The following is a 57,671-nucleotide window of genomic DNA, read 5'->3' on the forward strand; positions in this document are numbered from 1 at the left end:
AAGCACAACGGCGCCGCTCATCCGTCAGGTCGAAATGCCAGCCCGCCATTGGCGTACTTCGCGTTCATTTGCGGACCCGATTTTGTGACATCCCTGGCTTCGGGGCGCCGCATGACTGGCTCGCTTCGTTCCTTAAGGCATTTGTCCGCAGATCGACGCAGATGGCGGCTCGTCTTTTGGGGCACGGGTTCGATCGCGGCGCGAACGGCTGTCTGCTCTTTGTTCCCAAGGATAGCCTTCGAGTTCGGCGTGCTGGCCAACGCTGTCGCCGGTTCGCGCCTCGAATCCGCTACACCACGAAAGCACAACCGCATCTGCGTAAATCTGCGTTGATCTGCGGACCGTTTTCTTCGCCGAGCGAAGCCCGACAAGCACAACGGGGCCTAGCGAACGGTCGCCGCCTCCGGGATTGTCGTTTCCACGAGATCGAGGGCGAGCCCGGCCTTGGCCAGGCGCTCGCCCTCGCGATCCAGATCGGCCCGGGTGAGCGGGCGTTCAGCCAGCCAGTCGGCGTCGATCGAAACCGTCAGCGTGGCATCGCCGTGCGCGAGCGTCACCGGCGGTCGCGTGGCCGGATTGCGTCCGCGATGCAGGATCACGGCAATGCGTAGCGCCAGCACGATATCCCGGGTTCGAGTCTGCCAGGCGGACGGCAGCGCATCGATCAGCTCGGTACGCAGGCGTCCGCGGTGCAGTCGTACGATGGTCGCCAGCAGGTGCTGGTCCATCTGCGAGAAGCCGCGGATATCGGCGTTGTTGAGCAAATACTCGCCGTGCTTGTGATAGGCCCGGTGTGCCACGGCCAGGCCGATTTCGTGCAGCATCGCCGCCCAGCGCAGCACCCGGGCCGCCTCTGCCATCCCCGCCGGGAGCTGGTCGCCCTGGTGGCCCTGGTGGCCGGATCGCCAGAGCCGGGCCGCAGTTTCGGCCACGCGCCGGCCATGATCGCGGTCGATGACGAAACGATGCGCGGCATCGTCGACGCCGTCGTCGCGCGAGTCGTGCGCCGACAGACGGCCCAGCAGGTCGCTGATCACCCCTTCCCGCAGCGCCTTGTCCGAGACCTGCATGGCGGTGACGCCAAGGCTTTCGAATATGCCGACAAGCACTGCCAGACCACCGGCGAAGATCGCGCGGCGCTCGCTCGAGACCCCGTCCGGGGCCAGTTTGTCCACGGAGCCCGCCTTGCACAGACGCCGTGCGAGCTTGGCCAGCGCCTCGCTCGTGATCGTCGCCCCGGGCGTGTCCGCGCCGACCACGCGCGCGATCGACTTGATGCTGCCGGAGGCCCCCAGCGCCACCGACCAGCCCAGTTCGCGGTAATCGTACGCCAGCGGTTCCAGCGCCAGGCGCGCCTCCGTGACCGCTGCCTTCCACGTCGTCTTGTCGACACGCCCGTCGGCAAAGAAGCGCGTGGTGTGCGTGACCGCCCCGAGCGCCACGCTCTCCGCCCGACGCACCTGGGCACCACGACCGATCACCAATTCGGTCGAGCCGCCGCCGATATCCACCACGAGCCGCTGCGCATCGACGGCTTCCAGGTCTTCTGCCACCCCGGCGTAGATCAGGCGCGCCTCCTCGACCCCGTAGATGATCTCGATCGGATGCCCCAGCGCGGCCTCGGCGCGGGCGATGAATTCATCGGCGCCCCGGGCCTGGCGCAGGGTATTGGTCCCGACCACGCGCACCCGGGCCTCGTCAAGCTGGGCCAGTCGCTGGCCGAAGCGGGCCAGACAATCGAGCGCGCGCTGCTGGGTTGCCGCATCGATCCGGCCGTCTGCAGAAAGCCCACCCGCCAGTCGTACCGACTCCTTGATACGATCCAGTACGCGCCTCTGGCCCTGCTCGGCCCGGACGATAAGCATGTGAAAACTGTTGGAACCGAGGTCGACGGCGGCGACCGTGACGGGCAGATTCATACGGCGGGGCTTTTCAAGGCGCAGTTCATGCGACTATCTTAAGCAGCTTGGGCAGGGGTTGCGAGGGCACGGCTTGGGGAGCACGACAACAGAGGGCACAAGCCCGACAGCCATGGCGCTGGCCGGCCGGGCGGCGACACTGCCCCGCCTGCGCAGCTACCGCCTGCTCATGATCGCCGCCGTGGCTCTGGTGGCCAGCGGATGCGCCAGCCAGGGACTGCAACGGGGCCATTCCGACCTGAGCCGGACCGGTGGCGGCTCGAAGTATCGCGACAAAAACGAAAGCGCCGAATCCGACCCCGGTATGCGCGCCGGCGCGACGGCCAGGCTGGACGCGGCGCTGCACCGGGTCTATGAACGCTGGGCCGGCACGCCGTATCGTTACGGTGGCCAGAGCCGCAACGGCGTTGATTGTTCGAGCTTCGTGCGCCAGACGGTGGATCGGGTTGAGTCCTACGAACTGCCGCGTACCGCCGCGGCACAGGCCCAGGTCGGGATGTCGATCCCGCGCCGCAAACTCAAGGCCGGGGATCTGGTGTTCTTCAAGACCGGCGCCATATCGCATCATGTCGGCATCTACCTCGGCCGCGGGCGCTTCATGCATGCATCGAGCAGCCAGGGCGTAACCATCTCGCGCCTGGACAATGTGTACTGGCGCAATCACTACTGGCAAGCACGGCGCATTCCGGGCAATCGCCAGATGTGATCGCCGATCGCGGCGACACGCCGCGGCCCGTGTTCGGCACACCCTTCACGATAGCGCGCCCCGCTGCCCTGCGATGAACCAAAAAAAGCCCGCGACGGTAACCGTCGCGGGCCGATGATGACCAACGTCTCGATCCTTCGAGCCCTCATATCTGTTGCACGCGCCCCTGGTCGGACTGCGCCTGCTCGATCAGCCGATGGGCGACCGAACGACGCAGCATGTCCTGGGCCCGCTCGATGGCCCGGTCCAGGCCTTCATGGCGGATCTTGAACTGCTTGTGCGCGCGGGCCTTGAGCTCATCCACGCTCGGGAATTCCGGCAACTCGACCTCGGCCAGATAGGCCTCGGCCGCGCTCCATTTGTCGCGCGCATGGTTGCGCAGGTCGTCCATGACGTGGCTGCCTTCCCAGCGCTCACGGATATTCGCGCTGATGCGATCGGGCGAGAAGCCGGCCGCGATGTAGACCGCGCACTTGTCGATGATCTTCTGGGTGGGCGGCTTCTCGTTGGCGAGAATCGACTTCGGCGGCTGGCGCAGATCCCAGACCAGCCCCACCTTGGAGAGCGCGACCAGCATGTAGTAGGTCGGATCGAACTCCCACCAGAAGAAGCCGTTGCGGGCGGTGGCCGGATAATAGTGATGGTTGTTGTGCCAGCCCTCACCCAGGGAGATGATCGCCGCCAGCCAGTTGTTGCGCGAGTCGTCACCGGTCAGATAACGCTGGCGACCGAACATGTGGTCCAGCGAGTTGATCGTGAACGTGGCGTGATAGACCAGGATGGTCGACAGCAGGAAGCCCACCAGAAAGCCCGACCAGCCGCCGAGCAGCGTGCAGATCACGGCCGTGATGATGCCCGGCATGTACTGGTGGCGCTCGATCCAGCGCAACTCCGGATACTTGGAAAAATCCTTGATCAGGTCCATGTCGGGATTGGAACGCGCCTCGCGATAGACCCAGCCGATGTGGGCGTCGAAGAAGCCGTAGTGGCGCGGCGAATGCGCATCCTCGGGCTCGTCGGTATCGCGATGATGCTCGCGATGCTTGGCCGACCACCAGAGCGGGCCTTTTTGCATCGCGGTGGCGCCGAGAAACGCCAGAATGAACTGGAATACGCGGCTGGTCTTGTACCCGCGGTGCGAGAAATAGCGGTGATAGCCGGCGGTGATGCCGAACACGCGTGCCACGTAAAGGAAAACGCACAGCGACACCGATACCCAGGTGAAGCCGGTCCACCAGATACCGATCAGGCCCAGGTGCATGATCCCCATGGGCAGGAAGTTCCACCAATCGAAGTGGTCGTCCATGTGCTGGTTCTGGGGGAACCGCAACCGCTTGGTCTTTTCGCTCATTGCTTGGCGAGCCTCGTCAGAAATCGTCAGTCTTTTAGCCGCAGTGTACAAACGTGCACAGCGTGTCCGTGAGTATGCGCAGGTTGAGAATCGTTTTCAAGAACTCGCCCTCCTGTTCGTCCATGACACCGGTGCCGGGCCACGGATCGTCATGTGTCCGCGTCGGTTTCCAGGCCGGCGAAATCGAATAGCGCGCCATCGGCCATCTGCGACGGCGCGATTCGCGTCATCGACCGGAAGATGCGCTCGCTGCGCCCCGGGTCCTCGGCCTCCCAGCCTGCCAGCATGGCCTTGACGTTCTGCCGCGCCAGGTTCTCCTGCGAGCCGCACAGATTGCAGGGAATGATCGGGAACTGCTTGAGACGCGAATACTTCTCGATCTCGGCCTCGGCGCAGTACGCCAGCGGCCGGATCACGACGTTGTCGCCGTCGTCGGACTTCAGCTTCGGCGGCATGGCGGCCAGGCGCGCGCCATGAAACATGTTGAGAAACATGGTTTCCACGATGTCGTCGCGGTGATGGCCGAGCGCGATGCGGGTAAAGCCGTTCTCGCGCGCATAGCGATACAGGATGCCGCGGCGCAGACGCGAGCACAGCCCGCACATGGTGGCCCCGGGCGCGATCTTCTCCGTGACCACCGAGTAGGTGTCGCGCTCGATAATCTCGTAGTCGACGCCGAGCCCGGCCAGGTAATTCGGCAGGATATGCTCGGGAAAACCGGGCTGTTTCTGATCGAGGTTGACCGCCCGCAGGGTGAACGACACCGGAGCGACCTGCTGCAGATGAAGCAGCGTATCCAGCAGGGTATAGCTGTCCTTGCCGCCGGACAGGCAGACCATGATGCGCTCGCCGTCGCGGATCATGCCGTAATCGACGATCGCCTGGCCGGCCTGGCGACGCAGCCGCTTGGTCAGTTTTTCGGCCGCATTCGAACCGGGCGTCAGTCCGGTCGGGGCCCGGGTATCGAGAACGGGAATATCGCTCATGGCGCGCCGCGCGCTGGAAATGAATCGACGCTCATTGTACCGGCGTGTCGATCGGCGCCGCTACGCCCGGTCGGCGTGCGCCGGCAACGAACTCAGACACGCGCGACGAGCTGGGCCATCACGCGCCGCGCCTGGGCCGCATAACCGCCGCCGAACAGACGCGCGTGATTGAGCAGGTGATGCAGTTGATACAACGGCCGCCGGATCTCGCGATAGCCGGGCGATGCCGGCCAGGCCCCCCAGTAGGCTTCGTAGAAATCGGGGGAGAAGCCCCCGAACAATTCGGTGAGCGCCAGATCGGTCTCGCGATCGCCATAATAGACGGCCGGGTCGAAGATCACCGGCCGGCCGGCACGGTCGGCCCCGGCGTTGCCGCCCCAGAGGTCACCGTGCAGCAGCGAGGCCTCGGGTTTATGTCCGGCCAGCAGATCCGGCAGGACAGCCAGCAGCCGATCGCCCGCGCGCGCGAGTTCGGGATAATCCGGCGCGAGCGCGTCGAGCATCACGGCCAGGCGATTCTCGCGCCAGAACTCGGTCCAGTCGGCGTGGCGGGCATTGTGCTGGGTGTTCGGGCCGAGCGTGTTGTCGCGCTCCCAGCCGTGGCGCGTGGCCACGATGCCATGCATCTCGGCCAGCCCTTCGCCGAGCCGCGTCATCGAGGCTCGCGTCGGCCGCGCCAGTTCGAGATATTCGAGCACGATGAAGGCGGTATCACCGTTGGCCGCGACCGCGATCGGCTCGGGCACCCGCAGCAGGGTGGCCTGTCGCAGCTCCGACAGCCCGGCCGCCTCGGCCTGAAACATGGCGTGCCGGTCGGCCCGGTTGGTCTTGACGAAGAAACGGCGGTCGCCGTCGGAAACCACGTGTGCCTGGTTGATGTCGCCGCCGAGCGCCGTGCGGTGATCGACCACGGTGAACGGGCGTCCGGTGGCCGCGCCGATCGCGGATTCGATGACCGCCCAGTCGCTCATATCGTCTCACTCTCGGCCTCGAGGCCGAGCTGACCGCGCAGCCGCGGGCCCACGCCGTGTTCGTTGCACAGTTGTTGCAGCCGCGCCGTATCGGGCACCCGTCGGGCGATGTCGCGCTGCGCGGCATCGAGCGCGATATCGCGCACCACGGTGGCCAGGCGCCGCGACAGACGCGCCTGGTCGGCGTGTGCCTCGAGCCGCGTGGCCAGCGATTTTGCCCCGCGCAGGTCGGCCACGCGCACGGCGTCGATATCGGCCAGCAGGGTGTCGATATCGGCAAAGCGCGACAACAACGCCGCCGCTGTCTTGGCGCCGATGCCGGGCACGCCCGGGATGTTGTCGACCGTGTCGCCGACCAGGGCGAGATAATCGGGGATCGCAGCCGGCGCCACGCCGAAACGCGCGCGAACCGCCGACGCGTCGTAGCGGGTTTCGCGGGCGTAGTCCCAGAGGATATCGCCCGGACCGAGAATCTGGGCCAGATCCTTGTCCGAGGTCACCACCGTGACCGGTTCGTCGGCCGCGGCGGCCAGCGTGGCGATCAGATCATCGGCTTCGTACCGGGGGCTGGACAGGGTCGCCACGCCGAGCGCTTCGGTGATCGCCCGGCAGACGCCGATCTGACTCACCAGCTCCGCCGGCGGCTGTTCGCGGTTGGCCTTGTAATCGGCGAAGAACTCGTTGCGAAACGAATGGGTCAACGATTCGTCGAATGCGGCCGCGACGTATGCTTCGTCGGTGGCCGCGAGCAGCGCGGTCAGAAACCCGACATAGCCGTGCACGGCGTTCAGCGGGCGGCCATCGGCGCCGGTGATGGAGTCCGGTAGCGCATGGAACGCCCGGAAGATATAGACACTGGCGTCGATCAGCAGCATGTCGGTAGTGTACTGACCGACGCCCGGCCCGCGCCATGCGCTACCGGCATCCCATTCGGAGACGTTCTATGATTCGCACGATGTGGCGCGCGCTCGCCATGGCTGCCCTGATCGGCCTCACCAGCATGGCAAGCGCTGTTCAGGCCGATACCACCCTGACCTACGTGGGCGCCAGTGGCCAGTACAAGGTCTATATCACGCCCAAGGCCGTGCGCATCGACGGCGACGGCAGCGGCTGGCAGCTGTACAAACGCGGCGACCCGGCGATCATCTCGGTGTCGCCGAAGGATCAGACCTATACCCGGCTCGACAAGAACACGGCCAGCGAAATCCGCCATCAGATGAGTGCGTTGCGCGCCCGAATCGAAAATCGCCTGCAACAGCTGCCGCCGGATCAACGCCCGGCCGCCCGCGCGGCCATGGCCGAAAAAATACCCGGACTGAACGGCAAGCGGGAGTCCATCGGACTGGATCACACCGGGGCCACCGACAAGGTGGATGGCATTGCCTGCCAGGTCATCCAGATCGTGCGCGGCGGCCGACCGGCGCACAAGATGTGCGTGGCCAGCGCCGAGGCGCTGGGGCTGTCCGACGCTAGCTTCCGCACCGTGAAATCGATGTTCGCCTTGTTGCGCGAGATGCTCAGCGGCACCGGCCTGGAGGGCATCGGCCTGCCATATCGAAATCTTTCGGGCATGCCGATTCGCTTCCACGACAGTCTGTCCGGCGAACAACGCGCCCTCGCCGCGTTGAACCACAAGCCCATTGCCGCCAGCCGCCTCGCCATTCCCGGCAACTATGTCGAGAAAAAACCCGAGGCCGCGTCCGCCGGTCGTTAAAGCCACAGCGCAAACAATGAACGGCCCGGAATATCAATTCTCATTCAAAATGAATGAAAAGTATATTCTTATGCCCTCGCTATCTAACCGAAACTATGGTTAGACTTTAGCCACCGGTGCGTCACCGGCCACGGAGATACGGCCGCCCGCCGGCCGACATATAACAACACCATCGACGACTCGAACATGGGCCGAACAAGAATATGACCGTATCGATTGCTGTAGCGAAGGAGACGGCAGCGGGCGAAAAGCGCGTTGCCATGGTGCCCAAGATCGCCGCGAAGCTGACCAAGCTCGACGTGGCGCTCACCGTCGCCAAGGGCGCCGGCGAGGGAAGCCGCATTCCCGACGAATCCTACGACGAGCGCGTGACGCTGTCGGGGCGGGCCGACGAGATCTACACCGCCGATGTGGTGCTCGCGGTCAATGCGCCGGAAGTCAAACAAATCAACAAAATGAAGAAGGGGTCGGTGCTGATCAGCTTCGTCCAGGGGCACAACAACCCGGACGTGGTCGAAGCGTTGCAGAACAACGGCATCACCTGCTTCGCCATGGAACTGATCCCGCGCATCAGCCGGGCCCAGTCGATGGACGCGCTGTCCTCCCAGGCCAATGCCGCCGGCTACAAGGCGGCATTGATTGCCGCCAATGCGCTGGAACGCTTCCTGCCCATGCTGACCACGGCCGCCGGCACCATCCGGCCGGCCAAGGTGCTGGTCATCGGCGCGGGCGTGGCGGGCCTGCAGGCCATCGCCACCGCCGGGCGGCTCGGCGCCAAGGTGTATGGCTATGATGTGCGCACCGATACCAAGGAACAGGTCGAATCGCTCGGCGCCGAATTCCTGGTGGCCGAGGGCGTGAAAGCCGAGGCCGACGGCGGCTATGCGCGCGAGCTGACCGACGACGAGAAAGCCCAACAGCAACAGATGCTGGTCGACAACATGGCCGACGCCGACGCCGTGATCACCACGGCCGCCGTACCGGGCAAGCCGGCGCCCAGGATCGTGTCCAGGGCCATGGTCGAGGCCATGAAGCCCGGCGCCGTGCTGGTCGATCTGGCGGCGGCCGGCGGCGGCAACTGCGAGCTGACGAAACCCGACGAGATCGTCACCCACGGCGCGGTCACCATCCACGGTCCGTCCAACGTACCGTCCCTGCTGGCCGAGCACGCGAGCGAAATGTATGCCCAGAACGTGTTCAACTTCCTGCAGCTGATCGTGGTCGAGGAAGAAGGCCAGGAGGACGCCAAGCCGGGCGAGAAGAAACACAAGCTCGCCTTCGACTGGGAGGACGAGATCCTGGCCAAGTCGGTGCTGACCCGCGACGGTGAACTGGTCAACGAGGCGGTCAAGGCCGCGCTCGGCGCCGCCAGTGACGCGCGCAACGCCAAACAGAAAACTTAGATTCGAGACGGCATTCGGGGAGAGAGAATCATGATTACGGGTTTTGTGGCGCTGTATATCTTCATGCTGGCCGCTTTCACCGGCTACGAGATCATCGGCCGTGTACCCAGCATCCTGCACACGCCGCTGATGTCGGGCTCGAACTTCGTGCACGGCATCGTGCTGGTCGGCGCGATGGTCGCGCTCGGCAACGCCGACGGTTTCTGGGAGACGCTAATCGGCTTCGTGGGCACGATGCTGGCCGCGGGCAACGCGGTGGGCGGTTATGTCGTGACCGAGCGCATGCTCGAAATGTTCAAGTCCTCCAAGGACTGATCCGAGAACAACCACGATAAAAGGGGTCACCTATGGGTTTCTGGGGCTTTCTCGTCAACGCGAGTTATTTCGTCGCCGCGGTACTGTTCATCTATGGCCTGAAGCAGATGGGCTCGCCGCGCACCGCGCGCAACGGCATCAAGGTCGCCGGCGCCGGCATGCTGGTGGCGACCCTCTTCACCTTCTTCCATCCGGCCATCCACGCGGGCGCCTGGCACTACATCCTCATGATCGTGGCCATCGCCATCGGCGGCTCGGCGGCCTGGATCTCCGGCAAACGCGTGCAGATGACGGCCATGCCGCAGATGGTCGCGCTGTACAACGGCATGGGCGGCGGCGCGGCCGCGGCCATCGCGCTGGTGGAGATGTATTCGCACGAGGCGTTTTCGGCCGGTTTCGCGCTGATCATCATGGCCGTGGTGGGCGCGCTCATCGGCGGCGTGTCGTTCGCCGGCTCGCTGATCGCCTGGGCCAAGCTGGAAGGCAAGCTGACCCGTGCGTTCCGCATCCCGGGCCAGCAGATCGCGACGCTGGCGCTGGCCGTGCTGATCGTGATCTTCGGCTGGGCGATCGTGGCGTCGAATTTCTCGGCGCCGGTGCTGGTCACGCTGTTCTTCTTCATGAGTCTGGCCTTCGGCGTGTTGCTGACAATCCCGATCGGCGGCGCCGACATGCCGGTCGTGATCTCGATGTACAACGCCTTCACGGGTCTCGCCGTGGCCTTCGAAGGGTATGTCATCGACAACCCGGCGATGATCATCGCCGGCATGGTGGTGGGCGCGGCCGGTTCGCTGCTGACCTATCTCATGGCCAAGGGCATGAACCGCTCGCTGACCAACGTCCTGTTCGCCGGCTTCGGCGTGGACGAAGGCAGTCAGGCCGAAGACCCCGAGGGCGAAATGAAGTCGGTCGAGGCCTTCGACGCCGCGGCGTCGATGGCCTATGCCGATAGCCTGATCATCGTTCCCGGCTACGGTCTCGCGGTCGCGCAGGCCCAGCACAAGCTCTGGGAGTTCGTGCAGGCACTGCAGAAGGAACACGGCGTGGATGTGAAGTTCGCCATCCACCCGGTGGCGGGTCGCATGCCCGGGCACATGAACGTGCTGCTGGCCGAGGCCGGCGTGCCCTACGACCTGATCTACGACCTGGAAGAAATCAACCCGGAATTCGGCGCGGCCGACGCCGCGCTCGTGATCGGCGCCAACGACGTGGTCAACCCGGCCGCCAAGGAGGACAAGGGCAGCCCCATCTACGGCATGCCGATCCTCAACGTCGATGCCGCGCGCGAGGTGTACGTGATCAAGCGCGGCAAGGGAACGGGCTTTTCCGGCGTGACCAACCATCTGTTCTTCGGCGAAAACACCCGCATGGTGTTCGGCGACGCCAAGCAGGTTTGTGCCGATCTGACCAGCGGGCTCAAACAGATCTAGTCGCGCTCCGGCCGTCGAATCGTGCTCGCAAGCCGCCCATCCGGGCGGCTTTTTTCATGTCCCGATGCAGCCATCGACGATCGGCCGTATCCTCGACGGTCATGCATGAGCTCGCCCCACTCATCGCCCGCCTGCAGCGCCATCGCGCGCGGCGCAATCCGTTGCGTCGGCGACTCAAGCGCGCCGCGGTGGCCGCACTGCTGCGCGATTCGCGCCAGGGCGTCGAAGTCCTGGTGGTCGAACGCGCGCATCGCCCGGGCGATCCCTGGTCCGGCGACATGGCCCTGCCCGGCGGGCGCATCGAGGCCGTCGACGAAGCCAGCGCGTCGCGCGCGGCCTGTCGCGAAACCGCCGAGGAAATTGGCGTGGCGATCGATCGATCACTCGGCATCGGCAGGCTCCGCGACCAGCTCACACTCGATCATCGTCGGCGTCGACCAATGGTGATATCGCCGTTCGTTTATCGCTGGCCGCGCGATGCGACGATCACGCCGAACGCCGAAATCGCCGACTGGACCTGGGTACCGCTGGCCTGGCTCGACGAGCCCGCGAATCGGGGGCAGTTCACCTGGCGTGTTCGCGGCGTGCCCAAGTCGATGCCCTGCTACGACTGCGGCGATGGTCGCCGGATCTGGGGGCTGACCCTGCGCATGCTCGACGAGCTGCGCCGCGCCGGCCCCGGGGGGCGCGAATGACGGCATCAAAACTGTCCGCCCGCGTCACATACCGTATCGCCGCATCAGGCGCTGCGGCCACGGCCATGGCATCGAATACACAACAAATTGTGCACAAATCCACAGTGTTGCCTTCTTGTCGCAAACCCACGCGCCGCGCATGAGCCGCGCAAAATACGATCGCAAGCATCTGATTAAATTATATTTTAATAAAAAAAATCATGATGGAGGCAATATTGGCTTGTTCCCATGAGTGAACCGTCCCGATTTCATCCACGTACTTATCCACAGGCGCCAGAGCGTTGAGCGAGCAGGCTTACCCCGTTGTTCGAGTGGCCGTCCCCGTGCCGCTTTACGGCACTTTCGACTACCTTATCGCGCCGGATGCGGCGGTGTCGGTGGGCGCGCGTGTCCAGGTTCGCTTCGGGCGCCGACCGCTGGTGGGCGTGATCGTGGCCGTCGATGTGGCAAGCCAGGTCACGGTGGACAAGCTCAAACCCGTGTTGCGGGTGCTGGACGACACCCCCTTGTTCGACGACGCGCTGCTCAAGCTGCTGCGCTGGACCGCCCGTTATTATCACCACCCGCTCGGCGATACGCTGGCCACCGCGTTGCCGGCGGCCCTGCGGCGGACCGGGAGCGCTGCCGACAACGATAGTACCCGCAATCGCGGCTGGCAGGCCGTGGCCGAGCCGCCGGCCGATGCCGAGACCACACTCACGCGTGCGCCACGCCAGCAAGAGCTGCTCACTGTGATTCGCGCGGCCGATAACGCCGTGGCCCACAGCACATTGCTGGCCCGCTTTCCCGGCGCCGGGCGGCCACTGCAGGCGCTGGCCGAGCGCGGCCTGATCGAGGCCATCGAGCTGCCGGGCGGGCTGGAGACCGGCAGCGCCGGCTCCCCGCCGCCGCTGACCGCCGACCAACAGGCGGTGGTGGATCGGCTGCGCGAGGCCGACGGCTTTGCGCCGGCGTTGATCGAAGGCGTGACCGGCTCCGGCAAGACCGAGATCTATTTCCAGCGCATGGCCGACACCCTGGCCACCGGCCGCCAGGTGCTGTTTCTGGCGCCGGAGATCGGTCTCACGCCGCAGCTCATCGATCGTCTGCGCGCGCGCTTCGCCGCGGCCATCGGCGTGCTGCATTCCCAGCGCAGTGACGGCGAACGGGCCGATGTCTGGCGCGCGGCCGCGGCCGGCGAGGCCGATATCGTGATCGGGACGCGCTCGGCCGTGTTCACGCCGATGCCGCGGCTCGGCCTGATCATCGTGGACGAAGAGCACGACGGCTCCTACAAGCAGGGCGATGGCCTGCGCTACCACGCCCGCGATGTGGCCTTGAAGCGCGCCCAGGACGCCGCTATTCCGGTTCTACTGGGCAGCGCCACGCCCGCGCTGGAAACCCTGCACAACGCCCGCGCCGGGCGCTTCGACCATCTCCGGCTGGCCCGGCGCGCCACCGGTGCAGCCCTGCCGGCGATCCGGCTGATCGACATCCGCTCGCGTCCGCTCGACGGTGGCCTGTCCGACCCGTTGATCAACCGCATCCGGCCGCACCTGGAGGCCGGCAACCAGGTGATGATCTTCATCAACCGGCGCGGCTTCGCCCCGGCCCTGCTCTGCCACGACTGCGGCTGGAGCGCGCCCTGTCATCGCTGCGATGCGCCGATGACCATCCACGGCGCGATGAGCCGGCTGATCTGTCACCACTGCGGCAGCGCCGAAAATGCGCCGACCACCTGCCCATCGTGCGGCAGCGAGACACTGGTCGCACTCGGCGCCGGCACCCAGCGCGTCGCGGGCGCGCTGCGCAGTCATTTCCCCGACGTTTCCATCGCCCGCTTCGACCGCGACAGCATGAGCCGCCGCGGCCGGCTCGAAGCCCAACTCGCCGATGTCGCCAACGGCAAGACACAACTGCTGGTCGGTACCCAGATGCTGGCCAAGGGCCACGATTTCGCGCGTCTGACCTGTGTCGGCGTCCTCGATGTCGACGGCGGCCTGTTCTCGGCCGATTTCCGCGCCACCGAGCACATGGCCCAGGTCGTCACCCAGGTTGCCGGTCGTGCCGGCCGTGCCGACCGGCCGGGGGAAGTCTGGCTGCAGACGCGCAATCCCGAACACCCGATGCTGATACGCCTGCTGGGCGGCGGCTATCCGGGCTTCGCCGAGGCCGCCCTGGCCGAACGCGAGGCCACCGCGCTGCCGCCCTACGGCCATCTCGCCCTGCTGCGTGCCGAGGCGCACGAGCAGCAATACCCCCACGCCTTTCTGGCGGCGGCCGCTGAAACGGTCCCCATGGGTGGCGAGCTGGCGTGCTGGGGGCCGGTGCCGGCCCCCATGGCCCGGCGTGCCGGCCGCTACCGCGCGCATCTGCTGCTGCATGCGGCGCGTCGGGCCCTGCTGCATCCCGTGCTCGACCGCTGGCAGAGCCAGCTGGCCGAGCTGCCGGCCGCCCGGCGCGTGCGCTGGTCGATCGATGTCGATCCGCAGGATCTGCTCTAGCCGCCGCTATTCTTTTTGTGTTTCGGTCGTCGAAGAAAACTGTCCGCAGATCGACGCAGATGCACGCAGATACGGTTGTACTTTCGCGGCGTAGCGGATTCGAGGCGCGAACCGGCGACGGCGTCGCATGGGCTCAAAGTGAACAAGCCTGGCGGAGAACAAAGCGCGTACAGCCGTTTGCGCCACGATCGAACCAGTGCCGCAAATGACTCACCGCCATCTGCATAATCTGCGTAATCTGCGGACAAATGCCTTCAGGAACGAAGACAAAGGTCACGCGGAGCCCGAAACCAGGCCGGTCGCGAACCGGTCCGCAAATGAACGCGAAGTACGCCAATGGCGGGCTGGCATTTCGACCTGACGGATGAGCGGCGCCGTTGTGCTTTTCGGGCTTCGTTTGGCGAAGAAAACGGTCCGCAGATCAACGCAGATGCACGCAGATTCGGTTTTGCTTTCGCGGCGTAGCGGATTCGAGGCGCGAACCGGCGACGGCATCGGATGGGCGCAAAGTGGAACAAGCCCCGCGGAGAACAAAGCGCAGGCAGCCGTTCGCGCCACGATCGAACCAGTGCCCCCAAATGACTCACCGCCATCTGCGTGAATCTGTGTCGATCTGCGGACAAATGCCTTAAGGAACGAAGAGACAGGTCAGGCGGCGCACCGAAACCAAGGAGGCCGAGAACCCAATCCGCCATTTGCGCTTTTTGCGTTGATTTGCGGACTGAAAACGTGAAATGCCAACGAACCAGCGGCGACCGGCGCGACCCGGGCCTGAGCCGCGTGCCGAGGCTGCGATCCAGTTTACTCGGGGCTGAAACATGGCCCGCGCCACCGGGCGGCGTTAGACTGCACGGTTTTCACCCGACCCTCTGCGTTGTTCTCGCCGTGAAAGCACTAGTCCAAGATCTGCTCGTCGACGCCGCCACCCGCGCCTGGCCCGATATCGACATCCCGGCGGATCCCCACGTCGAGCGCACGCGCGACGCCGCGCACGGCGATTTCGCCTCCAACCTGGCCATGCAGCTGACCAAGGCGGCACGCCGCAATCCGCGCGAGATCGCCCAGGCGATCGTGGATCAGCTCGGCGGCGACGAACGCATCGCCAAGGTCGAGATCGCCGGGCCCGGCTTCATCAACTTCTTCCTGGCGCCGGCGGCTTTCCGATCGGTGATCGACGATGTGCTGGCGGCCGGCGAGGCCTACGGCCGCTCGGATGAAGGCCAGGGCCGCAAGGTGCTGATCGAGTTCGTCTCGGCCAATCCGACCGGGCCGCTGCACGTCGGCCATGGCCGCCAGGCCGCGATCGGCGATTGTCTGGCCCGGCTCTACGAGGCGATCGGCTGGAACGTCACCCGCGAGTTCTACTACAACGACGCCGGCAACCAGATCGAGATGCTGGCGAAATCGGTCGCCGCGCGTTGCGCCGGGCTCACCCCCGAGGACGCCGACTGGCCGGAAGGCGGATATCGCGGCGAGTATCTGTCGGATCTGGCGAGCGCCTATCTCGAAGGCGCCACCGTGGTCGCCGACGATCGCGAAGTCACCGGCGCGGCCGACCCGAACGACATGCAGGCCATTCGCGAATTCGCGGTGGCCTATCTGCGCCGCGAACAGGACGAGGACCTGCGCGCCTTCGGCGTCGTATTCGACAACTATGCGCTGGAATCGGCCCTGTATGCCGACGGCCGGGTCGAACAGACGGTTGCCGCGCTGGTCGCCGCCGGGCACAGCTACGAGGCCGATGGCGCGCTGTGGCTCAAGACCACCGACTACGGCGACGACAAGGATCGCGTCATGCGCAAGGCCGGGGGCGGTTACACCTACTTCGTGCCGGATGTCGCCTATCACCGCGCCAAGTGGGAGCGCGGCTTCACCCACGCCATCAACGTCCAGGGCGCCGACCACCACGGCACCATCGCTCGTGTTCGCGCCGGCTTGCAGGCGTTGGATGTCGGCATTCCGGAAGGCTGGCCGGCGTACGTGCTGCACCAGATGGTTACCGTCATGCGCGGCGGCGAGGAAGTGAAACTGTCCAAGCGCGCCGGTTCCTACGTGACGGTGCGCGATCTCATCGACGAGGTCGGCCGCGATGCGACGCGTTATTTCCTGGTCGCGCGCAAGTCGGACTCGCATCTGACCTTCGATATCGACCTGGCCCGCAGCCAGTCGGAGGACAACCCGGTCTACTACATCCAGTACGCCCACGCGCGCATCGCCAGCGTGTTTCGTCAGCTCGACGAACAGGGCCTGGCGTATGATCGCGATTCGGCGGACATGGCACGTCTGGATTCGGAACACGAGCAGCGCCTGATCACGGCCTTGTCGCGCTTTCCGGAAGTGGTGACCGCCGCGGCCGCGGACTCGGCCGTGCAAAGCGTCGCGCATTATCTGCGGGATACCGCCGACGCATTTCACAGCTACTACAATGCGCAGAAATTCGTTATCGATGATGAGCCGTTACGCAACGCCCGCCTGACCCTGATCTCGGCCGCACGTCAGGTGCTGGCGAACGGTCTCGCGCTGCTGGGTGTATCAGCACCGGACCGGATGTAACGCAGTCTGCTTCGATCGAGAAGGTGTGGCAAATGGCCCGCGACTACTCTTCGCGCCGTAACAATCCGCCGGACAAGAACGGCAAGCGCAAGCCCGCCAAGCGGCCGACACCCGCCGCGCGCCCGGTACGCTCGAAGCCGAAGACCCCGCCGCGTAAAAAGGCCGGCGGCAGTGGCGGCGGCGCAGCGAACCGTGGCGCAGGCGCTACGGGCTGTATCTGGCTTTTGTGCGCTCTGTTACTCGGGGTGGTGGGCGTATCGGTCTATTACATCGCCAGCCGGCCGGCCGGCCACGGCCCGGAAAGCGTGAACGTCGAGCTCCCCGACAATCAGTCCGGCGCGAGTTCGGGCAACAACGCCCGAAGCGCAAACCGGGCTTCGAGCAGCGGCGCGGACAAGTCCGGGGCAGCGTCCGCGGAGCAAAAACAGAACCACCCGCGGTTCTCGTTCTACAAGATGTTGCCGAACTACAAGGTGGAAGTGCCGGCCGGACAGCAAGCCCAGCAGCCGTTCACCGACAACAAAGAGCCGCACGAAGTCGAACCGTCCGCCAATACACCGGCGCCCAGCGCGCCGAGCCATCCCACCAACCACTCCAATGACACTGCGCACGCGTCGACACCATCGAAGCCGGGCCCGGCGGGCCCGGGTTACGTCATCCAGGCCGGCGCCTTCTCCACCGAGAAAGATGCCGATCACCGCAAGGCCCAACTCGCCCTGCTCGGCGTGACCGCCGATATCGTCGATGTCCGGACCTCGTCGGGCAAAACGGTCTACCGGGTGCAGAGCAACACGCTCGAATCCAGCAATACCGCGCACTCGCTCGCCCAGCGGCTGCAATCGCACGGCATTGAGACCATGGTGCGGCAAACGCACTGACCCGCTCAGGATGAGCCGACGAAGCGGGCCACCAGCCGATTCCAGTCGCTGCCGGCCAGCGTCGCCAGAATCGCCCGGTCGATCGGCTCACGCAGCGGGCTGCCCTGCGGCAGCGCGAAGGCATAGTCCTGACGCTCGAAGGTGGTGGCGAGCACCCGCAGCCGGTCGGGAAATGCCTTACGGATACGGTATTTGAGCAACGGCGCGTCGTAGACCACGGCATCGACGCGATCATCGGCCAGCGCGGTCAGCGCCGCGTCCAGCGAATGCGTGGCACGAAAGCCGATACCGCGATCGGCGAGGGCGGCGGCGGCGGCGGAGCCGCTCACCGTCGCCACCCGGGCGTGGGCCAGATCGCTGACGCCCTGGATTCCGGTCGAGAGCCTGTTCACGGTCAGCGACGTGGCGATGGCGGCAGTGAAGCTGGAAATGATGATGATCGCCGCGAACATCCAGACCAGACCCACCAGGCGCCCGCCCAATGTGCGCGGCGACTTGTCGCCGTAGCCGACCGTGGTCATGGTCACCGCGGCCCACCAGAAGCCGCTGCCCAGCCCCTTGAACACACCGCCGCCGAACTCCTCGCGATTGTGACGGTGCTCGAAGGCCCAGACGACCACGCCCACCAGCAACAACACGCCGGCCAGCGCCGCCAGCGCGGTGAAAAACTGCCAGGAGAACAGACGCCGAATGGTCAGCCAGAGACTACTGCCCTGCGACGCCGGCAGGGCGATCGCCAGACCGGTGGTATAGAACGGATAGCTGAAGTCCACCCGGGCCTCGCGCGGCTCGGTGACCGTAAGCGCGGCCACCGACACATCGAGACTGCCGTTTTCCAGCCCGGTGAACAGGCCCGACAAATCGCGCTCGACATAATGGGTTTTCAGGTGCAGTTTCGCGGCCACCCGCTGCCACAGCGCAATCGACAGGCCGGTATAGCCGTTGGCGCCGTCGCGCATGACGAACGGCGGCGTGAGCTTGGTGCCCACCGTCAGTGTCTTGCCGCGCTCACCGGGCGGCAGCGCGCTGTCGATGCTCGCTTTGTCGGTCGACGCGCCGCTAGACGCCGGGCCCTGCGCCGATGCCGCCGCAGGGCACAGTCCACCCAGCAGACACAGCACAATCACGACCGCACGTGCGACCCTCCCCCGATACCGCATCGATCCCCCCGATACCAAAATTCGATCGATGCACGAGTATAGCGCGGGTTACCGCGATTATCGGCGAGCGGGATTCAGATCGGATCGAGCTTGGCGTAGCCGGCGATCAGCCATTTACTGCCGGCGCCATCGAAGTTGACCTGGACCCGTGCCCGCGCGCCGTCGCCCTCGAAGGCCAGTACCGTGCCCTCGCCGAATTTCTTGTGCATGACACGCTGACCGAGCCCGAGCCCAGCGGATTTGCCTTCGTTGCGGCCGATCGGGCCAGGCCGGAACACCGGCTGGGAGATGCCCGCCTGGGGGCGGGTTTCGCGCAGGTACTCGGACGGGATCTCGCGCAGAAAGCGCGACGGCGCGGCCAGATTCTCCTGGCCGTGCAGCCGGCGGACTTCGGCGTGCGAGAGATTGAGCTTTTCCATCGCCCGGGTCATGCCGACATAAGCCAGCCGGCGCTCTTCCTCGAGGCCATTGTCGTCCGCGACCGAGCGCTGGTGCGGAAACAAGCCTTCTTCCATGCCGACCATGAATACCAGCGGGAACTCCAGGCCCTTGGCAGCATGCAGCGTCATCAGCTGGACCGAATCATCCCACTCGCCGGCCTGGGCCTCACCGGCTTCCAGCGAGGCATAGGCCAGGAACTGGGTGATCTCGTCCATGGTCTCGTCGTCGTCCGCGGTATACGCGCGGGCGGCGGAAACCAGTTCGTCAAGGTTGTCCTTGCGGGCCTCGGCCTTTTCGTCGTTGCCCTTGCCGTGATGCGTCTTGAGATCGGTAACCGCGATGACATGCTCGGTGGCCTCGTGCAACGCCATGCCCTCGGCGCTGGTATCGAGTTCGTCGATCAGCCGGATGAAGTTCAGCACCGCGTTGGCGGCGCGCGCCGGCAGGCGCTGTGGGTTATCGGGGTCCGCCAGTTCATGGGCCGCCTGCCAGAGATTCATGGCGCCGGCCCGGGCGTGGGTGCGGATCTTGTCGACCGTGGTGTTGCCGATGCCGCGGGTGGGTGTGTTCACTACCCGTTCGAAGGCGGCATCGTCGGAGCGCGACTGCATCAGCCGCAGATAGGCCAGCGCGTCCTTGATCTCGGCGCGCTCGAAGAACTTCTGGCCGCCGTAGATGCGATACGGGATCTCGGCGGCGATCAGGCGCTCTTCCAGTACCCGCGACTGGGCGTTGGAGCGATACAGGATCGCCACGTCGGACCGCGCCCCGCCGTCGGCGATCCAGTTCTGGATGCGGGTGACGACGTGCTGGGCCTCGTCGTATTCGTTGAAGGCGGCATAGACGTCGATCGGCTCGCCGTCCGCGCCGGCGGTCCACAGCTCCTTGCCGAGCCGCGACAGGTTGTGCCCGATCAGCCCGTTGGCCGCGGCCAGGATGGTGCCGGTCGAGCGATAGTTCTGCTCCAGGCGCACGGTCCGGGTGCCGGCGAAGTCATTCTCGAAGCTGAGGATATTGTCGACCCGCGCACCGCGCCAGGAATAAATCGACTGATCGTCGTCGCCGACGATGAAGACCTTGCCCTCGGGCCCGGCGAGCAGCCGGATCCAGGCGTACTGCAGCGCGTTGGTATCCTGGAACTCGTCGACCAGCAGATGCGAAAAACGGCGACGATAGTGCGCCAGCAGGTCGGCATTGTCGCGGCAGGTCTCGTAGGCGCGCAGCAACAGCTCGGGAAAATCGACCAGCCCGGCCGCCTCGCGCGCGTTCTCGTAGGCGGTATACACCCGGATCATCTGGGATCGGGCGTAATCCCCGGTATCAGCCAGGTCCCGCGGGCGCTCGGCGTCTTCCTTGCAGCTGTTGATGAAGCCGGCCATCTGGCGCGGCGGCCAGCGCTGTTCGTCGATCTCCAGACCACGCATGGCGCGCTTGACCAGGCGCAGCTGATCGTCGGAGTCGATGATCTGGAACGTCTGCGGCAGCTTCGCTTCCTTGTAGTGCAGGCGCAGCAGCCGATGCGCAATACCGTGGAACGTGCCCACCCACATGGCGCGGGCCGGCACGCGCAGCATCGGTTCGAGGCGCGCGCGCATCTCGCCGGCGGCCTTGTTGGTGAAGGTCACCGCCAGGATCGACTGCGGCGAAACCCCTTCCACACCGATCAGCCAGGCAATGCGGTGGATGAGCACGCGCGTCTTGCCGGAGCCGGCGCCGGCCAGCACGCGCAGGTGCGCCGGCGGCGCGCCGACCGCTTCGCGCTGAGCATCATTGAGACCGTCGAGGATTGCGGATACATCGTCCATGCGCGGATTGTAACCAAAGGCGGACACCGGCAGTTCAGCAGACGCTGGTAATCTTTGACTACCGAGTCATTCAACGCCGAGCCCATGACCCGTCCGATGCACCGCCTGCTGGTGATCGTCCTGTTTACGGTCGCGCTTGTCGGCTGCACCACATCGCCGACCGGGCGCAGCCAGCTCAAGCTGTTCGGCGCCCGGAAAATGGCGGCCATGGGCGGCCAGAGCTATGCCGAGCTCAAGCAGAAGACGCCGATCGACCACAACGCCGCCGACAATCGCTTCGTCGATTGCGTCGCCCGCGCCATCACGTCGGTGCCCGGCGTCGACAAGGCCACGAATGGACCGTGGCATGTCACGGTGTTCAAGTCGAAGCAGATCAACGCCTTCGCCCTGCCCGGCGGCAACATCGGCGTCTACTCCGGGCTGCTGCCGGTCACCCGGAACGGCGCCCAGCTCGCCGCCGTGATCGGCCACGAAGTCGGCCACGTTCTGGCCGGCCACCCCAACGAACGGATGTCGGAACAATACGCCACGCAAGGCGGCCTGTCCGTGCTGTCCGCCGCGCTCGGCGGGGCCTCCGGCGCGGGCAGCCAGGCCATCATGTCCGCACTCGGCGTCGGCGCCCAGGTCGGCATTCTGTTGCCGTTCTCGCGCGCCCAGGAAAGCGAGGCCGATCTCATCGGGCTGGAACTCATGGCCCGGGCCGGCTTCGACCCTCGCCAGTCGGTGAAGCTGTGGCGCAACATGACGGCCGCGTCGCATGGCCAGCAGCCCAATCAGTTTCTTTCGACGCACCCGTCGAACAACAACCGGATCCAGGCGCTGGAAGCGCATATGAACAAGGCGATGCAGCTATACGAGCAGGCCGGCCATCATCCGAACTGCCCGCACCCATAGCGCGGGTCGCTGTATCGCACGACACAGCGTCAGCGATATGGGCCACCAGCCATCGCGGCGCATGCCCCGGGAGCCTGTTGCCGCCGCTCGTTTGGTTCGGCGGTCCATCGCAGCGCGTGGCTCGCACGTTGCCGGCCGCGACGCCGTGCGGGCGATTGCCAGTCGCCTTTGACCCAAACGGGTATTGCGGTGCGCTGCAAAAGCGGTAGACTTCGATCAAGGTGGCTTCGTGCCACATTCCGTTGGTCTTAGTTTTGGTGTCATTGACGAGTCCGGACGGTTTTAAAGTAATGACACACGTTTGTTAGCTAGGATCAGTCCAGATGAATATTTACGTCGGCAACCTGTCGTGGAACACCACGGACGACGACCTGCGCACCGCCTTTGAGGCGTTCGGAGAAGTGTCTTCCGCGAAGGTCATCATGGATCGCGAGACCGGGCGTTCGCGCGGTTTCGGATTCGTAGAAATGTCCGATGACAACGCGGCCCGCCAGGCCATCGAAGGCATGAACGACAAGGACCTGCAGGGTCGTTCGCTGCGTGTCAACGAAGCCCGTCCGCGTGATGATCGCCCCCGCGGCCCGCGTCGCTTCTAAAATATAACCGCTGATCGTAGCGGGTCGGCTGCACGCCGGTCCGCGCGTGTGCATCGAGCCGGTCGTGTTCGCATGGCCGGCTTTTTTCGTGTCGCGCCGATGGTTCGGGTGTTCAATCGCCGCCAGCGGTGAACACCGAGGCCGGAAAACGCAGCGTCGTGTAGGGCAGATGCACGCGACGCATCACGACCAGCGCGAACAGCAGCGGGTTGACGTCGTAGATCGCGCGCAACGGCGCGACCTCGGCGCGGGTGATGAAGCCGGCGCCGGCCAATGCGTCCAGATCGATGGCATCCGCCCGCGCAATCGCGGGATAGGCGCTGCCGTAGCGTAGATGGCCGAAAAACTGGGGATGCTGAAGCAGCGGCTCCAGTTCGGTCTTCGGCCGATTCCCGGTCAACAGGCCGGCCAGGCTTATCGTCAGCGCCGGCTTGGTCTGGCCGTGGCGGCGCAAAAGAGCGAACAGGGCCGGCATCAGCTGCTGGCCACCGCCGCCGGTCGCGCCGCCCAGGCGCAGCCTTACGTCGACGCCGGCCGCCAGCGCCGGCTCGACCGCCGCCGGCGCCACCCAGGCCGGATCGTGATCGGGGCGGCGCAGCTGGCCCACGGCCACATCGAGACGCATGTGGTGCGCGGCCATTACCTTGTAGACCGCCTTCGCGGCCTTGCCATCCAGGTTGATCCGCTGCGCGACCGGCCACCAGCGCACGTCCTTGACCCCGGCCTTGGCCCAGCGTTTGATCGCGGCCAGTGCATCCGGCTGGCGCGGGTGAATCGACACCTCGGCCACGAGCGCTTTCGGCGCGCGCTTGGCAAGCCAGGCGACATAACGATTCGACACCACCGGCTCGGACTGATCGTCCAGCGGCGCGCCCTGCTTGTCGAACACGCCGGCCCGGCCGGTGATCTCGGCGCGATACGGCTTCGGCATGGCACGTATCTGGCGCAGCAAGCGCGAGATATAGTCGGCATCGGCGGTATCGTCGCTGACGATGCCGGCGGCGCGGTCGCGCAGCATCCGCGACAGCCATACGCCGATCGCCGGCACGCCGTGGCCCCGTTCCTGGCTGTCGTTGGCAAAATTCGGCCCGGACAGCTGCCCGCGCGATACGATCCCGACGCCATGATCCACCACCGCGTGACCGTCGGTGCCGACAAACGCCTGCTTGATCAGCTTCTGCGAGGCGGCCGGCAGCACCCAGGCCGCGTCCTCCGGGGCATGCGTCCAGCCCGCGCCATGCCGGGCCAACCAGCGCGGCCACCACAACACGACCAGCAATGCCAGGGCCAGCACCGTGGTCAGGAGGCCCCACGCCAACGTCGTTCGCCGCCGGGCAATGAACCGTCGCATACGCACGCCTCAGGCGGCCGCGGCCCGGTCAATCGACTCGGCGTGATGACAAGCCACCACGCCGCCGCGCAACGGACGTGCCTGCGGCACCTCACGGGCGCAATCGGCCTGCGCCCAGGGGCAGCGCGTCCGAAACACACAGCCCGAAGGCGGATCGGCCGGCGACGGCAGATCCCCCGGCAGGCGAATACGCCGACGCGCGCGCTCGGCGTCCAGGTCGGGGCGCGGCACGGCCGACAGCAACGCCTTGGTATAGGGATGCCGCGGCGCATCGAACAATTGATCCGCCGGCGCCTGTTCCATCAGCCGACCGAGATACATCACGCGCACGTCGTGGCTGATCTGGCGCACCACGGCCAGATCGTGGGCGATGAACAGCATGGCGACGCCGGTCTCGCGCTGGAGTTCCCTGAGCAAGTCGACGATACGCGCCTGGATGGAAACATCCAGCGCGGATACCGGTTCGTCGCAGATCAGCACCCTGGGCTCGACCACCAGTGCCCGGGCGATACCGATGCGCTGGCACTGCCCGCCGGAAAACTCGTGCGGGTAGCGGTTCAGCTGCGCCCGGGTGAGCCCCACGCGATCGAGCATCTCGGCCACACGCTGGCGACGCTCGGCGCGCGATAGCGCCGGATGCAGATGGCGCAGCGGCTCGGCCACGATCTGGCCGACCGTCATGCGCGGGTCGAGGCTGGCGAGCGGATCCTGGAAAATCATCTGCACCTCGCGGCGCAGGGCCTGCCACTCGCGATTCGAACCGGCCGTGATATCGCGCTCGCCCAGATGCAGCGTGCCGGCGGTGATCGGCGCCAGCCCGGTGAGCGCCCGGGCCAGGGTCGACTTGCCGCAGCCGGACTCCCCGACCAATCCGAGCGTGTGCCCGGCCCGCAGTTCGAGGCTCGCCCCGTCGACGGCGCGCAGTACCGGGGCGCTCTGCCAGGGCCAGTCCGCACGCAGCGGAAAATGGACCTTGATATCGTAAGCGGAAAGAACCGGCGGGCTGGGCATGGGGCGGCACTCGCGAAGAACGGCAGACATCGAATGGTACGCTGGCCCGGCATACGCGCCCACCCGGATGCGGCCCCGAAGAGCGCGAACGGAACATTGCTTGCGTACCGCTATCGGCAGGCCACCATACAAGAACCGGGCCAGACAGTCGCTTCCACCATCAGCGAAGCGTGACGATCAACAAGGTAAGGCATGAACCGCGCGGCACCGACGGATCTATCCGTATTGAGCTTCAACATGCAGGTCGGCGTCGGCACCAAGCGCTATCGCGAGTACGTCACGCGCGGCTGGCGGCACGTACTGCCGAGCCAGGGCGTGCGCGACAACCTCGCGCGCATCGCTGATCTGCTGGGTGATCACGACATCATCGGCCTGCAGGAGATCGATGCCGGCAGCCGCCGCAGCCGCTACGAGAACCAGATCCAGGCGCTGGCCGAGCAGGCGGGCTTCGCCTACTGGCGGGTCCAGGTCAATCGCGATCTGGGCCGGGTGGCCCAGCACGGGCTGGGGTTGATCAGCCGATACCAGCCATTTTCAGTCACCGAGCACAAGCTGCCGGGACGCCTGCCGGGGCGCGGCGCGCTGGTGGCGCGCTTCGGCTCGCCGGAGCACGCGCTGACCGTGGTGGTCACCCATCTGTCGCTGGGCGCGGGCAGCCGGAGCCAGCAACTGGCGGCCATCTGCGACATGGTGGCCGAGGACACGCATGTCATCGTCATGGGCGACACCAATTGCAGCGCGTACGATCTACTGGCCGACCCCGCGCTGGCCGCCAGCGGCCTGTGCGTCTACGACCGGCCGCTGCCCACGTTTCCGAGCTGGCGCCCCCGGCGCGGCATCGACCATATCCTTACCTCGGCCTCACTGCCAGTGCAGCGGGCCGGCGTGGTCGACACCCTGCTCTCCGACCACCGCCCGGTCGAGATGTGTATCGGTCTGCCGCGCGATCTCGGCCAGGCCCTGGCGGGCGCGGATTCGGCCGCGGCGGGCTGAAAAGCCCATGGCCACAGGCGCCGACGCACGGCCCGAGCGCTATAGATACGGCGAAAACAACCAGAAGAAAGAATCGCGCAGGCGCGTGGGCAAACGCCGGGCGGTGGCGTCCTTGTGCGTGTACATTTTGCTGCGCTCGATGGTGGCGGTCACATGTGCGGCCAGCGTCGCGATGGTTTCGACGTGGAACAGCTCGACGGCCAGCTCGAAATTCAGGCGCAGACTGCGCGGGTCGATGTTCGGTGAACCGATCAGCGCATAATCGTGGTCGATGATGAACAGCTTGGTATGCGCGAACGGCGGCGGCTGGAAGTACACATGGACCCCGCGCGCCACCAGTTCGCCCAGATCGTGGTGCGCCGCCCAGGCCACCGGCGGCAGGTTGTTGCGCTCCGGCAGCACGATCGAAACCTCGACACCGCGCAGCGCCGCGGCCTGCAACACGCCCACCAGGGCCGAGCCCGGAAGAAAATACGGGGTGACAATCAACACCCGCTCATAGGCGCTGGACACCGCGGTCACGAGCAGCGTGCTCAGACGCTCGATGTCGTGGGTGGGCCCGTTTTCGATCGTGCGACAGGCGGCATGGCCCATCGCCGGCAGCACGCGCTCGCTGACCGCGCTCTGCTGCCCGGTGGCAAACGCCCAGTCGGACAAAAACACCGCCTCGATCTGGCGCACGATGGGGCCGGCGAGCCGGAAATGCATGTCGGCCACGCCGCCCGCACTGGAGACGAAATGCCGGTCCCCGATATTCATGCCGCCGGTGAACGCGATGCCGCCGTCGGTGACCAGAATCTTGCGATGATTGCGCAGATTCAGGCGCAGCGCTGGCGGCCACAGCCGCGGCGGCAGGAAACGGGCGACCGTAATCCCCGCGGCTTCGAGCTCGCCAACCGGACGCTTGCCCGGCCATGCATACCATTCGCCCACGCCGTCGATCAGCACGCGCACGTCCACGCCGCGGTCGACGGCGCGTGACAGCGTCTTGATGAATCGCTGCCCCACCCGGTTCGTCTCGAAGATATAGGTGGTCAGATAGACGAAATCCGTGGCCGCCTCGATCGCCTCGATCATCGGCGGATAGGCCTTGTCGCCATTGTTGAGCACATCCACCCGATTGCCGCCGACCACCGGCCAGGCGGACAGGCGATCGCCGGCGGCTGCCAGGCCCAACCGCCGATGCCCGATGAAGCCGCGATAATCGCGCAGCACCGCATTCGCGCCCGGCCGGCGCGCGCCCAGCCCGTGGCGCGAGGCGCGATCCAGCCGCCGGGCACGAATGCGCACGCGATTGACGCCGAACATGTAGTACAGCAACGGCCCGAGCGGCGGAAACAGCAGCGAGATCCCGATCCAGCCGAAGGCGCTGCTCGGTGTTTCGCGGGTCAGCAAGGCATGCGCGGCAGCGGTCACGGCGCTACCGACGACGATCGCGATCGGCAGCCAGAATTCGATGCCGGCCAGCACCGCCTCGGGCGTGCTCATCGCGGCCGGCTCCGCGATCGGCCGGATTCCCGCGCACCTGTCGACTGCCGGCTGGTCATTCCCGTCACCCGTATTCCCAACGATGTCCGCCCTCGATCGCGGCGGCCGGCGTCGATCTTAGGGCCTGAATGAAAAACATGCACTCACGGCGCGCGGCGCACCGGGGCGCATCGCGGATGACCAACGCGCGCCGCCGGGACGAAATGTCCGCAAGCTACGGCAACGAGTGCGCGGAGCGAGCCCGGGATTCAGCCTTCCAGACGCGGAATCGCCGCCAGCAGATCGCGGGTGTACTGGGCTTCGGGTGCGTTGAAGACCTTTTCGATCGAGCCGTGCTCGACCAGATCGCCGCCGCGCATGACCAGCGCCCGACTGCACTGGCCGGCGACCACGCCCAGATCATGCGTGATCAGCAACAACGCCGTGTTGCTGCGTTCGCGCAGCTCGGCGATCAGTTCGAGGATCTCGTCCTGCACGGTCACATCGAGCGCGGTGGTGGGCTCGTCGGCGATCAACAGCTCCGGCTCGCAGGACAACGCCATGGCGATCATCACGCGCTGGCGCATGCCGCCCGAGAACTGATGCGGGTAGTACTTGATACGCCGCGCCGCCTCGGGAATGCGCACCGCTTCGAGCATGTCGATGGCGGCGCGCATCGCGGCGCGCCTGCCCATGCCGCGGTGCGCGCGCAGCAGCTCGATCATCTGGGTGGATATTTTCAGATGCGGGTTGAGCGCCGTCATCGGGTCCTGGAAGATCATGGCGATGCGCGCGCCGCGCACGCGCCGCAGCACCCGCGGTTTCGCCCCCAGCAGTTCGACCGGCGCCCCGCCTTTGCTGCCCGGCGCCAGCCGCGCCGAGCCCGTGACCCGGGCGTTGCCGGCCAGCAGACCCATCAGCGCCAGCACGCTCTGGCTCTTGCCCGACCCCGACTCGCCGACGATGCCGACCGCCTCGCCGCGCTCGATCGAGAACGACAGATCGTGCACCGCGTCGATCGTGCCGTCGTGGGTCTTGAAGTCGATCTTCAGGTTGTGGACGTCAAGCAGCATGATCGCCCCTACCGATCGTTCGGATCGAGGGCGTCACGCAGCCCGTCGCCGATGAAGTTGAAGCAGAACAGCGTCACCGCCAGGAAGATCGACGGAATCACGAGCAGCCAGGGCGCGCGGCCCATTTCGCCGACCCCATCGTTGATCAACGCCCCCCAGGAGGTCATCGGCTCCTGCACGCCGAGCCCGAGAAAACTCAGGAAAGACTCGAACAGAATCACCTGCGGGATCGTGAGGGTGACGTAGACGATGATCAGCCCCAGCAGGTTCGGCACCACGTGACGCGCGATGATGGCGCCGCCGCCGGCCCCGGCCATCCGGGCCGCCTCGACATAGGGCTGCTGCTTGATGGTGAGCGTCTGGCCGCGAACGATGCGCGCCATGTCCAGCCAGCTCACCGCACCGATGGCAATGAACATCAGCAACAGGCTCTGGCCGAAGAACACCACCATCAGGATCACCAGGAACATGAACGGCAACGCATAGAGGATATCCACCGTGCGCATCATGAAACCGTCGATGCGCCCGCCCAGATAGCCCGCCGTGGCGCCGTAGGTCACGCCGATGAGCAGACTCACGAACGCCGTGACGATGCCGACCATGAGCGAGATGCGCCCGCCGATCATGCAGCGCACGAACAGATCGCGGCCGACGCTGTCGGTGCCGAAGATATGGGCGTGCGCCCAGGTCGGCGCCTGCCAGATCGCGTCGTAGTCCTGGCTGTAGTAGTTGTTGGGCGTCAGCCAGGGGCCCACGATCACGGCCAGGAGAATCAGACCGAGCACCACCAGCGACGCCATGGCCGCCTTGTTGGCCAGCAGCCGGCGCATGGCGTCGCGGCCGAGGCTGTTGCCCTGGACGGCTTGCTCGAGCGCCTCTTGTTTGTTCGATTTCGCCATCAGTACGTCACCCGCGGATCGAGCCAGCCGTAGATGAGATCGACCAGCAGATTGAACGCGATCACGATCACGCCGTAGAACAGCGTGATGCCGAGCACCAGGGTGTAGTCGCGATTGAGCGCGCCGTTGACGAAGAAACGCCCGATGCCCGGCAGACCGAAGATCTCCTCGATCACCACCGAGCCGGTGAGAATCGCCGCCGTGGCCGGGCCCAGATACGACACCACCGGCAGGATCGCCGCCGGCAGCACATGCACCAGATATACGCGGGCGGTCGACAAACCCTTGGCGCGCGCGGTGCGAATGTAGTTCGAACGCAGCACCTCGATCGTCGAGGCCCGCATGATGCGCAGGATATAGGCGGTGAACATCGCCGCGAGCGTAACCACCGGCAGGATATAACTCTGCCAACTGTCGATGCCGCCGGCCGGCAGCCAGTTGTTCTCGACCGCCATCCACAGAATCAGCAACGGCGCGATCACGAAATTGGGCACCGAAATACCGCCGAGCGCCAGCGCCGAGGCCAGATAATCGGTGGCCCGGTTCTGTTTCACCGCCGCCAGCATGCCGAGCGGTATCCCCAGCGCCAGGGCCAGCAACAGGGCGAAACCGCCGACGGTCAGCGATACCGGAAAGCCCTGCTCGATCAGGTCGTTCACCGTGGTATCGCGATACTGATACGACGGCCCGAAATCGAAATGCGCGATGTTGAGAAGGTAGCGCCCGTACTGCTCGTAGATCGGCTCGTTCAAGTGATACTGGGCTTCCAGATGGGCCTTGACCTCCGGCGGCATCTGGCGGGCCATGGAAAACGGGCTGCCGGGCGCGGTATGCACCAGGATGAACGACAGGGTCAGCAGAATGAACAACGTCGGGATCGCGCCGAGCAGGCGCTTGATCGTATAGGCCAACATCTAGATCGTCCCTAGAAGCATCGATAGCGGGCCGGGCACCGGGCGGCTCATTGCGCGCTCTCCCCGGTTTTGGACTGGGGCTCGATATCCAGATACCGCGTGAGATACACCTCGAGCGGGTTGCCCACGAAACCCTTTACATAGGGTTTGATCAGGTGATGCGCCGCCGGGAAATACAGCGGAATGACCGGGTTGTCCTTGAGGATCAGGGCCTCGGCCTTGTGCATCACGGCGGTGCGCTTCGGGCCGTCGGGTATGTGTTCGGCCTCGGACTGCAGCCGGTCGTATTCCGGGTTGTCGTAGGCCGATTCGTTATTGCCCGAGGCCGAATTCAGGATCGAAAAGAAGGTGTTCGGATCCTGATAATCGCCGACCCAGCCGGCAAAGAACAGATTCACGTCGGGATCGTGCCTGTGAATGGTGCTGAGATACACCTTCCATTCCTGATTACGGGTGATGATGTCCGCGCCCAGCACCTTGCGCCACATCGCCGTGGCCACGATCGCCAGCTGCTTGCTGGCCTCGCTGGTCGGATACAGCAATACCGCGTGCAACGGATGATCCCTGGAGTAGCCGGCCTCGTGGTAGAGCTTGCGTGCCAGCGCGTGCCGCTTGGCCCGCGACAGCCTGGCCCAGGGATAGGTCACGCTCTGATAGCCGTGCATCACCGTCGGCACATAGCTGTAGGCCGGCAGTTGCCCGCCGCGCAGTATCTTTTGGGTGATGATGCCGCGATCCAGCGCCATCGACAGCGCCATGCGCAGCTTCGGGTGATGCTTGAACGGCGAGGTCGTCAGATTGAATACAAAGTAGTACAGACCGAGATACGGCACCGCATGATCCTGCTGCGGGATATGCCGTTTGATCGTTTCCAGCTTCGATGACGGTGCCGTGCTGGTGAAATCCAGCGAACCCGCCTGGTAGCGCGACAGCTCGGAATTCGGATCGCCGATCGGGTAATAAACCACCCGGTCGATGTGGGTGTCCTTGTTGTCCCGGTAGTACGGGTTGCGCTCGAGCACGATCTTGTTGTTGACGCGCCAGTACGCCAGTTTGTAGGCGCCGTCGCTGACCGCATGCGCCGGCTGGGTAAAGGCATTGCCCCATTTTTTCACCGCCGGCGGATACACCGGGAAACTGCTCGGGTGCGCCAATGTCTTCAGGAAGAACGGCGTGGGGCGCTTGAGCTTGATCTGCAGCGTGTACTTGTCGAGCGCCTTGACGCCCAGCGTGTCGGGATCCTTCTTGCCGTTGGTGATCGCCGCGGCATTGACGATCGGCGAATGAATATCCGCATAGGGCGAGGCGGTTTTCGGCGCCACCGCCCGGCGCAGGCTGAACACGAACTGCGGCGCCGTCACATGCTTGCCGTTCGACCAGCGTGCATCGTGGCGCAGATGAAAGGTATAGGTGGTGTGATCGGGACTGATATCCCAGGACTTGGCCACGCCGGGGATGATGTCGCCCTGGCGCGAATAGGTGACCAGGCCTTCGTCGAGGTCATACAGGATGTTCGCGGCCGGCACGCCCGAAGACTTGGCCGGGTCGAGCGTCTGCGGCTCGGCGCCGTTGCCCTTGCGCAGCGTCTTGGTGCCGTCGGGCGCGATATCGGGCTGAATGCGGTTGGGGAAGCCCGCGTTATCGCCGCTGCCGCAGGCCGTGAGCCCGAAACAGCCCAGCAGCACCACGCTGATTATGCGAAGTCGGCCCATGAAACCCCTTTATCCCTGGCCCCACAGCCGGCCAGATTACAGCAAAGAAACGCGTAGCGCCGGCCACCCGGGCAAGGCACTGAACCTGCCCCGGTCGCGGACTACGCGCTCTTAGCAAGTTTCGCGCCGGATTTCTTGAGGTGTACCAGCAGCAGGGAAATCGCCGCCGGCGTCATGCCCGGGATACGCGTGGCCTGGCCGATGGTCGCCGGGCGAACCTCGGCGAGCTTGCCCGTCAATTCGTTGGACAGGCCGGTGACCGCCGTGTAATCGATATCCGCCGGCAAAACGGTGGCTTCGTGAGCGGCGGCGCGCTCGATTTCCTCGGCCTGGCGGGCGATGTAGCCGGCGTACTTGGCCTGGATCTCGACCTGCTCGCCCACGGCTGTCGCGGCTTCGGCCGACAGCCCGCCCGTGTTGGCCGGGCCGATCATGGCCAGCCCGGCCAGATCCGCATGCCCGATGCCGGGGCGCTTCAACAGCTCCGCCGCGGGCGTGGCTTGCCTGAGCGGCCCGCCGAGCAGCGCCTCGCCGCCATCCGCGCCGAGATCATGCGGCTTGATGGTAATCGCCGCCAGCCGCGCCTGTTCGGCGATCACGGCATCGCGCTTGGCGGTGAATGCCGACCAGCGCGCGTCGTCGACCAGGCCGAGATCGCGCCCGGCCGGCGTCAGGCGGGCATCGGCGTTGTCCTCGCGCAGCAGCAGGCGATGCTCGGCGCGTGAGGTGAACATGCGATACGGCTCGATCGTGCCGCGGGTGATCAGGTCGTCGACCAGCACACCGATATAGGCTTCGTGCCGGCCCGGCCACCAGGCAGGCTCGCCCGCGGCCGCCCGCGCGGCGTTGATGCCGGCCAGCAGCCCTTGGGCGGCGGCTTCCTCGTAGCCGGTGGTGCCGTTGATCTGGCCGGCGAAATACAAACCGCCGATGGCTTTCGTTTCCAGGCTGTAGTTCAGCGCCCGCGGGTCGAAGTAGTCGTATTCGATGGCATAGCCGGGACGTGTGATATGCGCGTTCTCGAAACCCTCGATGGTGCGCACCAGCGCCAGCTGGGTGGCGAACGACAGGCTGGTGGAAATGCCGTTGGGATAAACCTCGGCCGCGGTCAGCCCTTCGGGCTCGATGAAGATCTGGTGGCTGTCCTTGTCGGCGAAGCGCACCACCTTGTCCTCGATCGACGGACAGTAACGCGGACCGGCCGAATCGATCGCGCCGGAATAGATCGCCGATTCATGCAGCCGCTCGCGGATGATTTCGTGCGTGCGCGCATTGGTGTAGGTGATATGGCAGGGGATCTGCTGCGGATGCTCTTCCCGGCTGCCCATGAACGAAAACACCGGCGCCGGCGTATCGCCCGGCTGCTCGGCCAGCCGCGAATAATCGATCGACTTGGCATCGATGCGCGGCGGCGTGCCGGTCTTGAGCCGCCCGACCGGCAGGTCCAGCGCGCGCAGGCGCTCGGCCAGGGCGTTGGAGGGCGCATCGCCCGCGCGTCCGCCGCCGAAGCGTTTTTCACCGACATGGATCGTGCCGCCCAGGAACGTGCCGACGGTCAGCACCACGGTGGGCGCGTGAAACGCCAGCCCCATCGCCGTCATTACGCCAGCGACATGCCCGTCATCGACGATCAGATCGGCCACCGACTGCTGGAACAGATGCAGATTCGGCTGGTTTTCCACGATCTCGCGCACCGCCGCCTTGTACAACGCGCGATCGGCCTGGGCCCGGGTGGCGCGTACGGCGGGGCCCTTGCGGGCGTTGAGCGTACGAAACTGGATGCCGCCGCGATCGGCGGCGCGCGCCATCACCCCGCCCAGCGCATCGATCTCGCGCACGAGATGGCCCTTGCCGATACCGCCGATGGCGGGATTGCAGGACATCTGGCCGATGGTTTCAATGTTGTCGGTCAGCAGCAGCGTGCGCGCACCGGCCCGGGCCGCCGCGGTGGCGGCCTCGGTGCCGGCGTGGCCGCCGCCGACCACGATGACGTCGAACCGGGTCTGACTCTGGATCATGGCAATTCGCACCCTGCGCGGGCGTGTTGTTCGAATGGATCGCGGCGGGCGCATGCGCGCCCTGCATGCCGTCTTGCCAGCAAACGACGCGTGTGGGCGCCGTGTCTGAAACGCCGGATTATAACGCTTCGCACAACGTCCCGAGACGAATCCGGCCGAATTTCAGCTCACGGCGCCGGGCCGGCCCATGCGCGCGCCGCAACAGCCGGCACCGCATCATGTTATCGCCCGTTCGCCGAGCCGCTACGGCGGCTTCGACCCGGTCGACTACAGGCCCTGCGCCGCCGCGACGAACTGGCCGACCAGCGCACGCCATTGGGGGCGATTGCGGCCGTTGATCCGCATCCGGCCGTCGCCCAGCACGAGCCGCATGCGGTAACGTTGCCCGTCGTCGGACGGCACAATCAGATCGCGCGCCACCAGTGCCTGCACGCGGGCATCGATGGCCGCCTCGGGCGGCGCGCCGGCCGTGGCCCCGAGCGTACGCCCCAGCAACCGGCGCAGAATGGGCCGTGGCAACGAAAGTCGCAGCTGTGCCTGCAGCTGAGACAACGCCGCCGCCGCATCGCGGGGAGGCTTGAAGTCTTGTGGCACCTGGATATGTGCGCCAGCCCGGATTGCGCCGTCGCGCGTGGCGAGTTCGAACCGGCCGACCTGCACTTGCGAGCCCGGCGGCAACAACCCGGGCAGGATGTCGTGATACAGTTCGGGGGCGTCTAGCGCCCCGCCCGACCAGCCGCCCAGCCGGCGCCAGCGGTCGGGCAGTGCGGCCCAGGCCAGCGGATGCAGGCCGTGCTGGCGCGCATGGAGAGTGACCGTGCCCTGGGTGCTGTCGGGCAGCACGAGTTTCCCGATATGGAGCGAGACCGCGGTGGTGCCCGGTGCGGGACGGCGAGTGGCCAATTTTAAATGGCTCAGCCGAGTCGCGTGTCCGTGACCGTTGTCCAACGTGATCGAATCGGCGGTAAATCGACTGTTGGCGAGTTCTCCGCCGGGTGCCGGGTGCGCCTGGAAATGCAGATGGCGCCAGGCGATATGGCCCGCCGACTGGCGCACCAACGAAAACGAGGGCCAGTCCAGGCTCACGCCATGGATCCGGCGGGCGAGCCAGCCGAACTGCAGCGCCCCGGATACGGTCGCGGTCTCCACCTGTGCCACCGGCTTTCGACGGGCGACACTGAAGGTCATCCCCTTGAGCGACAGATACGTCCGCCCGCGGCCGTCCAGCCGGATACGTGAGGTGACGGTCAGCGGACCGGGCGCCGGCGAGAAGACATAATGCGGCCAGAGCGACGTCAGATCGGCGTGAGTCCTGACCATCGCCAGCACCGGCATGCGCGACACCGATGCCGCGCCCCAGGCGAGCGGGCCGTGATCGATACGGCTGGCGAGCGCGATCACCGGGCAGGGTTGGGCATGACAGAGCGGCCCGATCGGGCGCAATACGACCGTCGCATGCGAGACGAACCAACCGCGATCGAAAGTCCGGCGCACCACTTGCAGGTAGCCTGGCACCGCGAGATGCGCCACGACGGCATCGAAACGCGCAGCCAGCAGCCAACCAACGCCATACGGCGCCGCCACGCCCAGCAGCGCGAGCGCCGCCAGGCCCCAGAGCAGCGTCCTGATCAGCCGCCGCAAAACAACGCCCGGCCATCGGTCGCGCCTGCACGCGCCACGCACTGAATTCGAACCCGGAATCGCCGACCGTTCATAAATCGCATATTAGGCGCAGTCGGCGGCAACCGCGAAGTCGGCCCCGGCGCGCCGATGCATTCCGGTGGGGACCGCGCCGGTCTGGTATGTATCTTGATACGACTGTCCCGGAACCGGCGCGTTTGCGCCGTTGCACTTTTATAGCGCACCGGCGCGTGCATACGCACCATCACGGCGCTCGACATCAGAACAGGCTGACTCCATGACCGATGCTGCCCGAGGCGCCACGCCCGACGAGGCGACCCAGGAAACCTTCATCGAGTGGCTCGCGCCGCTCTACGGCGACGGCGCCGCCCGCGACTGCATCGACGCGATGGCCGAGTCGGCACGGCACCACAATCTGCCCCGCAGCACCGACATGGCGGTCGATCAGTCGCTCAACCTGATGATCACGTACCCCGATATCGTCCAGCACCCGGGTCAAGCGCCGCTGGCCACCCTGCGCGATTTCATCGCCCAGAACATCGGCGATGCCATCACCGCCGTGCATCTCCTGCCGTTCTTTCCGCACAGCTCGGACGAAGGGTTTTCGGTGATGAACTATCGCGAGGTCAACCCGGATTTCGGCGCCTGGGAAGACATCCACGCGCTGGCCGACGACAAGCCGCTGATGTTCGATCTCGTGCTCAACCATGCCTCGCGCAAGGGCGTGTGGTTCGCGCATTATCTGGCCGACGCCGATCCCGGGCGCGACTATTTCATCGAGGTCGACCCGGCCACGGACCTGCGCTCGGTGGTTCGCCCGCGCGCCACACCGCTACTGGCCGAAGTGGTCACGGCCCGCGGCACGAAACATCTCTGGGCCACCTTCTCGGACGACCAGATCGACCTGAACTTCGCCAACCCGCGAGTGATGAACGAATTCATCGACATCATCTTCGGGTACGTCGCCCACGGCGCGCGGCTTTTACGCCTGGATGCGGTGGCCTTTCTCTGGAAGGAGATCGGCACGCCCTGCATCCACCTGTGGCAGACCCACCGCTTGATCAAGTTCCTGCGGGCGGTGCTCGAATACTATGCCCCGGGCCTGCAGTTGATCACCGAAACCAACGTGCCGCACGCCGAAAACATCTCGTACCTCACCGATGGCGACGAGGCCCACGTCGCCTACCAATTCGTACTTCCGCCGCTGGCCGCCCATACCCTGCTCACCGGCGACGCCACGCGGCTGACCGAATGGGCCTCCAGCCTGCCGCCGCTGCCCGCGGGCTGTCATTTTCTGAATTTCACCGCCAGCCACGACGGCATCGGCCTGCGCTCGGTCGAATCGATTCTTTCCGACGACCAGCGCGACGCACTGGTCGCGACCACCCGCGAGCGTGGCGGCTTCGTGTCGACCCGGGCCATGTCCGACGGCAGCACGCGTCCCTACGAACTCAACATCACCTATTACGACCTGCTGGGCGCGCCTGGGGAACGCGACAGCCTGAACCATATCGACCAGTTCGTCGTCAGCCAGGCGATCGCGATGGCGCTGGCCGGCATCCCGGCGCTGTATTTCCACAGTCTGGTCGGTACCCACAACGACCTGGCCGGGGTGGAAGCCTCCGGCCACAGCCGCTCAATCAACCGGCGGCGCTACGATCTCGGCGAGCTCAACTACCAGCTCGGCATCGATTCGCACCACGCCCGCGTGCTGGCCCGGCTCAAGCGCCTGCTCGTGGTCCGCGCCCGCCAGCCGGCCTTTCACCCCGACGCGGCCCAGTCCATCGTCGACCTCGGCCCCTCGCTGTTCGCGGTGCAGCGCGCCACGCGCGACCAGACGATCCTGGCGCTGCACAACGTCACCGACAAGCCGGTCAAGGTACCGGGGCACATACTGCCCGAGGCGCGCGTGCGCCGGAACGTCACGGCGGGCACCCAGATCAGCGGCGCCCAGCGCACGATTTCGCTGGCGCCCTACGAAATCGCCTGGATCAGCGATTAGGGCCGCAACACAAGCCGCGCGGGGCGCGCTGTCGCCAAGCCCCGCGCCGCCGGCCGATCAGCGAAACAGATAGGCCGCGATGAAACGGCGCTGTGGCCGATCCGGCTGGCCGAGCCAGGTGATCTTCGAGGATTTCGGGCCCATCGCCTGCTGGCCCTGGTTGACCACCAGCGCGCCCACGGCCGTATTCGATGACGGTGTCATCAGGCTCACCAGGCTCTGGCCGGAACAGTCGTGCGGCTTGCAAACGGTGAGCACGGCATAGCGCTGGCCCTCGAGGTTGATGTGCGAGACGGGCGTTTCCGTGCCCGTCGAGGCGACCCAGCCGTGTTTGGCCTGGATCGGCGCCACGAGCTTTTCATACTGGGTCATCCGCGCCGGCTTGGCCTTGAGCCATTGCGTTGGATAAACCGTATCCGAGGCGGCGGCGGAAGCCGTGGCCGTTGCGAGCGAAACGACGAGAACAACACCGGCGAACATGATTCGGCGCATGGTGACTCCTGGATGATGAAACAGCCGGCCGGGGACAAGCGCCACAGGCTTGACGCGAGCCACGCCCGAAGCCGGTCCGCAAGCGAGAATACGCCACCCGTCGCGCCCTGACGTTTACGGCCGGGCGCCTGTTCTACCCGCGCCGCTTGCCCACGGCTTCGTCATGATCGGCTTCCACGGCATCGTAGAAGTGGTCGAGAAAATCCGGGAATGCCGCGCGCACCCGGTTCCAGGTCGGCATGAACGGCACTTCCATGGGGTTGGCCAGGTATTCATCGCCGGCATGGATGATGGATTCGACGAACACTTCGACCGTCTTCTCCTCCTTGTGCCGATCCAGCGTCAGGCCATTGATCTGGGCATCGAAATAGAAGCGTTCCACGGCGTCGAGGGCGTTGCGCAGATACACCGCCTTGATCGTACGGATGGTTTCCGGGTTCATGGTCACGCCGTAGGTGGCGAGCTTGCGGTACAGCGCCTTGGCGATGTCGGCACTCATCTTGGCCAGTCCGCCGTTGGCTTCGTGGTTCGAGACGTCCTGGTGTTTGTGATCGTAGTGGTCGGCGATATCGACCTGGCAGACCGCGTTCGGCCCGTAAGTGCGATGCACTTCCGCCAGAATGCCGACTTCCAGGCCCCAGTCGCTCGGGATGCGGATGGATTCCGCCACCGAAGCGCTCATCGCGCACTCACCGGACAACGGATAGCGGAAGCTGTCCATGTAATCGAGATATTCCATATGGCCGACCACGGTCGTCAGCGCGCGCAGGATCGGCGTCATGAACAAACGTACCACGCGACCGTTGATGCTGCCTTCGGCCACGCGCGCGTAATAGCCCTTGGCGAACTTGTAGGTGAAGTTCGGGTGCACCATCGGGTAGAACAGCCGCGCCAGCATGTCGCGGTTATAGGTGCGGATGTCGCAGTCGTGCATGGCCAGCACGCGGCCGCGGCCGGAGGCCAGGAAATAACCCATGCAGTTCCAGACATTGGCGCCCTTGCCCGGGCGCGCCGGGGCCAGGCCTTCGCTGTCGAGCTGATCGTAGAGCGACTGCAGCCGCGGGCCGTCGTTCCAGAGCAGCCGATGGCGCGGGCCGAGCCCGCTGAAGAACTCGTGGGCGTGGGCATATTGTCCGGCATCCGCGCCGTCCAGACCGATGATGATCTCCGACAGATAATCCACGCCGGAGAGTTGGTCCACGATCGCCGGCAGCGCGTCGCCCTCCAGTTCGGAATAAAGACAGGGCAGGATCAGCGACATCGGCCGCCGGCGCGAATACTTGCCCAGTTCGGCCTCGAGATCGGCGATGGGCCGCTCGTGCAGACGATGCAGGGTGGTGATGATGCCGTTCTGATGAAAATCGGCCATGCGGTGTCTCCCCGCCCGAATCGCCGCTCGAGAAGACCGGCGTTGCGGGCTAGATTTCCTTGTTGTCGATCAGCGCCTGGATGGCCGCGGCCCAACCGGCCGGCCCGATCCCCGGCGCGTGGCGAATCCGCCCGGTGGCCGGCGCCTGGTAGCTGCCGTCCGGCCGTGCCACCCAGTAACCGATGTCGGCGGCGGCGAGCATGTCGGCGTCGTTGGCGGAGTCTCCCAGGGCAATTGCAAGAATCGGGCCGCGCGCCGCGGCAAAGCGCCGCCGCAGCCAGTTCAGCGCATCGCCCTTGTCGGCACGGCCGAGCAGATGCACGAACCGCCCGCCGCGTCGGGTGGTGAAGCCGGCGGCTTCGGCCCGGGCCGCGAAATCCCGTTCCGCGGCCTCGCTGTCTTGCCACAGCAGCGGCTCGGAGGCATCGCGCGCCTTCGCGGCGGCGGCGGCTTCACGATCCAGGCCGGTGGCGGCAGCCACCTGCCCGACGCTCATATCGCCGAATCCGGTGTAGCGGTAGCCTTCCGATTGGCGCAGGGCCACGGCCAGTTCGCGCAGCTTGTCACGATCGGCCCCGAGCGTCGTGATCACCAGATCGTCCGGATCGGAGGCGCCCTCGGGCGCAAAATAACCCCGCGGCACCGCGACCACACCGCCATTCTCGGCGGCGAATGGCGCGCTGTTGCCGAGCGCGCGGCGCAAAACGCGAATCTCGGCCGCGGTCTTGCTGGTGCAGAGGCACACCGGTACATCGCGTGCGGCAAGGGCGGCCAACGCGCCGGCCGCGGGCGACCAGTCGTAGCTGTCGTGGTCGAGCAGCGTGGCATCGAGATCGGTGAACACGACGGGCCGGGGGCGCGGTTCGGACATGACAACAGAGGCCGGGACGATACGTCCCAGTTTGCCTTATTAACCCGGCACAAAATATAGATGATTTTTCGGGTTAATAGCGCGAGTATGCGATCGCATGCTCGCCGCGGCCATTGGCCGCGAAGCCTTTGAAAATAAAAGACGGACAGGCGCCGGCTTTTATTTTTGAAGGCGTTGAAAACAGCGGATGAAGTCGGCTGTTTTGATGCCGGACCAATAATTGCCGGCTGTCCGGCCGCTTGCCTGCATCCGGCCCGATCTGTTCGCCGCCCCGGTGCCGGCCAGCCGCCCGCGCGCTCGTCCATTGGTCGGCGCGCCGACAGCGGTCTCCAACGCGGCGCTCGCACGAAACGGCAACAGACCCTAGAATCGGCGCAACAACGTCGGAAACAGCCCATGCGCATACTCGTCATCGAGGACAACGAAGACCTCGCGGCCAACATCATCGAATTCCTGTCCGCCCGGGGGCATGTGGTCGACAGTGCGACCGACGGCGTCACCGGACTGCATCTCGCGGTGGTGGATAATTTCGACGCGATCGTGCTCGATCTGATGCTGCCCGGAATCGACGGTATCGCCCTGTGCGAACGCCTGCGCGGCGAGGCGGACAAACAGACGCCGATTCTGATGCTCACCGCCCGCGACACAATCGATGACAAGCTCGCCGGGTTTGCCTCGGGCGCCGACGATTACCTGATCAAACCCTTTTCGCTGCTCGAGCTCGAGGCCAGACTGGCCGCACTCGGCAATCGCGGCCCGCGGCGCAGCAACCACCAGCTCAAGGCCGGCGAACTCAGCCTCAACCTGGACACCTGGCAGGCCGAACGCGAGGGCCGGACACTCACGCTCACGCCCACCGCCCTGCGGCTGCTGGAAGTGCTCCTGCGGGCCTCGCCCCGCCTGGTGCGGCGGGCCGAACTCGAAGCCGCCATCTGGGGCGATCATCCGCCGGATTCGGAGGCATTGCGCACCCACATCCACGCCCTGCGCGCGGCCATCGACAAGCCGTTTTCCAAGCCCATGCTGCAAACAGTGCCGACCATGGGATACCGCCTGGTCGCTCCGGACGCGGCCTGACGCGTGTTGCGACGGCGATTTCGTATGGGTGGCCGGGACCAAGGCCGATGAAGACAGCGATCGGCCGGCTGCTGCGCAATCCCTGGGACAGCCTTCAGTTTCGTGTCGCATTCGCGCTGGCCCTGTTCGTGGCCGTGGTGGTCAGTACTGTCCTGCTGGCCTTGTTCACCATCAATGGCCGGCTCAAGGCCGATCTACTCAACGTTCTCGTCGCCCACGAAATGAAGGAACTGGTCGCCGATTACCCCACCGAAGGCGCGGCCGCGATCCCGCATTCGGCCAACCTGACCGGCTATGTCGTGGGCCCGAACCAGCACGATGAGCTGCCCGACGCGCTGCGTGGTCTCGGGCCCGACGTCAAGGGCGTGACGCTGACCTTCGACCATCACACCTATCGGGTACGCACCCAGGCCATCGGCAACAAGCAGGCGTATCTGGCGTACGACATCACCGCGATCGAAAATCGAGAATCGCTGTTCAAGCTCATCGCCATCATCGCCGCACTGCTGGTGCTGGCACTGGCGGTGCCGCTCGGCGCGTGGATCGCCCGCATCAGCCTCAAGCCGATCAACGCCCTGGCCGAACACGTGGCCAACCTGCAGCCGGGCGCCGGCTCGACCCGGCTCGCAGCGCAATTCGAACACTACGAAGTCGGCGTGATTGCCCATGCCTTCGATCGCTTCATGAGCCGGCTGGAGGAATTCGTCGAGCGCGAACGCAACTTCACCGCCGATGCCAGTCATGAACTGCGTACCCCGCTGGCAGTGATCCAGGGAGCGGTGGAGGTGCTGCAACAGAACCCCCAACTCGCCGACAGCGGCCCGCTGACCCGTATTGATCGCGCTTCGCATCAGATGGCCGAGCTCATCGAGTCGCTGTTGTTTCTCGCCCGCGACGAGCAGGCCGACGGGGCCACCCCGTATTGCCGGGCGGATCAGGTGATCACCGAAGTGGTGGATGCCTACCGTCCGCTGATGGGTCGCAAGACGATCGAGATCAGCACGCTCGATCACTGCGAGATCGGGGCGCCCCGCATCGCCGTCGTTATCGCCTTCGGCAACCTGCTGCGCAACGCCCTGCGCCACGGGGGCGACGAGATCCGCATAACCCTGGCCGACCGGCGTCTGACCGTCGCCGACAATGGCGATGGCATGACCACCGAAGCACTGCAGCATGCCTTCGTGCGCGGTTATCGCTCCGGCCCGGGCGCCGGGCTCGGACTCGGGCTTTATCTGGTCAAGCGCGTGGCCGATCGATACCACTGGCGCATACGACTGGCCAGCCGGCCCGAGGAAGGCACACGAATCGAGCTGCAACTGGTCTGAGCGCCGGCGCCGGGTCGGGGTTTATCGTGATCGACGCCGGGCCCGGGCCGGTTTAATCTTCGCCTGACATATCGCTGACAGCGTTGGCAGACGACGCTGGTCATCCTGGGGCTCGTTGATGTTTCGTATGAGTCCGCGCCGGGCGCGGCCTGAAAATTGACCATGGACGGCAAGACGAGGCGTAGCACCCGCCGCGCGGCCCTGCGGCCCGGGCATGTCCGGCCCGCGCCACGACCGGGCCTTTCGCCCCGGCGGCGGCTCGCGCCCTGCGCGGCGCCCCGACGCAACATCAACAACCCCGAAACTTCTACCCGCCGAACCGAGCCGTGAGCAACAAGCGCACCGTACCATTCGAAGGCCTACGCGCGGCCGGCAAGCGTTGGCAGCGCAACAACCGGCGTCGTTTCCATCGCCTGCTGGCCCGCCTGCTGGGCACACCCGAGGCCCGGCGGCGCCCGCTGGCGCCCGACACCCGGCGCATACTCGTGGTGCGCCTGAACAAGCGCCTCGGCAACATCCTGTTTCTCACCCCGATGCTGCGCAGCCTGGCCGCGACCCTGCCCGAGGCCCGCATCGATGTACTCATCCAGACCCCGGCCCAAGCCAAGCTGTTGCAGAGCCTGCCTGGCATCGGCCGAATCTGGATTCAGGAAAACCACCTGCTGTCGATGGTGCGCACGCTGCGTGCCATCCGCGCACAGCGCTACGACCTGACGATCGACCCGACCGGTAATTCCACCAGCAACCGCCTCGGCATGGTGCTCATCCCCGCACGCCAGCGCATGGGCTTCGCCCGGAGCGACCAGTGGCTGCAATTGACCCATGCCGCGGGCAAAAGCAAGAGTCGCCACCAGGCATTGCAGGCCGTGGAACTGCTCACGAATGCCATTTCGCAACCGCCGGTCACAACCTTCGACACGCTGGCCGTCTTTCCGGATGCGGCCGATCAACAGGCCGCTGACGACCGTTGGCAGGCCGCCCTCGGCGAGCGCCCCCCCGGCGCGCCGGTGATCGGCTTCTTCAGTCGGGCGACCGGGCGCAAGATGCTGCCGCGTCATTGGTGGCAGGCTTGGATTCTGGAGGTTCGCCGCGCCGTCCCGGAAGCCATACTGCTGGAGATACTGCCCGGCGCGGACGCCGAGCCGGTGATCCCCGAGATCGCGCATGTCGCGATCAAGCCGCTGACGGAGCTGGCCGCACTGATGTCGCGCCTGGATCAGTTCGTCGCCGCTGACAGCGGGCCGATGCACCTGGCGGCAGCCTCCGGCACGCCGGTCATCGGGCTGTTCCGGGCCACCCTGCCCAGCGACTATGCCCCGCTCGGCCAGGATTGCGAGACCGTCGCCGACGACGAACTGACGCCGGCGCACGTCGCGCAACGGCTGGCCGAGCGGATCGCCCGCCGCCGGCAGACGAACCCGCGGGTCAGCGGGCTGTAGTCACCACGTTGTCGGGCGTTTCCTCGAGAATCGCCCGATTCTCGCTCGCGCGCTCGACATCCGGGTCGGGGCGCGTCGGCACGCGGCCCAGGCTGGCGATCCAGTCGACCGGCAGACCATGTTCGGCCGCGCCGGCGACCACGAAATCGCAATACCAGGCAAACGGGGTGAGCGCATCATCCAGCCACGCCGCGCGCCCGCGATAGATCGCCGCCGTGATCTCGCCGCCCGCATGGCCGGTCGCCAGCTCCAGAAAATCATAGGCCGGGCCCTCGGCCGCATGCAGCGCATCCAGGCGCGTCGCGTCCAGCTCAAACAGCACCCCATGCACCCGATCGTCCGGGTCGCCCGTCGCGACCACGTTGCACTTGCCCGATCCGTCATCACCGGCGAGATGCCAGCACAATCGGTGCCCGTCGAGCCAGCCCGGCCCGACCGGTCGAACGCTGGGCACGCGCCGGGCCAGGCGCGCGGTACACATGTTGGACCCGTAAGCGAAGTAATACATAGGCATCGAGGTAGAACCGGCCAATCGGCCGATATCGTACTATGGCGGTGCGGACCACCCTACACCCAACCGGCCGGCGGCCCACGGCCGGCAAAGGAGACGAGGTATGGCCGAAAATACCGTCGTGATCGCTCCGGACAGTTTCAAGGGCAGCCTCGCGGCGATCGACGTCGCCCGCGCGATTGCCGAGGGCCTGACCGCCCAGGACAATCCGCCGCGCACGCTGATCGCGCCCATGGCCGACGGCGGCGAAGGCCTGCTCGATGCCGTGGCCGCAACCTGCGACGGTCACTGGCAGACGACAACGCTGGTCGGCATTCATGGCCGGTCGCTGGATGCGCCCTGGTACGTCATGGCCGACGGCCCGGTGGTGCTGGAATCGGCCACCGTGCTGGGCCTGCCGTTGATCGAGGCCGTGGACGACGCCCCGCCACTGGCCGAACGCAGCAGTTACGCGCTCGGCATGCTGATCGCGGATGCGCTGGATTCCGGCGCCACGGATATCGCCATCGGACTGGGCGGCAGTGCCTGCAACGACGCCGGGCTCGGCATGCTGGCCGCGCTCGGAGCCACCCCGTACAACGCCGCGGGCGAGGTCATCGCGCCGAGCATGCACGGCCTGCTGGCGCTCGCGCGGCTGGACCTGTCCGGGCTGGACGCGCGCCTGGCCGATGTCCGTATCCGTGTGCTCTGCGATGTCGACAACCCGCTGCTGGGCGAAAACGGCGCCAGCCGCGTCTACGGCCCGCAAAAAGGATTGACCGACGGCGACATCGTCGAGGTCGAGGCCGCCTTCGAACACCTGGCCGAGACCACCGGCGCACGCGACCCGGCGGCATGGCCGGGCAGCGGCGCCGCCGGCGGCCTCGGCTTCGCGCTCGCACGGATCGGCGGCCGGCTCGAATCCGGCGCCGAAGCCGTACTGAAGATGACCGGGCTGGCCGGGCACATGCGCCAGGCCCGCTGCGTGATCACCGGCGAGGGCCGTTCCGACCGCCAGACCCTGTCCGGCAAACTGCCGCTCGCCGTGGCCCGCGCCGCCCGACCCACGCCGACGCTATTGGTCTGCGGCGACATCGCCGACGATGCACGCCGCGAACTGGAAACCCATTTTACCGGCACCTACACACTGGTCGAACGCGCCGGCAGCATCGAGGCCGCCATCGCCACACCCGGGCGCTGGCTGTTCGAGATCGGCGCGGACCTGGCCGACGTGATCGCCGAGCTCCCGGTGTGATCCGTCGATAGCGCGTCGGGCCGGGGCGACATCCGCCGGATGCTGCCCTATCATTGGCCGCGCTCGCTCGCCCCACAGACCGGAGACTGGCCATGCTGCGCAGCTTTGCCATCGACCACGGCCGTATCGTCGAGGACCGTTCGCAGGACACCCCGGTCGCCGAACGGCTCGCCCATGCCCACTGGATTGACGCGCTGGAGGCCGACGAAGCCGAACGCGCCGAACTGACTCGATTCCTCACCGATGAGTTGCCCGAGGACGAGGACGTCGAGGAAATCGAAGCCTCCGCGCGTTACTTCGTCGACCCCGACGGCATCCACGTACATTCGCTGTTCCTCGCGCAGAGCGAGGGCCGGCACGACACCGAAACCGTGGCGTTCATTCTGCAGCCCGAGCGCCTGATCACCCTGCGTGATGACGACCTGGCCGATTTTCGGCTACTGCGCCTGCGCGCCCGCGCCGGCCAGCTCGAGGTCGATTCGCCCGAATCGCTGCTGGTCACCATCTTCGATCAAAAGGTGGAGAACCTGGCCGACACCGTCGAGGACATCCACCTCGATCTGGAAAAAGTCAGCCATACCGTGCTTGAGGACGAGGATGCCGACTACGAGGCCGCCATCGATGCCCTGGCCAAGCTGGAGGACTCTTCGGGCAAGATCCGGCTGTGTCTGATGGACACCCAGCGCTCCATCTCGTTCATACTGCGCCATCTGCCGGCCCGTGCGCCCGAGCGCGAAACCGCCCGCGAAATCCTGTCGGACGTGGAAACACTGATGAGTCACATCGCGTTCCTGTTCGACAAGATCAACTTCCTGATGGACTCCACCGTGAGCTTCATCAACATCGAGCAGAACCAGATCATCAAGATCTTTTCGATCGCCGCGGTGGTGTTCCTGCCGCCCACGCTGGTGGCCAGCATCTACGGCATGAACTTCCAGCACATGCCCGAGCTGTCCTGGCATTACGGCTATCCGATGGCGCTCGGGCTCATGGTCGCCGCCGGCATCGCGCCGTATCTGTACTTCAAGCACAAGAACTGGCTCTGACGGGATGGATGGGCGCCGGCGCCTGCCGGCATGCGGTCGACTTCGAGCGGCCCGTCTGATGGCAAACCTTCACAACGGCTACGGTCTCGACGTTGTTTGCGTCGAGCCACGCAATGCAGCGAAGTTCGGTTTCGTACCGTAGCGCGAGTCGCTTGCGTTGGCTTGCCCGAACGAAAGCCGGTGCATGCAGATCGTCCTCCGCATACCGGCTTTAAAACAATGCTTTGGCGGCAGATCGCATCAGCGCGGCACACCTGATCCGACGTGCAATCCGCAAATGCCGGGGCCCGGCTGTCGGATTACGGTGCAAGCACCTAATCCGGCCTACATAATTGCTCAACTTAATTGTAAATAACCCGAAAGCCTGAACGTGTTTCTCTCTCATGCCTTCACGCCGGCGGGTCGTCCTCAGGCAGCAATCATTCGATTTTGCCATGGCATAGCCTTGACCATTTCGTGAAATACCAATCTGACGAGAGTGATATCGTCGGTGTCGATCGTTGGACTAGCAATCAAGATACGGAGCGAGGATGCGTTCGACCCATTCCGTAAAAGCCCGGACGCGCGGCGACAGGTGCCTTCGGTGCGCCACGACGAGCGATGCCGCAAGAGGCTGTGGTCTCAGATCGGGAAGAATTTCAATGATGGCACCGCGTGCGATCTGCGGCGCAAGCGCTGAATAGCCAGCTTGAATCAAACCCAGCCCGGCCAAACCCGCTGCGTGGTAGGCCTGCACGTTATTAACGTGCACCGTGCCGGGCATGGCAAAAGCGGCGTACTCACCGTTGTTTGGATATTCCCAGCCGAAACGGCGGCCGCCGAGCGTAGGCGTGTAATGGATCATGCGATGGGATTGCCCATGCAAGTCGTCCAACGTGTGCGGCGTTCCGAAACGCGCCAGGTAATCGGGACTGGCCGCATTGATCATTCGCAGGCTGCCAAGAGGGCGGGCGACGAGCATGTCGTCGACGATCGGCCCCAAACGAATGACGCAGTCAAAGCCTTCCGCCACGAGATCAACTTGACGGTCGGTGCTCGACAGTTCCAGCTCAAGTTCCGGATGCGCTTGCGTCAGCTCGGGTAACGCAGGTATGACAACGCTTTGTGCCAGCTCGGTCGGCATGTCCACACGCAGCCGGCCGCGCAGCGGCGTACCCTCGGCCGTGAACATCGAATTCAGGTCGTCGGCATCAGCCAGAAGATCGCGTGCGCGACTGTAAAAGGCGTGGCCATCCGCAGTGAGCTGCACTCGCCGGGTCGTGCGATGCAGCAGAGCTACCCCTATTTCCCGCTCGAGCCGTCGAACCAACGTCGACGCACGGCCTTTCTGTATGCCGAGATGTTGGGCGGCTTGAGTGAAGCTGCGCATTTCGGCCACGCGGACAAATACTGAGAGCGCGTCGAGGTCTTTCATTGTTCACCAAATAGAGAACAGTGCGTTCTGTTTGTGAGTATTTATACCCGCATTCGTGTGGCTTAGGTTGATTGGGCACGCGCTGGATAGCGCCCTACCGCGATCACCGGAATCACCATGACGCAACAAACCTCACCGACAGACATCGTCGTCGTTTACCACTCGGGATACGGCCATACAAAACGGATGGCCCAATCGGTCGCCCAAGGGGCCGGGGCCTTACTTGCGGCGATCGACGATGAAGGCCAGATCGCTGACGCCGACTGGGAAACGCTCGACCATGCCAAGGCTATTCTTTTTGGCTCACCGACCTACATGGGCGGTCCAAGCTGGCAGTTCAAGAAATTCGCAGACGCATCCTCGAAAGCCTGGTTCGAAGGTCGATGGCAAAACAAGATCTTCGGTGGTTTTACCAACAGCGCCAGCATCAACGGCGACAAGCTCAATACGCTCGAATACTTCTTTCTGCTGGCCGGGCAGCACGGCGGAATCTGGGTGAGTATGGATATTAAACCGGCCAACGCTAAGGATTCCAAGCGCGACGACCCCAATCGCATGGGCTCTTACATCGGCGCCATGGCGCAGTCGCCGGCTGATGCAGCCCCCGACGAGATGTCGCCCGGCGATCTTGACACGGCCCGCCGCTATGGCGATCGCGTGGCATCGATTGCAGGACAGTTCCGCCGCTAGCACCGTTCTGTCTCGCATCGTTTCGGCGGACGCAGAGATCAAGCGCCCGCCTCACTTACACCATGCGTATTCGAGGTTTTTTGTGAAATACAACCAATTGGGTCGCACGGGTTTATACGTCTCCGAACTTTGCCTGGGAACCATGACGCTGGGCGGCAACTCTGACGCTGGGCATTGGGCATCGATTGGCACGCTGGGTCGAGAAGAAGCCAATGGCCTGATTGCCTGCGCGCTCGATGCCGGCATCAACTTCATCGACACCGCCGATATCTACTCCTTCGGCGAGTCCGAGCGTCTCGTGGGCCGGGCATTGAAAGATCTCGACGTGCCGCGCAGCAAGATCGTGCTCGCGACAAAAACCGGCGGGGTCATGGGGAGCCAGCCCAATGATCAAGGTGCATCGCGCGGGCATATCATGGATTCGGTGCAGCGCAGCCTGGAGCGGCTGCAGGTGGACCACATCGACCTGTACCAGATTCACGCGAGTGATCCGATCACGCCGATCGAGGAGACGATGCGCGCACTCGACGATCTGACACGCCAAGGGCTGATTCGATATGTCGGCGTATCGAACTGGCATGCCGGCCGGATCGGCAAGGCGCTCGGGCTGAGCGCGGCGCAACACGCCGCCCGCTTTGAAAGCTTGCAAGCCTATTATTCCATCGCCGGACGTGACATCGAGCGCGAGTTGGTGCCGCTGATCACCGAGGAGCAGATGGGACTTCTCGTCTGGTCGCCCTTGGCCGGCGGCTTGCTTTCCGGCAAGTTCGGGCGCGGCGAATCGACCGGAGACAACGCGCGTCGCAGCCACTTCGACTTTCCGCCCGTGGATCAAGACAGAGCCTGGGCATGCGTCGAGCAGATGCGGCCCATGGCCGACCAGCGCGGAGTTTCCGTCGCCCGCATCGCGCTCGCCTGGCTGCTTTCACAGCGTCATGTCACAAGCGTCCTTGTCGGTGCGAAACGCTTAGAACAGCTAGAGGACAACATTAGCGCTGTCGATATTCGCCTGACCGCAGACGAGCTCGCTTGTCTTGAAGAGATCAGCCGGCTGCCGCCCCACTATCCGGGCTGGATGGTCGCCCACCAGGACGCCATGAGGAGACCGGGGTGATCCGATTCATGAGTTCGCTTTGGGTCGTAGTCGGCCCAAAGCCGACTGTTCCCATTCCGGGGCTACTTCCCACGGATCTAGTGCGCGACCTGCAACGCCCGATAGTTCATGTAAACCAGCCGTACCAGCGTGTACTCGAAGGGTGAGCCAGTCTGGTAGTAGCGGAAGTTGGTCTGGTCGCGCTTGTTGATCACGTACATCAGGTTGTAGGCCACACTGGCCGGCACGTTGCCGCTGGTCTGCGTCGGATCGAGCACGTACAACAAGCCCTGGTCAGCGGCCAGCCCGGTCGCGTCGCGCACATCGGAGGGGCCGAAGAACGGCAGCACGAGATAGGGCCCGGTACCCACGCCGTAATGGCCGAGGGTCTGGCCGAAATCCTCGTCGCGCTGTTTGAGTCCAAAATGCGTGGCCGGATCGAACAGCCCGCCGATACCGATCGTGGAATTGATCACGAAACGCGATGCGGTCACGGCCGAACTCTTCGGCTTGAGCTGCAGTACGCTGTTGGTGAAGGTCGTGATCTCGCCGATATTGGAAAAGAAATTGGCCACGCCGGTACGCATGAACCCGGGCGTGTAGCGATCGTAGACGTGCACCACCGGCAGAAGGACGTACTCATCGGTCAGCGCGTTGAAGCGATAGACACGACGATTGAATCCCTGCACCGGGTCCGAGATCGCCAGCGGGTTGGCCGTGGTCTGGCTCACCGGCGTGCTGGCGGGCGTCGAATTGTCGATGGTTTTGGGCGGCGGTGTCGAGGCACAGGCCCCCAGAAACAGGCAGAGGGCCATCACCAGGGGCAACGGCCGGCGGAATCGGGCGTGTTGCAAGGCATTCATTGGGTAAAGTAATCCTGCAGCGCGTGAATCGTCTTCTTGTAGCTCAGGTTACCGAGGTGGCCCCCATGTGGCCTGATCCGCGCACGGCCCTTGAAGGTATGGCGCAGGAACTGGACCTCGTCGGCATTCAGGATCGGATCGTCCGCGTTCGTGAACACTTCAATGTGGTCATCGTTGGCCAGAAACGGCGCGATGCGATGCATATCGCCCTCGGCTATCAACTGCGCCTTGCTCACATGCCGGCCGTCGCGATTCCAGTACGGCACCAACAGCTGGTTGATGTAATTGGAAAACGACATCCGGAAGGAACGACGGAAATAGACCCCGAGCGAAGCATAGGGCCCGAGGTTGACGTTCTTCGGCACGATCACGTCGGAATGCGTCAGCACATCGGCGGCGAACGCCATGTTGGCCAGCGACAGCCGGAATGCCAGGCCCACGATGGCGCCGATATCCTTCTTGTCGAAGGCCCCTTTCTCGTAGGCCTGATAAAGCGCATCTTCATTGAAGCGCAAGGGTTTACCGTGGCCTTCGCTCTGCTGGATGTTGCCCAGGACCTGCGCCAGGAACCGGGGCAGCGCATCGAAGCCACCGGGCAGATTCCGTTGCAACAGGTTGTCCATCCGACCGACCGAGGCCCACAGGCTGACCGCGGGGTTGAGCAGCAATACGTGCTGGAAATGAAAAACCTGGCGCTTCTGATCCAGATGGGCGACGAACGCCGCCTCGGTCGCGCCCAGACTCCAGCCTGTCAACGAATATCCGGTAATATCGATATCCCCGGACACATCGTCGCGCACGGCCTGCATCATCCGATACAGATCGGCCACGTCGGTCTTCATGCGCCCCGGCACCGGGTATTTGGCGGCGCCCAGCATGAATGTCACGCTGGTGGGCGACGGCAGGCAGGCCACGCTGTAACCCACCTGATAGAGGGCGCGCGAGAGCAGCACGCATTTGCTCGACAGCGCCGAATCGCCGGTCCCGGCAATCACGAACGCCAGCGGCGCCGGGTGATTCTGGGCGGCCAGCATATACTTCAGCGGGCGGGCATAGCGCAGCGTGGGCGGCGTTTTACGATCGACCAGCGGCTTGAGCCTGCGAATCGACAAATTCGCTTTCTTCGGCAGCTCGGCTTTCAGCCGGTCCGGCGTACCGAGCACCGTGGCCGTCAGCGGGTTCTTGAACGGATAGGGTTTGACATGGGAACCCTGGGCGGCGGCACGATGCGTGCTCGATGATGCCTCCGCTTTAGCCGTCGCGGGCGGGGGGCCGCCCTGTGTGGCGCACCCGGCCAGGGCGGACAAAAGCAGCAGACCGGCCATGAATCGCCGGCATGAGACTGAAAACACGGGCCTACCTGAACGACCTCAAAATTTGCTTCATCATACCGACAACCGGTTCGCCGGGGGGGATGTTATTTCCGAGTATTGCCCATGACCCAGATTCTGATCGTTGGCGCCGGCGTGGCCGGCATGGCCGCCGCCGAGCACCTGACCGCTGCCGGCTATGCGCCGAAGCTGGTCGACAAGGCGGCACGGCCGGGCGGCCGCTGCGCCACACGGCGGATTGCCGCGGAGCTGGACGCCGACTGGTTCGACTACGGCGCGCAGTATTTCACCGTTCGCGATGAGGGATTTCGCGCGCTGGTCGATGCCGACCTCCAGGCCGGGCGTCTCGCGCACTGGTCGCCGGCCATCGCCAGCGCCGAGCGGGTGGCCGGCACCTGGCTGCTGACGCCCTCGCCCGATGATCGCGAACGCCTGATCGGACCGCGCGGACTCAATGCCTGGGTTCGCCAGCGACTGCAGGCCGCCCGCCTCGAGGTCGCAACCGAGCGCCAGGTTCAGCGGATTATCGCCGAGCGCGGGCGCTGGCGCATCGACTACGCCGACGGCAGCGCCGAGTGGGCCGACGTCGTCGTCTGCACCCCGCCAGCGGTACAAACCGCTGCGCTGCTCGGGCCGCGCGCCGTGGGTATCGATGCGCTGGCGCACCCGGAGGCCGCCCTCGCGGCCTGTCATTCCGTGGTGGTACGTGCGCCGGCCCTGCCCGAACGCCAGGCGATCTTCTTCAAATCGGGTCTGCTGTCCTGGGTGGCCGACAATACACACAAGGCCGGGCGCAGCGGCGAGCGCCATCTCTGGACGCTGCACGCGGATGCACAATTCAGCGAATCCCACATCGAAACACCCACCGCGGAACTGGCAGACGCGCTGATCTCGGAATTCGCGGCCGCGACCGCGCAGCGCGCCAGCGACATGGAAATCGTGCGCACCCATCGCTGGCGTTACGCCCGGCCGGGCCCGGGCGCCCCGGATGCCGACGACCTGTGCTGGACCGATACCGCGGCCGGGCTGGCGATCGCCGGCGACTGGCTCGCCGGCGGCCGCATCGAAGGCGCCTGGCTGTCGGGCCGCGAAGCCGCCCGGCGCTTGATCGCGGCCTACGCGCTCGGCAACTCGCCGGGCCGCGACAAGCCGGGCCCGAATCGGCCCGGATAAACCCACACCGGGTCTCGCTAATGCAGCTTCAGACGAGGTCGAAGCACACTGTTGAGGCCATCCACGACCGCCTTGAGCGTGGTCTTGAAGATGCCGTGGATGGCCCGCTGGTGCATCCGGTACAGCGACACATAGAACATCTTGGCCAGCTTGCCTTCGATGAACAGGCTGCGCCCGGCGGCACGTCCGCGCATCAGGCTGCCCACGGCATCGAAATGCGCCAACGAGATCAACGAGCCGAAATCACGGTATTTGAACGGTTTCGGCGACTTGCCCTCGATCGTGGCCAGCAGATTGTGGTAGACGGTGCTTGCCATCTGATGCGCCGACTGGGCGCGCGGCGGCACCCATTTGTCCTCGCCCATCGGGCAGGCGGCGCAGTCGCCGATGGCAAAGATGCGTTCATCGTCGATACTCACCAGCGTATCGCGCACCCGGATCTGATTATTGGGTCGCGTGGTCAGCCCCAGCTCCGAGAGAACCGAGGCGCCGCGCACCCCGGCGGCCCAGACGGTCAGATCGGCATCGATACGCTCGCCGGCCTTGGTCAGGAAGCCGCTGTCATCGGCCTGGGTGATCATGGTCTCGGTGTGAATCGTCACCCCCAGATTGTCCAGCTGGCCGGCCACCGAGCGGCTGATCCGCTCCGGCAACGCCGGCAGGATCCGCGGCGCCGCCTCGATCAGGTGCACATCGAGTTGCTCGCGATCGATCTTCGAATAGCCGTAGGACGAGAGCATGTCGGTGGCAGACAACAGCTCGGCCGACAATTCCACGCCCGTGGCGCCGCCCCCCACGATCGCGATCGAAAGCTGGGACGCATGCCCGGGCCCGCCGTCGCTATGGCGCAGGAATGTATTGAGCAACGCGCGCCGGAAGGTTTCGGCCTGGCGCGTACTGTCGAGGAAATAACAATGATCGGCCACCCCCGGCGTGCCGAAATCGTTCGACACACTACCGATGGCCAGTACGAGATAATCGTAGGCCAGTTCGCGCTCGGCCAGGATCTGCGTGCCGTCCTCATCGTGAATCGGCGCCAGGCGAACCCGGCGTTCGGCGCGATCGATGCCAGTCATCGCGCCCAGCTGGTAACGGTAGCCGTGGGTGCGCGCATGCGCCGGATAGGACACTTCGTCCAGGCTCTGGTCCAGCGCGCCGGTCGCGACCTCATGCAACAACGGTTTCCAGATATGCGTCGGATTGGCATCGACCAGGGTCACGTCGGCCTTGCCGCGACGGCCGAGCTTGCGCCCCAGCCGCGTGACCAGTTCCAGGCCGCCGGCGCCGCCGCCGACGACAACAATGCGCGGTGTATCGGACATATCGCTGTCGTTCCTCCGGGCCGGCACGATCAAGCACCGACAGAACCAGGCCCGAGCCACTTTCCATGACGCGGTTACTCAAGCGCATCATACTTTAGCCTAATAACCGGCGCCGAACGCCGGTGCCGTCCCGGCAGAGACCCGATCAGTCGCGCACACGCCGCATGGTGGCCCGATACAGCGCAGCGGTGACGATAAAGAACACGACAGTGCCGAGCACCAGCGCGGTCGGCGCAAACCCGGGCCCAACCACGGCCAGCGGAGAATCGGTGCCGCTGCCCGCCACGATGCCGGCGAACACCACACCGAACAGGCTCTCGCCGACAATCATCCCGGTCGCGGTCAGCACGCCCAGCCGCTTGGCGAATTCCGCGTTCTGCCGACGCGCGGCCCAGCGATCGTAGAACCGCCCGATCACCGCGCCGACTACCACCGGCAGCGTCACACTCATCGGCAGATACACGCCGATGCCGATCGCCAGCGGGGGCAAGCGCATACGGCCGGTGCGTTCGAGCACCTCGTCGACCGCCACCGCGAGCACACCGATGCCGGCGCCCAGCCCGATCATGCCCCAGTTGAGATTGCCGCCCAGCACGCCCTTGGCCAGCGATGAAATCAGCGCGGCCTGGGGCGCCGGCAGGGCATTGGCCGTCGCATTCGCCGCCCCGGCGAACCCGAAGGCCGTATTGAGCAGCTCCATCACCGGCGGGATCACGAGCGAACCGAAGGCCACGCCGAACACCAGCGCCACCTGCTGTTTCCACGGCGTCGCCCCGACCAGTTGGCCGGTCTTGAGATCCTGCATATTGTCGTTGGAAATGGTGGCCACGCCGAACACCACGCCGGTCACGATCAGCCCGTAGGCCACCAGCGCCTGCGTGGTCGCCGGCGCGTGATCACGCCCGAACAGACCCACCAGCAACAACGAGGCCGCCACGATCGAGAGAATGCCGATGCCCGAAATCGGGCTGTTCGACGAGCCGATCAGCCCGGCCATATAGCCCGAAACGGCGGCGATGATCAGCCCGGCCACCACCACGAACACGAGCGAGCCCGCGATCAACGGCACGGCGGCCGGGGCCAGCGCGCCGCCGGCGATCAGCACCCAGAACAGCACGCCGATCGGCACCAGCGTGGCCAGCGCGACGGCGCCGACGATGCCGATGGGTATGTCGCGTTCCTCGACCGGGCGTTCGCCGCCGGCACGCACCGCGGACGAGGCCGCCAGGGCCGAACGGATGCCGGCCAGCACCGGGCCGATGATGCGCAGCAGCGTCCAGATCGCAGCCACTCCGATCACCCCGGCGCCGAGGAAACGCACGTCGGCGGAAAATACGGTGTGTGCGATGTGTGCCGGCGAACCGGTAACGGCACTCATGGCGGTGAGCAGCGGCAGCGCCACCCACCAGCCGATGACCAGGCCGACCAGCATGGCCATGCCCACCGACAGCCCCACCAGATGGCCGGCACCGAGCAGCGCGAACGAGAGACTGCCGGAAATGCCGGTGGCGCCGCCGGCGCCGGTGCGGAACCACAGCGACGCCTCGCCGGCCACGAGTTTCATCTGGGCGGCCAGCGCGAACGCCGCCGAGGCCAGGCCGTTGACCGCGATTACCGCCAGCCCGGCCGTGCTCTCGGCCGCGCCTTCGCGCGAGCCGGCGCCGACCCTGAGCACCTCGGCCGCCGCCCGGCCTTCCGGATAGGGCAGATCGGTATCGACCACCAGCGCTCGCCGCAGCGGTACCGAGAACATCACGCCGAGCAGCCCGCCCGTGGCGCAGATCACGGCCGTGGTGACGAAATCGAAGCCCTGCCACCAGCCGATCATCACCAGCCCGGGCAGCACGAAGATGATCGCCGACAGGGTGCCGGCGGCCGAGGCCACCGTCTGGACGATGTTGTTTTCCAGAATCGTCGAATCCGAAAACACCCGCAGCACCGCCATCGAGATCACGGCGGCGGGAATCGAGGTGGCGAACGTCAGACCGACCTTCAAGCCGAGATAGACGTTGGCCGCGGTGAAGAACAAGGTAATCAAGCCGCCCAGGAGAATACCCCGGACGGTCAGCTCGGCCATGCCCGAGCGCTGGCTGGTCGTACGACGCACGCTGCCCCCAAGAGACGTTGTTTCCCTACGCCACGCGGGCGTGATTCGCCCAGTGTAGCGCGTCACGACACCGGTACGATCCGGCTATTCAATCGGGCCAACCGCACCCGCCGGCCGATGCCGGCGCACCTGAAACACGCCAGCCGATACGCGATGGTCACACAGCGCCGGCGTCAGGGCGCCCGTCAGCCCACGGCTAGTCCGACGGCTCCGCCAGATCCATGCCATGCAGGGCCCGGGCGCCACGATCATTACCGGCCGCGCGTTGCTGAGTCTGCAGCGAATAGACCAGCGCGCAGCATTGCGCGAGCGTCAGGCAGACAAGCAACGCAATCCCGACCCGTGTCTGTCGCGACGCATCCCGGCTGGCCTCCTCGTCGGGCAAATCCTGATACGCTTTGGCGTGAAGCACGCGACGCGCCGGCACGATCAGGTTAAGCAGCACAACAGCGACCAGCGGCAAATAAGCGATGGTCGATAACAGCAGCAAGCCCAAAACGCCTCCCCAGCCGATGTGATCCGGGCAAGTAACTAATCAGACTTCGCCGTGCGGGACAACGATCCATCGTTGCAATGGCTGAATCTCCGATCGCGGTATGCTTCAATAAGCGGTCGCCGCCGCGATTTCGGGTAGTCGCCGGCAGGGCCTGGGTGGATTTCTTCTTTTTTTAAAAACCGGAACTTGCGATGCGCCTGATCTGTATTCTCTCGATCGCGCTGGCCGCGATGCTGGGCTCCACGGCCGCGCTGGCCAAAACCTATATCGCCGGCGTGGAACCGTCCTTCCCGCCGTGGGCCGCGGTCGATCACGGTCAGGTGGTCGGCATTGCGCCGGACGCCGTACGGGCCATCGCCAAGCAACAGGGTTTCGACGTCAAGTTTCGCTCGATGTCGTTCTCGTCGCTGATCCCGGCACTCAAGGCCGGCAAGATC

At 65.6% G+C, this 57,671-nt stretch carries 49 protein-coding genes (1 of these 49 running past the window's edge); 23 read left to right on the forward strand and 26 right to left on the reverse strand.

Annotated features, from left to right (window positions below; all coding sequences use genetic code 11):
- On the forward strand, positions 1-333 hold a 333-nt coding region (locus ACS8YF_RS07220), incomplete at its 5' end, for a hypothetical protein (protein WP_440849542.1).
- 50 nt (positions 334-383) lie between these two features.
- Here ACS8YF_RS07220 and ACS8YF_RS07225 read toward each other — a convergent pair.
- Positions 384-1,919, reverse strand: a complete 1,536-nt coding sequence (locus ACS8YF_RS07225; protein ID WP_440849543.1) for a Ppx/GppA phosphatase family protein — start codon at positions 1,917-1,919, stop codon at positions 384-386.
- Positions 1,920-2,031: 112 nt separating this feature from the next.
- Between ACS8YF_RS07225 and ACS8YF_RS07230 the strand changes: the two genes are divergently transcribed.
- Positions 2,032-2,625, forward strand: coding sequence for a C40 family peptidase (locus ACS8YF_RS07230; RefSeq protein WP_440849544.1), 594 nt, complete (start codon positions 2,032-2,034; stop codon positions 2,623-2,625).
- A gap of 145 nt (positions 2,626-2,770) precedes the next feature.
- Here ACS8YF_RS07230 and ACS8YF_RS07235 read toward each other — a convergent pair whose 3' ends face one another.
- The 4 genes from ACS8YF_RS07235 to ACS8YF_RS07250 form a co-directional block, all read right to left on the reverse strand.
- Positions 2,771-3,976, reverse strand: coding sequence for an acyl-CoA desaturase (locus ACS8YF_RS07235; RefSeq protein ID WP_440849545.1), 1,206 nt, complete (start codon positions 3,974-3,976; stop codon positions 2,771-2,773).
- 149 nt (positions 3,977-4,125) lie between these two features.
- A complete protein-coding gene (gene ttcA, locus ACS8YF_RS07240; protein ID WP_440849546.1) occupies positions 4,126-4,962 on the reverse strand; it encodes a tRNA 2-thiocytidine(32) synthetase TtcA in 837 nt (278 codons plus the stop codon).
- Between the two features lie 92 nt (positions 4,963-5,054).
- Positions 5,055-5,933 (reverse strand): fructosamine kinase family protein, encoded by an 879-nt coding sequence (locus ACS8YF_RS07245; protein WP_440849547.1) that lies wholly within the window; start codon positions 5,931-5,933, stop codon positions 5,055-5,057.
- Positions 5,930-6,808: a 5'-3' exonuclease gene (locus ACS8YF_RS07250; RefSeq protein WP_440849548.1), complete on the reverse strand. Its 879-nt coding sequence runs from the start codon at positions 6,806-6,808 to the stop codon at positions 5,930-5,932. The genes ACS8YF_RS07245 and ACS8YF_RS07250 overlap by 4 nt, the downstream gene beginning before the upstream one ends.
- 68 nt (positions 6,809-6,876) lie before the next feature.
- On the opposite strand from ACS8YF_RS07250, the gene ACS8YF_RS07255 reads away from it, so the two are divergent.
- From ACS8YF_RS07255 to ACS8YF_RS07290, 8 genes are all read left to right on the forward strand, one after another.
- Positions 6,877-7,647 (forward strand): hypothetical protein, encoded by a 771-nt coding sequence (locus tag ACS8YF_RS07255; protein WP_440849549.1) that lies wholly within the window; start codon positions 6,877-6,879, stop codon positions 7,645-7,647.
- Positions 7,648-7,850: 203 nt separating this feature from the next.
- On the forward strand, positions 7,851-9,050 hold the full coding sequence (locus ACS8YF_RS07260; RefSeq protein ID WP_440849550.1) for an NAD(P) transhydrogenase subunit alpha: 1,200 nt from the start codon (positions 7,851-7,853) through the stop codon (positions 9,048-9,050).
- Positions 9,051-9,080: 30 nt separating this feature from the next.
- Complete coding sequence (locus tag ACS8YF_RS07265; protein ID WP_109992807.1) at positions 9,081-9,365, forward strand: NAD(P) transhydrogenase subunit alpha; 285 nt, start codon at positions 9,081-9,083, stop codon at positions 9,363-9,365.
- 32 nt (positions 9,366-9,397) lie between these two features.
- The gene (locus tag ACS8YF_RS07270; RefSeq protein ID WP_440849551.1) at positions 9,398-10,795 is read left to right on the forward strand and encodes an NAD(P)(+) transhydrogenase (Re/Si-specific) subunit beta; all 1,398 of its coding nucleotides are present in this window, start codon (positions 9,398-9,400) and stop codon (positions 10,793-10,795) included.
- 101 nt (positions 10,796-10,896) lie between these two features.
- A complete protein-coding gene (locus tag ACS8YF_RS07275) occupies positions 10,897-11,490 on the forward strand; it encodes an NUDIX hydrolase (RefSeq protein WP_440849552.1) in 594 nt (197 codons plus the stop codon).
- Positions 11,491-11,771: 281 nt separating this feature from the next.
- Entirely contained in the window at positions 11,772-13,973 is a 2,202-nt protein-coding gene (locus tag ACS8YF_RS07280) for a primosomal protein N' (protein ID WP_440849553.1), read from the forward strand.
- 885 nt (positions 13,974-14,858) lie between these two features.
- Positions 14,859-16,526: an arginine--tRNA ligase gene (gene argS / locus ACS8YF_RS07285; RefSeq protein WP_440849554.1), complete on the forward strand. Its 1,668-nt coding sequence runs from the start codon at positions 14,859-14,861 to the stop codon at positions 16,524-16,526.
- A 32-nt stretch (positions 16,527-16,558) separates the two neighbouring features.
- A complete protein-coding gene (locus ACS8YF_RS07290; protein ID WP_440849555.1) occupies positions 16,559-17,404 on the forward strand; it encodes an SPOR domain-containing protein in 846 nt (281 codons plus the stop codon).
- Positions 17,405-17,409: 5 nt separating this feature from the next.
- Here the strand turns inward: ACS8YF_RS07290 and ACS8YF_RS07295 are convergent, their stop codons facing one another.
- Both ACS8YF_RS07295 and uvrD read right to left on the reverse strand, forming a co-directional pair.
- Positions 17,410-18,531, reverse strand: coding sequence for a transporter substrate-binding domain-containing protein (locus ACS8YF_RS07295; protein ID WP_440849556.1), 1,122 nt, complete (start codon positions 18,529-18,531; stop codon positions 17,410-17,412).
- A gap of 107 nt (positions 18,532-18,638) precedes the next feature.
- Positions 18,639-20,810, reverse strand: a complete 2,172-nt coding sequence (uvrD, locus tag ACS8YF_RS07300; protein ID WP_440849557.1) for a DNA helicase II — start codon at positions 20,808-20,810, stop codon at positions 18,639-18,641.
- Positions 20,811-20,894: 84 nt separating this feature from the next.
- On the opposite strand from uvrD, the gene ACS8YF_RS07305 reads away from it, so the two are divergent.
- Entirely contained in the window at positions 20,895-21,704 is an 810-nt protein-coding gene (locus ACS8YF_RS07305) for a M48 family metallopeptidase (RefSeq protein ID WP_440849558.1), read from the forward strand.
- 323 nt (positions 21,705-22,027) lie between these two features.
- On the forward strand, positions 22,028-22,300 hold the full coding sequence (locus tag ACS8YF_RS07310; RefSeq protein ID WP_109992817.1) for an RNA recognition motif domain-containing protein: 273 nt from the start codon (positions 22,028-22,030) through the stop codon (positions 22,298-22,300).
- A gap of 112 nt (positions 22,301-22,412) precedes the next feature.
- Here the strand turns inward: ACS8YF_RS07310 and ACS8YF_RS07315 are convergent, their stop codons facing one another.
- Together ACS8YF_RS07315 and ACS8YF_RS07320 are read right to left on the reverse strand one after the other, a co-directional pair.
- The gene (locus ACS8YF_RS07315; protein ID WP_440849559.1) at positions 22,413-23,651 is read right to left on the reverse strand and encodes a hypothetical protein; all 1,239 of its coding nucleotides are present in this window, start codon (positions 23,649-23,651) and stop codon (positions 22,413-22,415) included.
- A 9-nt stretch (positions 23,652-23,660) separates the two neighbouring features.
- Positions 23,661-24,662, reverse strand: a complete 1,002-nt coding sequence (locus ACS8YF_RS07320) for an ABC transporter ATP-binding protein (protein WP_440849560.1) — start codon at positions 24,660-24,662, stop codon at positions 23,661-23,663.
- Between the two features lie 192 nt (positions 24,663-24,854).
- Here ACS8YF_RS07320 and ACS8YF_RS07325 point away from each other — a divergent pair, with 192 nt between their 5' ends.
- On the forward strand, positions 24,855-25,655 hold the full coding sequence (locus tag ACS8YF_RS07325; protein ID WP_440849561.1) for an endonuclease/exonuclease/phosphatase family protein: 801 nt from the start codon (positions 24,855-24,857) through the stop codon (positions 25,653-25,655).
- Between the two features lie 39 nt (positions 25,656-25,694).
- Here ACS8YF_RS07325 and ACS8YF_RS07330 read toward each other — a convergent pair whose 3' ends face one another.
- The 7 genes from ACS8YF_RS07330 to ACS8YF_RS07360 form a co-directional block, all read right to left on the reverse strand.
- Entirely contained in the window at positions 25,695-27,143 is a 1,449-nt protein-coding gene (locus tag ACS8YF_RS07330) for a phospholipase D-like domain-containing protein (RefSeq protein WP_440849562.1), read from the reverse strand.
- A 248-nt stretch (positions 27,144-27,391) separates the two neighbouring features.
- A complete protein-coding gene (locus ACS8YF_RS07335; protein ID WP_440849563.1) occupies positions 27,392-28,195 on the reverse strand; it encodes an ABC transporter ATP-binding protein in 804 nt (267 codons plus the stop codon).
- Positions 28,196-28,203: 8 nt separating this feature from the next.
- Complete coding sequence (locus ACS8YF_RS07340; protein ID WP_440849564.1) at positions 28,204-29,094, reverse strand: ABC transporter permease subunit; 891 nt, start codon at positions 29,092-29,094, stop codon at positions 28,204-28,206.
- Positions 29,094-30,008 carry an ABC transporter permease gene (locus ACS8YF_RS07345; RefSeq protein ID WP_440849565.1) on the reverse strand — a complete coding sequence of 305 codons (915 nt, stop codon included), beginning with the start codon at positions 30,006-30,008 and terminating at the stop codon, positions 29,094-29,096. The genes ACS8YF_RS07340 and ACS8YF_RS07345 overlap by 1 nt, the downstream gene beginning before the upstream one ends.
- A 47-nt stretch (positions 30,009-30,055) precedes the next feature.
- A complete protein-coding gene (locus ACS8YF_RS07350; protein ID WP_440849566.1) occupies positions 30,056-31,720 on the reverse strand; it encodes a peptide ABC transporter substrate-binding protein in 1,665 nt (554 codons plus the stop codon).
- Positions 31,721-31,821: 101 nt separating this feature from the next.
- On the reverse strand, positions 31,822-33,735 hold the full coding sequence (mnmG, locus tag ACS8YF_RS07355; RefSeq protein ID WP_440849629.1) for a tRNA uridine-5-carboxymethylaminomethyl(34) synthesis enzyme MnmG: 1,914 nt from the start codon (positions 33,733-33,735) through the stop codon (positions 31,822-31,824).
- Between the two features lie 270 nt (positions 33,736-34,005).
- Positions 34,006-35,379, reverse strand: a complete 1,374-nt coding sequence (locus ACS8YF_RS07360) for a DUF945 family protein (RefSeq protein WP_440849567.1) — start codon at positions 35,377-35,379, stop codon at positions 34,006-34,008.
- A 277-nt stretch (positions 35,380-35,656) separates the two neighbouring features.
- On the opposite strand from ACS8YF_RS07360, the gene ACS8YF_RS07365 reads away from it, so the two are divergent.
- Complete coding sequence (locus tag ACS8YF_RS07365) at positions 35,657-37,381, forward strand: sugar phosphorylase (protein WP_440849568.1); 1,725 nt, start codon at positions 35,657-35,659, stop codon at positions 37,379-37,381.
- Between the two features lie 57 nt (positions 37,382-37,438).
- Here the strand turns inward: ACS8YF_RS07365 and ACS8YF_RS07370 are convergent, their stop codons facing one another.
- From ACS8YF_RS07370 to ACS8YF_RS07380, 3 genes are all read right to left on the reverse strand, one after another.
- The gene (locus tag ACS8YF_RS07370) at positions 37,439-37,873 is read right to left on the reverse strand and encodes an Ivy family c-type lysozyme inhibitor (protein WP_440849569.1); all 435 of its coding nucleotides are present in this window, start codon (positions 37,871-37,873) and stop codon (positions 37,439-37,441) included.
- Positions 37,874-38,006: 133 nt separating this feature from the next.
- Positions 38,007-39,242 (reverse strand): glycosyl transferase, encoded by a 1,236-nt coding sequence (locus ACS8YF_RS07375; RefSeq protein ID WP_440849570.1) that lies wholly within the window; start codon positions 39,240-39,242, stop codon positions 38,007-38,009.
- Between the two features lie 49 nt (positions 39,243-39,291).
- A complete protein-coding gene (locus ACS8YF_RS07380) occupies positions 39,292-40,113 on the reverse strand; it encodes an HAD-IIB family hydrolase (protein WP_440849571.1) in 822 nt (273 codons plus the stop codon).
- A gap of 396 nt (positions 40,114-40,509) precedes the next feature.
- Between ACS8YF_RS07380 and ACS8YF_RS07385 the strand changes: the two genes are divergently transcribed.
- The 3 genes from ACS8YF_RS07385 to ACS8YF_RS07395 all read left to right on the forward strand — a co-directional run bounded on the left by ACS8YF_RS07385 (position 40,510) and on the right by ACS8YF_RS07395 (position 43,954).
- Positions 40,510-41,190, forward strand: coding sequence for a response regulator transcription factor (locus ACS8YF_RS07385; RefSeq protein ID WP_440849572.1), 681 nt, complete (start codon positions 40,510-40,512; stop codon positions 41,188-41,190).
- Positions 41,191-41,237: 47 nt separating this feature from the next.
- Positions 41,238-42,515 carry a sensor histidine kinase gene (locus tag ACS8YF_RS07390; RefSeq protein ID WP_440849573.1) on the forward strand — a complete coding sequence of 426 codons (1,278 nt, stop codon included), beginning with the start codon at positions 41,238-41,240 and terminating at the stop codon, positions 42,513-42,515.
- Positions 42,516-42,841: 326 nt separating this feature from the next.
- Complete coding sequence (locus ACS8YF_RS07395; protein WP_440849574.1) at positions 42,842-43,954, forward strand: glycosyltransferase family 9 protein; 1,113 nt, start codon at positions 42,842-42,844, stop codon at positions 43,952-43,954.
- Here the strand turns inward: ACS8YF_RS07395 and ACS8YF_RS07400 are convergent.
- Positions 43,941-44,468: a gamma-glutamylcyclotransferase family protein gene (locus ACS8YF_RS07400; protein ID WP_440849575.1), complete on the reverse strand. Its 528-nt coding sequence runs from the start codon at positions 44,466-44,468 to the stop codon at positions 43,941-43,943. The genes ACS8YF_RS07395 and ACS8YF_RS07400 overlap by 14 nt on opposite strands.
- 100 nt (positions 44,469-44,568) lie before the next feature.
- Here ACS8YF_RS07400 and ACS8YF_RS07405 point away from each other — a divergent pair, with 100 nt between their 5' ends.
- Both ACS8YF_RS07405 and corA read left to right on the forward strand, forming a co-directional pair.
- Complete coding sequence (locus ACS8YF_RS07405; RefSeq protein ID WP_440849576.1) at positions 44,569-45,699, forward strand: glycerate kinase; 1,131 nt, start codon at positions 44,569-44,571, stop codon at positions 45,697-45,699.
- 92 nt (positions 45,700-45,791) lie between these two features.
- Entirely contained in the window at positions 45,792-46,745 is a 954-nt protein-coding gene (corA, locus tag ACS8YF_RS07410; RefSeq protein ID WP_440849577.1) for a magnesium/cobalt transporter CorA, read from the forward strand.
- A 505-nt stretch (positions 46,746-47,250) separates the two neighbouring features.
- Here corA and ACS8YF_RS07415 read toward each other — a convergent pair.
- Positions 47,251-48,159: a LysR family transcriptional regulator gene (locus ACS8YF_RS07415; protein WP_440849578.1), complete on the reverse strand. Its 909-nt coding sequence runs from the start codon at positions 48,157-48,159 to the stop codon at positions 47,251-47,253.
- Positions 48,160-48,276: 117 nt separating this feature from the next.
- Here ACS8YF_RS07415 and ACS8YF_RS07420 point away from each other — a divergent pair, with 117 nt between their 5' ends.
- Complete coding sequence (locus ACS8YF_RS07420; protein WP_440849579.1) at positions 48,277-48,849, forward strand: flavodoxin family protein; 573 nt, start codon at positions 48,277-48,279, stop codon at positions 48,847-48,849.
- Positions 48,850-48,931: 82 nt separating this feature from the next.
- A complete protein-coding gene (locus ACS8YF_RS07425; protein WP_440849580.1) occupies positions 48,932-49,963 on the forward strand; it encodes an aldo/keto reductase in 1,032 nt (343 codons plus the stop codon).
- A gap of 77 nt (positions 49,964-50,040) precedes the next feature.
- On the opposite strand, the gene ACS8YF_RS07430 is transcribed toward ACS8YF_RS07425, so the two are convergent.
- On the reverse strand, positions 50,041-50,805 hold the full coding sequence (locus ACS8YF_RS07430; RefSeq protein WP_440849581.1) for an MlaA family lipoprotein: 765 nt from the start codon (positions 50,803-50,805) through the stop codon (positions 50,041-50,043).
- Positions 50,802-52,130 (reverse strand): alpha/beta hydrolase, encoded by a 1,329-nt coding sequence (locus ACS8YF_RS07435; RefSeq protein ID WP_440849582.1) that lies wholly within the window; start codon positions 52,128-52,130, stop codon positions 50,802-50,804. The genes ACS8YF_RS07430 and ACS8YF_RS07435 overlap by 4 nt, the downstream gene beginning before the upstream one ends.
- A gap of 111 nt (positions 52,131-52,241) precedes the next feature.
- Here ACS8YF_RS07435 and ACS8YF_RS07440 point away from each other — a divergent pair, with 111 nt between their 5' ends.
- Positions 52,242-53,309 (forward strand): NAD(P)/FAD-dependent oxidoreductase, encoded by a 1,068-nt coding sequence (locus ACS8YF_RS07440; protein ID WP_440849583.1) that lies wholly within the window; start codon positions 52,242-52,244, stop codon positions 53,307-53,309.
- A gap of 17 nt (positions 53,310-53,326) precedes the next feature.
- Here ACS8YF_RS07440 and ACS8YF_RS07445 read toward each other — a convergent pair whose 3' ends face one another.
- The 3 genes from ACS8YF_RS07445 to ACS8YF_RS07455 all read right to left on the reverse strand — a co-directional run bounded on the left by ACS8YF_RS07445 (position 53,327) and on the right by ACS8YF_RS07455 (position 57,234).
- Complete coding sequence (locus tag ACS8YF_RS07445) at positions 53,327-54,631, reverse strand: NAD(P)/FAD-dependent oxidoreductase (RefSeq protein ID WP_440849584.1); 1,305 nt, start codon at positions 54,629-54,631, stop codon at positions 53,327-53,329.
- A 145-nt stretch (positions 54,632-54,776) separates the two neighbouring features.
- Positions 54,777-56,708: an OPT family oligopeptide transporter gene (locus ACS8YF_RS07450; RefSeq protein WP_440849630.1), complete on the reverse strand. Its 1,932-nt coding sequence runs from the start codon at positions 56,706-56,708 to the stop codon at positions 54,777-54,779.
- Positions 56,709-56,934: 226 nt separating this feature from the next.
- Positions 56,935-57,234, reverse strand: coding sequence for a hypothetical protein (locus ACS8YF_RS07455; RefSeq protein WP_440849585.1), 300 nt, complete (start codon positions 57,232-57,234; stop codon positions 56,935-56,937).
- Positions 57,235-57,425: 191 nt separating this feature from the next.
- On the opposite strand from ACS8YF_RS07455, the gene ACS8YF_RS07460 reads away from it, so the two are divergent.
- Positions 57,426-57,671 carry the 5' portion of a transporter substrate-binding domain-containing protein gene (locus ACS8YF_RS07460; protein ID WP_440849586.1) on the forward strand. 579 nt of this gene lie beyond the right edge of the window, so 246 of the gene's 825 nt are visible here — the first part of the coding sequence; it begins with the start codon at positions 57,426-57,428; its stop codon lies off the right edge, out of view.

It is taken from the genome of Salinisphaera sp. SWV1, assembly GCF_052044155.1.
Classification (GTDB): domain Bacteria; phylum Pseudomonadota; class Gammaproteobacteria; order Nevskiales; family Salinisphaeraceae; genus Salinisphaera.

Excerpts from the sequence above, each read along its gene's own strand:
- ACS8YF_RS07225 (WP_440849543.1), bottom strand. The coding sequence starts at position 1,919 with ATGAATCTGCCCGTCACGGTCGCCGCCGTCGACCTCGGTTCCAACAGT.
- ACS8YF_RS07230 (WP_440849544.1), top strand. The coding sequence starts at position 2,032 with ATGGCGCTGGCCGGCCGGGCGGCGACACTGCCCCGCCTGCGCAGCTAC.
- ACS8YF_RS07235 (WP_440849545.1), bottom strand. The coding sequence starts at position 3,976 with ATGAGCGAAAAGACCAAGCGGTTGCGGTTCCCCCAGAACCAGCACATG.
- ttcA (WP_440849546.1), bottom strand. The coding sequence starts at position 4,962 with ATGAGCGATATTCCCGTTCTCGATACCCGGGCCCCGACCGGACTGACG.
- ACS8YF_RS07245 (WP_440849547.1), bottom strand. The coding sequence starts at position 5,933 with ATGAGCGACTGGGCGGTCATCGAATCCGCGATCGGCGCGGCCACCGGA.
- ACS8YF_RS07250 (WP_440849548.1), bottom strand. The coding sequence starts at position 6,808 with ATGCTGCTGATCGACGCCAGTGTCTATATCTTCCGGGCGTTCCATGCG.
- ACS8YF_RS07255 (WP_440849549.1), top strand. The coding sequence starts at position 6,877 with ATGATTCGCACGATGTGGCGCGCGCTCGCCATGGCTGCCCTGATCGGC.
- ACS8YF_RS07260 (WP_440849550.1), top strand. The coding sequence starts at position 7,851 with ATGACCGTATCGATTGCTGTAGCGAAGGAGACGGCAGCGGGCGAAAAG.
- ACS8YF_RS07265 (WP_109992807.1), top strand. The coding sequence starts at position 9,081 with ATGATTACGGGTTTTGTGGCGCTGTATATCTTCATGCTGGCCGCTTTC.
- ACS8YF_RS07270 (WP_440849551.1), top strand. The coding sequence starts at position 9,398 with ATGGGTTTCTGGGGCTTTCTCGTCAACGCGAGTTATTTCGTCGCCGCG.
- ACS8YF_RS07275 (WP_440849552.1), top strand. The coding sequence starts at position 10,897 with ATGCATGAGCTCGCCCCACTCATCGCCCGCCTGCAGCGCCATCGCGCG.
- ACS8YF_RS07290 (WP_440849555.1), top strand. The coding sequence starts at position 16,559 with ATGGCCCGCGACTACTCTTCGCGCCGTAACAATCCGCCGGACAAGAAC.
- uvrD (WP_440849557.1), bottom strand. The coding sequence starts at position 20,810 with ATGGACGATGTATCCGCAATCCTCGACGGTCTCAATGATGCTCAGCGC.
- ACS8YF_RS07305 (WP_440849558.1), top strand. The coding sequence starts at position 20,895 with ATGACCCGTCCGATGCACCGCCTGCTGGTGATCGTCCTGTTTACGGTC.
- ACS8YF_RS07310 (WP_109992817.1), top strand. The coding sequence starts at position 22,028 with ATGAATATTTACGTCGGCAACCTGTCGTGGAACACCACGGACGACGAC.
- ACS8YF_RS07315 (WP_440849559.1), bottom strand. The coding sequence starts at position 23,651 with ATGCGACGGTTCATTGCCCGGCGGCGAACGACGTTGGCGTGGGGCCTC.
- ACS8YF_RS07320 (WP_440849560.1), bottom strand. The coding sequence starts at position 24,662 with ATGCCCAGCCCGCCGGTTCTTTCCGCTTACGATATCAAGGTCCATTTT.
- ACS8YF_RS07325 (WP_440849561.1), top strand. The coding sequence starts at position 24,855 with ATGAACCGCGCGGCACCGACGGATCTATCCGTATTGAGCTTCAACATG.
- ACS8YF_RS07330 (WP_440849562.1), bottom strand. The coding sequence starts at position 27,143 with ATGAGCACGCCCGAGGCGGTGCTGGCCGGCATCGAATTCTGGCTGCCG.
- ACS8YF_RS07335 (WP_440849563.1), bottom strand. The coding sequence starts at position 28,195 with ATGCTGCTTGACGTCCACAACCTGAAGATCGACTTCAAGACCCACGAC.
- ACS8YF_RS07340 (WP_440849564.1), bottom strand. The coding sequence starts at position 29,094 with ATGGCGAAATCGAACAAACAAGAGGCGCTCGAGCAAGCCGTCCAGGGC.
- ACS8YF_RS07345 (WP_440849565.1), bottom strand. The coding sequence starts at position 30,008 with ATGTTGGCCTATACGATCAAGCGCCTGCTCGGCGCGATCCCGACGTTG.
- ACS8YF_RS07350 (WP_440849566.1), bottom strand. The coding sequence starts at position 31,720 with ATGGGCCGACTTCGCATAATCAGCGTGGTGCTGCTGGGCTGTTTCGGG.
- ACS8YF_RS07365 (WP_440849568.1), top strand. The coding sequence starts at position 35,657 with ATGACCGATGCTGCCCGAGGCGCCACGCCCGACGAGGCGACCCAGGAA.
- ACS8YF_RS07370 (WP_440849569.1), bottom strand. The coding sequence starts at position 37,873 with ATGCGCCGAATCATGTTCGCCGGTGTTGTTCTCGTCGTTTCGCTCGCA.
- ACS8YF_RS07375 (WP_440849570.1), bottom strand. The coding sequence starts at position 39,242 with ATGGCCGATTTTCATCAGAACGGCATCATCACCACCCTGCATCGTCTG.
- ACS8YF_RS07380 (WP_440849571.1), bottom strand. The coding sequence starts at position 40,113 with ATGTCCGAACCGCGCCCCCGGCCCGTCGTGTTCACCGATCTCGATGCC.
- ACS8YF_RS07385 (WP_440849572.1), top strand. The coding sequence starts at position 40,510 with ATGCGCATACTCGTCATCGAGGACAACGAAGACCTCGCGGCCAACATC.
- ACS8YF_RS07390 (WP_440849573.1), top strand. The coding sequence starts at position 41,238 with ATGAAGACAGCGATCGGCCGGCTGCTGCGCAATCCCTGGGACAGCCTT.
- ACS8YF_RS07400 (WP_440849575.1), bottom strand. The coding sequence starts at position 44,468 with ATGCCTATGTATTACTTCGCTTACGGGTCCAACATGTGTACCGCGCGC.
- ACS8YF_RS07405 (WP_440849576.1), top strand. The coding sequence starts at position 44,569 with ATGGCCGAAAATACCGTCGTGATCGCTCCGGACAGTTTCAAGGGCAGC.
- corA (WP_440849577.1), top strand. The coding sequence starts at position 45,792 with ATGCTGCGCAGCTTTGCCATCGACCACGGCCGTATCGTCGAGGACCGT.
- ACS8YF_RS07415 (WP_440849578.1), bottom strand. The coding sequence starts at position 48,159 with ATGAAAGACCTCGACGCGCTCTCAGTATTTGTCCGCGTGGCCGAAATG.
- ACS8YF_RS07420 (WP_440849579.1), top strand. The coding sequence starts at position 48,277 with ATGACGCAACAAACCTCACCGACAGACATCGTCGTCGTTTACCACTCG.
- ACS8YF_RS07430 (WP_440849581.1), bottom strand. The coding sequence starts at position 50,805 with ATGAATGCCTTGCAACACGCCCGATTCCGCCGGCCGTTGCCCCTGGTG.
- ACS8YF_RS07435 (WP_440849582.1), bottom strand. The coding sequence starts at position 52,130 with ATGGCCGGTCTGCTGCTTTTGTCCGCCCTGGCCGGGTGCGCCACACAG.
- ACS8YF_RS07440 (WP_440849583.1), top strand. The coding sequence starts at position 52,242 with ATGACCCAGATTCTGATCGTTGGCGCCGGCGTGGCCGGCATGGCCGCC.
- ACS8YF_RS07445 (WP_440849584.1), bottom strand. The coding sequence starts at position 54,631 with ATGTCCGATACACCGCGCATTGTTGTCGTCGGCGGCGGCGCCGGCGGC.
- ACS8YF_RS07450 (WP_440849630.1), bottom strand. The coding sequence starts at position 56,708 with ATGGCCGAGCTGACCGTCCGGGGTATTCTCCTGGGCGGCTTGATTACC.